We start from the raw sequence: 56,207 nt of genomic DNA, 5'->3' as shown, positions 1-56,207 counted from the left end.
CCCGAGGCTGCCGAGGTCGCGCCCGCCGCCCCCAAGGCCGTGGCCGAGCCCGCCGTGGAGGCCCCCGCTCCCAAGCCGAAGGCCGCCAGGAAGCCCAAGGCCGAGCCCAGGACGGCGAAGACCGCCAAGGCGGCCGAGCCCGCCCCCGCGCCGGAGCCCACCGCCGCCACCGCCGAGCCCGCCGCGGCCCCGGAGCCGGCCGCCGCCCCCGAGCCGGTCGCCGCCGCCGCCGTGAACCTGACCGAGCCGCTGCCCGGCTGGTCCGGGCTGACCGTCGCCTCCCTGCGCGCCAGGATGCGCGGCAAGACGGCCGAGCAGATCGGCGACTTCCTCGCGTACGAGCGGGCGACGACGGAGCGGCCCGAGGTCATCAAGATGTTCGAGAACCGCCTCGCCAAGCTCCAGGCCGGCGAATAGGTCACTAGTCTTCCCCCATGACCTCGAAGACCACGCCTGAGTCCCCCCTGCCGATCCGAACGGTCCTGCAGATGGTGGGCGGCTGGATCGGCAGACTCGGCACGGTCTGGGTCGAAGGAGAGATCACCGACCTGAGCACGCGTGGCGGCACGGTGTTCCTGACCCTGCGCGACCCGGTCGCCAACGTGTCGGCCAGGGTCACCGCCCCGCGCGGCGTCTACGAGGCGACGGTGCCCCGCCCGGCCAACGGCGCGAGGGTGGTGCTGCACGTCAAGCCCGACTTCTGGGTCAACAGGGGCTCGTTCGCGTTCACCGCGCTGGAGATGCGCCCGGTGGGCGTGGGCGAGATGCTGGTCAGGCTGGAGCGGCTCAGGCAGTTGCTGGCCGCCGAAGGGCTGTTCAACGCCGACAGGAAGCGGCGGCTGCCGTTCCTGCCGGGCACGATCGGGCTCATCTGCGGCCGCGACTCGGCGGCCGAGCGCGACGTGCTGGAGAACTCGCGGCGTCGCTGGCCGGCCGTGCGGTTCAAGGTCGAGGAGGTGGCCGTCCAGGGGCCGTACGCGGTGACCGAGGTGACGGAGGCGCTGCGCAAGCTCGACGCCGACTCCTCGATCGACGTGATCGTCGTCGCCCGCGGCGGCGGCTCCCTGGAGGACCTGCTGCCCTTCTCCGACGAGACGCTCGTGCGCGCGGTGGCCGCCTGCCGTACACCCGTGGTGAGCGCCATCGGCCACGAGCAGGACAGCCCGCTGCTCGACATGGTGGCCGACGTACGCGCCTCCACCCCCACCGACGCCGCCAAGAAGGTGGTGCCCGACGTCGGCGAGCAGCTCACGCTGGTGCGCCAACTCCGCGACCGCGGGCGCAGGGTGATGAGCGGCTGGCTCGACCGGGAGATGTCCTGGCTGACGTCCGTACGGTCGCGGCCCTCGCTGGCCGATCCCGTACGCGAGCTGGAGCGCCGGGCCGAGCAGGCGGAGGCGCTGCGCGACCGGGCCAGGCGCTCGCTGTCGGGCTCCCTCGACCGCGCCGCCGACGACCTCACCCACCTGCGCGCCCGGCTCGTCTCCCTGTCCCCGGCGGCGACGCTGGAGCGCGGCTACGCCATCGTGCAGCACCCGTCGGGCGAGGTCGTACGCCTGGCCAAGGACGTCGCGCCCGGCACGCTCCTGACCATCCGCCTGACCGACGACCGCATCACCGTCCGCGCGGAGGAACCGGACGCCTGACCGGTTTCAGGCCGCTTCCGCCGGATCGCCCTCAACCGGCACGCGGCGGGGCTACCGTTCGCACATGAGAGGACTCGTGCAGGTCGCCCAGCACGCCGACGACCTCGACAGGGCCACCGCCTTCTACCGCGACGTGCTCGGCCTGCGGCACATCGCCACCTACCGCCCGCCGGGGCTGGCCTTCTTCGATCTCGACGGCGTACGCCTCCTGATCGAGGAGAGCGCTCCCCCAGCCGTGCTCTACCTCGTCTCCGACGACCTCGAAGCGGACGTGGCGCGGCTGCGTACGCATGAGGTCGCCATCGTCGAGGAGCCGCATCTCATCTTCACCGACGACGGCACGTTCGGCACGCCGGGCAAGGAGATCCGCATGGCCGCCTTCCGCGACTCGGAGGGCAACCTGCTCTGCCTCATGACGTGACGCGCGTGACGGCCCCGGCCAGCGTCTCCAGGCCGGACCTGATCTGCTCGACCGTCATGCCGCGCTCCTCCCGCTGGCAGGCGATCAGGTGCGCGTTGACCGGCGCGAGCAGCGCGTCGGCCAGGTACGCGGCGTCCGCGCCCGGGCACGCCTGCCCGAGCAGCGTGGCGAGGTGGATGTGGTGCACCCGGTACGGCCCGGTGAAGCGCTTGGCCGTGCCGCCCTTCTCCAGCAGCAGGAACAGCGCCTCGTCCGTCAGGATGCGATCGACCAGCGCGTGCAGGAACGCCACGATCCGCTCGCGGGCGGGCGCGCCGGGGCCGAGCGGCGGCGGCCCGGACAGGAACGCCGCCTGGAACCGCCGCTCCCGCTCGTCGATCAGCGCCAGCAGCAGCCCCGTACGGTCGCCGAACCGCCGGTAGACGGTGCCCACGCCGACGCACGCCTCACGGGCGACCTCGTCGAGCGAGAGGTCGTCGGCCCCGCACTCGGTGACCATCCGCGCCGCCACCTCGATGATCTTCTGCCGGTTGCGGGCGGCGTCGGCCCGCTCGGGCTGGGGCTGCCCGACGACGGGCAACGATCGACGTTCGCGCACGGGCGCAGCATACCGGTTGTAAACGGAGAGTTCTCCGATTAACCTCTCAACCGGAGAACTCTCCGATTCTTTGAGGAGCCGAGGATGCCCAACGATTTCAACCAGCAGATCATCGACGAGTTCCGGGCCAACGAGGGCCGGGTCGGCGGCATGTTCGAGGGCTCCCCGCTGGTGCTGCTCACCACCACGGGAGCGAAGAGCGGCAGGTCCGTCACGACTCCGGTCATGTACCTGGCGGACGGCGACCGCTACGTCGTCATCGCCTCCAACGCCGGCGCCGATCACCACCCCGCCTGGTACCACAACCTGCGCGCCACGCCGGAGGCGACGGCGGAGATCGGGACGGAGCAGTTCGGGGTGAAGGCCGAGTTCGTGGAGGGTGCGGAGCGCGACGAGCTCTACGCCCGGATGGTGGCCCAGGCGCCGGGCTTCGCCGAGTACGAGGCCAAGACCACCCGCCGCATCCCGGTGGTCGCCCTCCTCCGCACGGCCGCCTGACCGTAGAGGCCGGTGAGCGAAGGTCGGCGAGCACGGCGCGGCGGTGCGGGGGCCCGGCGCGCCGGGCGCGCGAGCGAGCCCGCGAAGCCGGTGGCCGGGCAGAGCCCCGGGAACGCTAGAACGGCGCGTCGGCGGAGTGGCCCGAGGCAGGGTCGGAGCGGCGGGCCATGGCGGCGGCGAGCTTGACGCGAGCCCCCTGCAGCCACTCCTCGCAGACGGCGGCCAGCTTCTCGCCCCGCTCCCACAGCTCGATCGACTGCTCCAGGGTGAGCCCTCCGGTCTCCAGCCGGCGCACCACCTCGGTCAGCTCCTCGCGAGCCTGCTCGTAGGACGGGGTCTTCTCACCTGATTCCTCTGCCACGGCCACCACCCTAGACGCGCCGGCCGACAACCTCAGCCTTTGGGACGCTGCTGGAGCTGCGCCGCCAGCGCCCCCAGCTCCGCCCAGTCGGCCGTGCCGGTGATGACCAGTGTCACGTCGGGCAGCACGCGCACCAGGGAGCGCTGGTTCTTGTCCTCGCGGAAGCGCTGCTCCCACGCCGCACCGCCGACCTGCTGCGTGCCCTGTGTCTTGTCCGTGTTGGACATGCGGCTGGCGAAGCCGGCCGCCGGCTGCTCGTTGCTCTGCGCGAACATCACGTGCTCGCGCTCGGCGGTGGCGTAGCCGAGGTAGAGGACCTGCGCGCCGTTCTCGCCCTTGGCGATCCTGTTGCTGTTGGGCACCCAGCCGGCCGGGTCCTGGCGCGGGGCCCACACGCCGAAGGGCACCGAGTGCCCGAAGTTGGCGACGGTGATGGAGTACTCGAGCCGCGGGATGTGCTCCTCCCGGCTCTGCGGGGTGACGAGCAGGAACAGCCCGGCCCCGGCGAGGCAGACGAAAAGGGCTACCGCGTAGCCGTACAGACCTTGGGTGAACCGTCGCACAGTTGGCGAGGTTACCCGCTGGAGGGCGTGGTCGCCGAAGCGGCCGGGCGGATCTGGCCGATGATGGCCAGCACCTCCTCGGCCAGCCCGCGATCGCCGGAGCGCACCACCTCCGACACGGCCGCCGCCAGCGCCCCGGTGATCACCACGACGAGGGCGGACTCGTCCTCGAACAGCGCGGCGTTGCGCTGGGCCCACACCCGCAACCGGTCGCGCATCACCACGTCGAACCCGGGCGGCCCGTCGCCGCGCAGGAACAGCGCGGCCAGCTCGCGCTCCTCCAGGCAGCCCTCCAGGTACGCGCGGGCGGCACCGACGAACACGCGCATGGGGTCGCTCTCGCCGTCGGCGCGCGCCGTACGGACCGCCCGCTTGGTGCGCTGCGTCTGCCTGCCCTGGAACTCCTCCCACAGCGTGAGGTACAGATCCGCCTTGCCGGAGAAGTGGTGGTAGAGGCTGCCCACGCTGGCGTCGGCCCTGGCCACCACGTCCGTCACGCCCGCCTCGGCGAAGCCCTTGGAGACGAAGATCTCTCTGGCCGCGGCGAGCAGCGAGCTGCGCGTGGCGGCGCCACGCTCGGACGTACGCGGCTGGGCGACCGCATTCTCCACATCAGGGCTCATACGGGATCTCCTCCACGGCGGGGGCGCCACGCTCCATGTTGGAGGCAAGATCCTTGGCGCGCACAGGGTATGACGCAAAAACCGTTCTCGGTTAGCAGATTAACCCCCTCTGACCGGGAAGAGACCGGCAACTACGATCGAGGCAGTTGTCCCACGAGGAGGGCCAGTCATCATGTCCGACCAGACGTCCGTGCCGCCGGCGCTCGCCACCAGCGAGCACGCCCCCGATCGAAACCTGGCGCTGGAGCTCGTCCGCGTCACGGAGGCCGCCGCGATGGCGGCCGCCCGCTGGGTCGGCAGGGGTGAGAAGAACGGCGCGGACGGCGCGGCCGTGAACGCCATGCGCCAGCTCATCAACACCGTGTCGATGAACGGCGTGGTCGTGATCGGCGAGGGCGAGAAGGATCACGCCCCGATGTTGTTCAACGGCGAGCAGGTCGGCGACGGCAGCGGCCCCGACTGCGACGTTGCGGTGGACCCCATTGACGGCACGCGGCTGACGGCGCTGGGCATGCCCGACGCGGTGTCGGTGATCGCGGTCAGCGAGCGCGGCTCGATGTACGACCCGTCGGCCGTGTTCTACATGGAGAAGCTGGTCACCGGCCCCGAGGCGGCCGACGTGGTGGACATCGAGGCCCCGGTGGCCGTCAACATCAACGCCGTGGCCCGGGCCAAGCACTGCTCGCCGTCCGACGTGACCGTGGTCGTGCTCGACCGGCCCAGGCACGAGCGGCTGGTCAAGGAGATCAGGGAGACGGGCGCGCGGATCAAGTTCATCACCGACGGCGACGTGGCCGGCGCGATCATGGCGGCCCGCGCGGGCACCGGCATCGACCTGATGCTGGGCATCGGCGGCACGCCCGAGGGCATCGTGGCGGCTTGCGCGCTCAAGTGCCTCGGCGGGGTGATCCAGGGCAGGCTGTGGCCGCGTGACGACGCGGAGCGGGCCAAGGCCGTGGAGGCCGGGCACGACCTGGGCCAGGTGCTCACGACGAACGATCTGGTCAGGTCCGACGACGTGTTCTTCGCCGCCACCGGGATCACGCACGGCGAGCTCATGCAGGGCGTACGGTTCCGCGCCGGCTCCGCGGTGACGGAGTCGCTGGTGATGCGCGGCCGGTCGGGCACCATCCGCAAGATCGAGAGCGAGCACCAGCTCTGGAAGCTGCGCGCGTACAGCGCGATCAACTTCGACACCGCGGGCTGAGACACGGCGGGCCGAGACACGGCGCTGGGGAAGCGCGGCGCGCTGGAAGGCGGGCGGGCCGGGCAAGTGTCGTGTCAGCGGCGGCGCTTGCGGCGGGGCGGTTCCTTGACCTTGACCTCGCCCGCGAAGTTCGTCGTGCGCACCTCGACGACCGGCGCTCCCGGCTCGGTGGGCTGCTTGGTCAGGCGCACCGTCTTGTCCTTGGCGACCCTGATCACCTCCAGCCCTTCGGGGACGTGGATCTCCAGCCCCCCGAAGACGAGGGTGGCGTTGATGACGATCCGCCGGTTCTGCAGGATCGCGTCGCGGAAGTCGAGCTTCGTCGTGCCGAACATCGCGGTCACGCCCAGCTCGGCCGGCACCACCCAGCGCCCGCCCCGCTGCTCCTGCTTGAAGATGGCCGAGACCGGCCGCCCGTCGAGGTTGAGCGGCTGCTGGTCGGGGGGCAGCAGGTCGGTCGTGAGCGCGGCCAGCTCGCCGAGCGTACGGGCGGAGTAGAGCACGCCGAGCCGCTCCTCCAGCTCGTCCAGCGTGAGCCGGCCGTCTGCGTGGGCGTCCTGGAGCACCTGCGCGATGCGTTCGCGATCGGCGTCGGACGCGCGCAGCTCGTGCGGCTGCGGCACGTCGTCGGACGCCGGCGGACGGCGAGCGGACACCCATTCCTCGGCCAGCCGCTCGCCGACTTCCTGCAGCTTGGGCAACCACGATCCCGCGCGTTCGTTCACACTTCTGACGATATCCGGCTCTGGCCCAGTTCGCTCGTGCCGATTGACCCGGTGTCGGCGGATTCCGGCCGGGAGACCGGCCATCTCCTCCGCCAGGTTCCCGTTCACGTCGGCGTGGCGGTTGAGCGGCCTTCACCACGCGGTGCCGAGGAGCGGATCGACGGCGAGCTCCTGGCCCACGCCCGGGGGCGGCGCGCGGCTGAGCGTCTTTCTCATGAATTTCTTAGGAATCTACGCCCGCGCATCACCGTTGTCCCGGCAAAAGGGAGGTGTGCGTGCATCAACCGGCGCGATGGGGTCTCGGCGCGGCAGGCGCGGGCAGCATGGTGATCCTGGGCCTCGACCTGACGAACCTGGACGAGACGAACCCGTTCAGAAGGACCATCAGCGAGCACGGCCTGGGCCCTGACGGGTGGATCTTCGGGCTCGGGGTGGGGTTGCTGGCGGCGGGCTCGCTGGCCATCGGCGTGTCGCTGGCGCGCAAGCGGCTGGCCGGGATCTTCGGCATCATCGCGCTGCTGGGCTGGAGCGTCGGGCTGTTCCTCACGGCCTGGTTCGAGAAGCACGACTGGTCGGTCGGGCCGAGCCTGAGTGGCAGCATCCACCGGGTGGGCAGCTTCGTGGCCTTCCTCAGCCTGCCACTGGCCGCCGTGATCATCGCCCGGCCGTGGCGGCACCGGGAGCGGTCGAGGGCCACGCTGGCGGCGTTCGGGCTCGGGATCTGCTCGGTGCTCTGGGTGGCCGGCATCGCCACGGCGATGCTCATCGGGGCGGGCAACGGGCTGCCGTGGTATCGCGTCATGCCGCTGGGGCTGGTGGAGCGGGGGCTGGCCGTCACCGAGGTGGCGGCGCTGCTGGCGCTCGGCGTGTGGGCCGCCGCCGGGCGGCTGGAGGAGCCCGCCGGTCAGGGGCGGAGCGTGGCGATGAGGTCGTCCACGTAGCCCTGGAAGACGGCCGCCATGTCCACCCGGTCCGGGTCGATCAGCCACTGCGTCTGCAGGCCGTCCATCATCGCGATCAGCCGGTCGGCGTGCGCCTCGGCGTCGAGGCCGGCTCTGAACTCGCCCCGCTCGACGCCCCTGCGCAGCGCCGCCGCCACCATCGCGCGCAGCCGCCGGTAGCGCCGCCTGGCCCAGTCGTGCCCGGGGTGGCCGGGCGTCACGGCCTCGCCGCCGATCACGGCGAAGAGCTGCACCAGGCCCGGCACCCGGGAGTTGTGCTCGACCACCGCGGCCAGGGCCCGCAGCGCGTCGATCCCGCCGGACGGCTCCAGGTCGAACCTGCGCACGTCCAGCTCGTCGCGGTAGTCCAGCACCGCGACGAGCAGCAGCTCCTTGCTCCTGAAGTGGTGCAGCAACCCGGCCTGGGACAGCTCGGCGCGCTCGGCGATGCGGGCCAGCGACGCGCCGCGGTAGCCGTGCTCGGCGAACTCCAGCAGCGCGGTGGCCAGGATGCGCTCCCTGCGTGCCGCACCGGTCGCGTAGCCCCGTCTCACTCGCGGCAGCCTATCTCGCCCCTGGCGGAGGGCCTTGGGCAGCCGTTAACCTGACCGCGCCTCACGTTTGATTCCCCCCGATCAGGAGGCCGCTGTGCCGTCCGCACGTGATCGCCAGGCCCGCGTCGCCACGTACGTCGTCTACGCCGTGCAGGGCCTCTCCTTCGCCTCGCTGCTCATCCAGGTCGCGAACCTGCAGGCCAAGCACCGGCTCGACGAGGGCTCGCTGACGATGTTGCTGCTCGTCGTGCCCGTGTTCGCGGGTGTCGGCAGCGTGGCCGCGGGCGCGTTCGCCGCCCGGTACGGCAGCAAGCTGCTGTTGCGGGTCGCTCAGCCGGTGGTGGCCGTCGCGGTGGTGCTGGCCGGGCTCGCGCCGAACGTGCCGCTGCTGCTGCCCGTGCTGCTGCTGTTCGGGGTGGCGGTGGGCGCGGTGGACGCCGGCATGAACATGCAGGGCGTGGCCGTCGAGCGCAGGTACGGAGTGGAGGTGCTGAACGGGTTCCACTGCGTGTGGAGCGTGTTCAGCCTGGCCGCGGCGCTGTGGGCGTCGGCGGCGGCCGGGCTGCCGCTGCCGGTGATCATGGCCCTGCCCATGGTCTTCGCGGTCGCCGGCTCGCTCTACGCCGGGCGGGACCTGTGCACGCGCGAGGAGGAGAAGGTCGAGGCCGCGGGCGCGGCCGCCACCGGCCGCTTCCCGTGGCGGCCGATCATCCCGCTCTGCCTGGCCATGGGCTTCCTGTACGTCGGCGACGCCGCCGTGTCCAACTTCAACACCGTCTTCATGAAGGACGTGCTCGCCGCGAGCCCCGCCGTGATCCCGCTCGCGTACGCCGCGTACCAGGCGACCACGCTGGCCGTCCGGCTCGGCGGCGACTTCGCCGTCAGGCGGTACGGCCCCGCCGTCATCGTCAGGATCGGCGGAGTGATCGCCACGGTCGGCTTCCTCGGCGTGGTGCTGGCCCCGACGCAGCCGCTGGGCATCGTGGCGTTCGGGCTCACGGGTGTGGGGCTGGCGGTGGTGGCGCCGCAGTCGTTCTCGGCGGCGGGCAAGCTGGACCCGGCGGGCACCGGCGTGGCCATCGCCCGCGTGAACCTCTTCAACTACGTCGGCTTCATCGTGGGCGCCGCCCTGGTCGGCGGCATCGCCGACGCCGCCGACATGCGGGTGGCGTTCGCCGCGCCGCTGGTGCTGGCCGCCGCGATCATCGCACTGGCCCCGGGCTTCGAGCCGAAGCGCGCCTCCGCGGCCCGGTGAGGCGAAGCGCGCCTCCGCGGCCGAGTGAGGCGTAGCACTCCTCCATGGCCGAGCGAGCCGTAGCGCATTTCCGCGGCCAGGTGAGGCGCCGTGCTATCGCCGCACCTCGGTGACGTCGACGGGGCGGCCTTCGCGCAGCGACAGGTCGGCGGCCTCGGCGACGTAGAGCGCCTCCAGCGCGTCCTCGATCGAGCACGGGCTCCGGCCGCCGCGCAGGAAGGCGTCGAGCTCGGCGCGGTAGGCGGTCTCGAAGCGGGCCACGAAGTCCGGCCAAGGCGTCTGCGGGACGGGCAGGCCCTCGGTCGTGTGCAGCGGGGCCCGCGGGCCGAGGCCGACAACCTGGGTGCGCAGGGTGCCCGCCAACTCCATGCGCACGTCGTACCCGCCGCCGTTGTACCGCGAGCCCTGCAGGGTGGCCAGCGTGCCGTCGTCCAGCGTCAGCAGCGCGGCGCTGTTGTCCACGTCGCCCGCCTCGGCGAAGAACGCGGCGCCGCGGTTGGCCCCCTTCGCGTAGACCGACACCACCTCCCGGCCGGTCACCCAGCGCAGGATGTCGAAGTCGTGGATGTGGCAGTCGCGGAAGAGCCCGCCGGACAGCGGGATGTACGCGGCGGGCGGCGGCGCGGGATCGGCCGTGACCAGGTGCACGCGGTGCAGCTCGCCCAGCTCGCCGGCCCTGAGCGCGCGGGCCGCCGCCGCGTAACCGGGGTCGAACCTGCGCTGGAACCCGATCTGCACCCGGTTGCCCGCGGCGGCCTCCAGCACCTTGACGGTGTCGGCCACCGTGCCCGCCACCGGCTTCTCGCAGAAGACCGGGATGCCCAGCCGGCACGCCTTCATGATCAGCTCCGCGTGGGTGCTGGTCGGGGTGGCGATGACGACGGCGTCCGCCTCGAACGGGTCGCCCGCCCCGCCGTACGGCGACGTGCGCACGGGGTCGCTCACGATCAGCTCGTCCACCAGGGGATGCGCGGCCAGGGTCGCGGCGTGGAAGGCTCCGATCCGGCCCAGCCCCAGCAGTCCCACACGCATGGCGCCTCCCGTTCGCGCGTCCGGCTCCTCCTTTCTAGGCGAGCACATCTCCCTCAGTCAACAGCTTGTCCAGACATGCGGACCTTCAACCCGCGTACGACCTCGGCCGCCTTGTGCGCGGGCAGCCGCGCGAACCCCGCCACCACGGCCGCCGGGCCGGGCAGCTCCCGCATGGGCCCCACCGCCTCGGCCGACAGGCCGAGCTGCCGGGCGACGAGCACCGTACGCGACTCGTCCCATCCCCTGGGCAGCTCCAGGTACACGTGCAGGCCGGCCTCGATGCCCCTGACCCGGATCGCCGGCAGCTCCTCGGCCAGCGCCTCGACCAGGGCGTCCCGGCGCCGCCGGTACTCCCTGCGCATGCGCCGCAGGTGCTTGTCGTAGCCCCCGGTGCGCAGGAAGTGGGCCAGCGCGTGCTGCTCGATCACCGGGGAGCCCAGGTCGAGCTCGCCGCGCGCCCGCCGGATGGCCTCGGCGAGGTCGGGCGGCGCGGCCACCCAGCCGAGCCGCAGCCCGGGCGCGAGCGCCTTGCTCACGCTGCCGGACAGGATCACCCTGTCGGGCGCCAGGCCCTGGAGGCAGCCGACGGGGTCGCGGTCGAAGCGGAACTCGGCGTCGTAGTCGTCCTCCAGGACGATCCGGTGGCCCGCGTACGCCCACTCCATCAGCGCCGCCCGCCGCGCAGGCGAGAGCACCACCCCGGTCGGGAACTGGTGGGCGGGCGTCACCAGTACGGCGTCCCCGCGCAGCCTGCGCACGTCGAGCCCCTGCTCGTCCACCGGCACCGGCACCAGATGCGCGCCCGCCCGGCGCAGCAGCGGCACCTGCCGATGGCTGGTCGGATCCTCCACGGCGAGCCGCAGCGCGCGCTGCTGGGTCAGCACGTGCAGGGCCAGGCTCAGCCCCTGCGCCACGCCGCCGACGATGATCAGGTGCTCGGGGCGCACGTCGGCCGCCCTGACCCGCCTGAGGTAGGCGGCCAGCTCTTCGCGCAGCTCAGGCACGCCGCCAGGGTCCCCGTAATCGAAGGCGTCCGAGGGTACGGTGGTCAGGACGTGCCTTACGGCCGCGAGCCAGCGTTCACGGGGGAAGTGGCCGAGGTCGGGGGAGGTGGGGCGATGACCGTAGTACGGAGGGAACGCCTGGGCGCTCGGCGCCCGGCGGCCGGGATCGGGCCGGGCAGGGTCGGGCCGGGCGGCGGAGTCGCGCGGCGCGGGTGCCGGGCGGGTGGCGTTCTTGGGGGTGACCTGCGTGCCGACGCCCACCCTGGAGACCAGGAAGCCCTCGGCGACCAGTTGCTCGTACGCCTCCACGACCACTCCCCTGGAGACCTGGAGGTCGGTGGCGAGGTCGCGGGTGGCGGGCAGGCGGGTGCCCGGCGTGAGCCGCCCGCCCCGGATGGATTCCCGCAGCTCAGCCGCGATCTGCCCGGCAATTCCCCCCTTCCCGCGATTTATCTGGATATGGAGGTCGGCCATATTGGTCCTGTCTCCCGGCGGGACATTGGACTGTTTGTGCGAACCATTGTCTCCCTAGCATCCTTCGCATGACAAACGGCATGAAAAACGGCATCGTGGGCGCCGCCACCGCCATGTTCCTGGTCGGAACGCTGGCAGGCGTCTCCGGACTCGTCGGCGCATACCCCATATACGGCGGCCAGGCGGTTCGGTATCTCGTGGCTTCGGTCATCCTGCTTGTCATAACGAGAGTGCTCGGCCTGCGGTTCGTCCGCATGACGTGGCGCGAGACGCTCTGCCTGCTCGGGCTGACGGCGCTGGGGCTGGTGTTCTTCAACGTGGCGGTGGTGGAGTCCACCCGCGCCTCGGGGCCGGCGCTGGTGGGCACCGTGCTCGGCACCGTGCCGCTGGCCCTGGCGCTGGCCGGCGGGCGGCCCGCGCCCCGGCTGCTGGTCGGGGCCGGCGTGGTGGTGGCGGGGGCGACGCTGGCCACGGGGCTCGGCAGTGGCACCCCGGAGAGCCTGCTGTGGGCGCTGGGCGCGCTGGTGGGAGAGATCAGCTTCTCCCTGCTGGCCATCCCCCTGCTGCCCAAGCTGGGCCCGATCCGGGTGTCGGCGTACTCGACGACGCTGGCCGTGCCCATGCTGGCCACGGTCGGACTGCTCGACGCGGGGACGGACATGCTCAGGGTGCCGACGCTCGCCGAGGCGCTCGGGTTCGCCTACCTGGCGGTCGTGGTGACCGTGGTGGCGTTCTTCTTCTGGTACAACTCGCTGCCCAAGCTCGGGCCGGGGCGGGCCGGGCTGTTCGCGGGGCTCATCCCGGTGGCGGCCATCGTCACGGGGGCCGTGCTCGGGGTGGCCATGCCGACCGCGTACGACCTGCTGGGCGCGGGGCTCGTGGTCACCGGCATCCTGATCGGCCTCAGCGCGGAACGCTCGGGCGCGAAGGCGGCGGTGCGGCCGTCCGAGGCCTGACGGCCATCCCCTCCTGCCGGTGCGCGTAATCTCTTGAGCGACCGAAAGGATGGACATGGGCGAGTTCGACTACACCGACCTGCTGCCGCTTGGAGCCGACGAGACGGAATACCGGCTGATCACCTCGGAGGGGGTGCGGAAGGTCGAGGCGGCCGGGCGTACGTTCCTCGAAGTCGACCCCGAGGCGCTGCGCCTGCTCACCGAGACGGCCGTGCACGACATCTCGCACTTCCTGCGCGCCTCGCACCTCGCCCAGCTCAGGAAGATCGTCGATGACCCCGAGTCCAGCGGCAACGACCGCTTCGTCGCCCTCGACCTGCTGAAGAACGCCTCCATCTCGGCCGGCGGCGTGCTGCCGATGTGCCAGGACACCGGCACCGCCATCGTCATGGGCAAGCGCGGCAGGCACGTGCTGACCGACGGCCAGGACGCCGAGCACATCTCGCGCGGCGTGTACGACGCCTACACCAAGCTCAACCTGCGCTACTCCCAGATGGCCCCGCTGACCATGTGGGAGGAGAAGAACACGGGCGACAACCTGCCCGCCCAGGTCGAGCTGTACGCCGAGGACCCCCACGGTCACCCCGACGAGTACAAGCTGCTGTTCATGGCCAAGGGCGGCGGCTCGGCCAACAAGTCGTTCCTGTACCAGGAGACCAAGGCCGTGCTCAACGAGAAGCGCATGATGGCCTTCCTGGAGGAGAAGATCCGCTCGCTCGGCACGGCGGCCTGCCCGCCGTACCATCTGGCCGTCGTCGTGGGCGGCACCTCCGCCGAGTACGCGCTCAAGACCGCCAAGTACGCCAGCGCCCGCTACCTCGACTCGATCCCCACCGAGGGCTCGCCCTCCGGGCACGGGTTCAGGGACCTGGAGATGGAGGCCAAGGTCTTCGAGCTGACGCAGAAGCTGGGCATCGGGGCGCAGTTCGGCGGCAAGTACTTCTGCCACGACGTGCGCGTCATCCGCCTGCCCAGGCACGGGGCCTCCTGCCCGGTCGCCATCGCCGTGTCCTGCTCCGCCGACCGCCAGGCCCTCGCCAAGATCACGCCGGAGGGCGTGTTCCTGGAGAAGCTGGAGACCGACCCGGCCCGCTTCCTGCCCGAGACCACCGACGAGCACCTCTCGGACGACGTCGTCCCGGTCGACCTCAACCGGCCGATGCCCGAGATCCTCGCCGAGCTCACCAAGTATCCGGTCAAGACCCGCCTGTCGCTCACCGGCCCGCTGGTGGTCGCCCGCGACATCGCGCACGCGAAGATCGCCGAGCTGCTGGACGACGGCGGCGAGATGCCCCAGTACCTCAAGGACCACGCCGTCTACTACGCCGGGCCGGCCAAGACCCCCGAGGGTTACGCGTCGGGTTCGTTCGGGCCGACGACGGCCGGGCGCATGGACTCCTACGTGGAGCGCTTCCAGGCGGCGGGCGGCTCGATGGTGATGCTGGCCAAGGGCAACCGGTCCAAGCAGGTCACGGACGCCTGCCAGCAGTACGGCGGCTTCTACCTGGGCTCCATCGGCGGCCCCGCGGCGCGGCTGGCGCAGGACTGCATCAAGAAGGTGGAGGTGCTGGAGTACCCCGAGCTGGGGATGGAAGCGGTGTGGAAGATCGAGGTCGTGGACTTCCCCGCGTTCATCGTCGTCGACGACAAGGGCGACGACTTCTTCACCGACAGGACCGGCCCCGTCCTGTCCATCGGCCGCCGCTGACGCCGGCGCCGGGGGGTCGGGCGCAGGCGGTCAGGCAGCCGCGCGGGTCGGCGAGCAGGCGGCGCGATCGGCCGCGTGGGTGGGCAAGGCGGCGGGCCCGGTGGCCCGAGAGACGCTCACGCGGCCACCGGCGCCCGGTGCGGCGCCACGACGGACCCGTCGGGCAGCAGCAGACCGGTGTCATCGAACAGCACGACGCCGTTGCAGAGAAGGCTCCAGCCCTGGTCAGGGTGGGCCGAGATGACGTGCGACCGCTCTCGGTCGAGGGAGTCGGCACTCGGGCAAGCGGGGTAGTGACTGCACATGGCGCACCTCTCAGATTGCGCTCCGGTTTGTGGCTCTTCAAAAGGGCAGCGTGCGCCCTGACGGCGTGCGGAGGTCCAGTGCGGCTCTGGTCGGCTTCTTCGGCCGGCGGCGAACCTGTGTCTGGCGCATCCTCATCACGTCCTTAGTGGTCTGACTTCATCGGTGGGACCTCGGGCGTTCTGCTCTCAGTCTGACGTTCGGCACCGACAGTTTCCTGGATGACGGTCAGCGAGGGCGCTCGCCTTCTTTCCTGGTCCTAACCATGCCCCCGTCCCCTTACGGCACCCTTACAAGTCGCTGACGGCGGCCCCGTGGTTCCTGTCAGTCAGCCTGCCGTACGCCTGAATGTCCCCTACCAGGCATCATGCACAAATATTCGGCCGGCCGTTGTGCCGATGGACACAAACGCCCAGTGAGCTGCGGAAACGCGCCGAGAGTGGTCGCGGGTAAAACGCTCGTGCGGGCGCCTCCAACCGCCCGCGGCGCGATCCTGGAAGCGCGCCGCACCGGGCGCGCCACGACCTTCGTCAAGGACGCTCGGCCCCCGGCTGAGACGTGCCGGCCCGGGAGCCGCCGAGCCGTGGGCTCGCCGTCATGGCGACGTGGGGACGAACACCACGCCACCGCTCGTGTTCGACGCGTGGAAGCGCGCGTACTACCTTCGGTATCGCACCACCCGTCCGGCCCGCGTCGGGAAACTGTGCGGCCTCATCAACTGGGATGATGTGGCCACGAGGTTTGCTGACGTGACGAGTCAGGCGGCTTGACTTAAGTTCGCAACAAATTATCGGCCCCGCCTCTACTGGTCGGTTTACACAAATAGGTAAGCTGCCTGGCATGCGTGCGCCATCCGGTTACCTACTCGCCGCGCGCTATCGGCTCGTGGAGCCGGTTGGTCGCGGCGGCATGGGCACCGTTTGGCGGGCACATGACGAGCTGCTCGACCGGGACGTGGCGGTCAAGGAGGTCCGGCTGCCCACGGTCCTCGACGAGGAGCTGCGCGCCGAGCTGTGCGCGCGCACCGAGCGCGAGGGCCGCGCGACCGCGATGGTCGCGCACCCGTCGGTGATCACCGTCTTCGACGTGGTCACCGAGGACGACCGGCCGTGGATCGTGATGGAGCTGCTCCGGGCCAAGTCCCTGGAGCAGCTCATCCAGGAGGACGGACCGCTCCACCCCCGCAAGGCCGCCGAGATCGGCCGGCAGATCCTGGGGGCGCTGCGCGCCGTGCACGCCAAGGGCATCCTGCACCGCGACGTGAAGCCCAGCAACGTGCTGGTGACCGAGGACCGCGCGGTGCTCACCGACTTCGGCCTGGCCGCGCTGGAAGGTGACGTTTCCATCACCCAGGCGGGCATCGTTCTCGGGTCCGCGGGATACATCGCTCCAGAGCGGGTGCTCGGCTCGAAGGCCAGCCCCGCCGCCGATCTGTGGTCGCTCGGCGCGACCCTCTACACCGCCGTCGAGGGCCGGGGCCTGCACGGCAGGCGTACGGCCGCCGCCGCGCTCGCGGCCCTGACCAGCGGCGAGCCGATCCCGATGACCAAGGCGGGCCCCCTGGCGCCCGTGCTCGACGCGCTGCTCAGGATCGACCCCGCGACCAGGCTCGACTCCGTGCGCGCCTCGCTCATGCTGACCAGGGTCGCCGCCGGCGGCTCGGCGGAGGAGCCGCTGGCGCCGCGCAGGCCCAGCCGTCCCACCTCGGCGATCCCCATGCCGCAGCCCCCCTTCGTGCGCAGGCCCGCGCACCGGGGGCTGCACCGGGCCGACCCGCCGGCGGGCACCGTGAACGTGCCCTCGCCGCGGCAGGAACGCAAGCCGGGTGAAGGCGTGCACAGGAAGCGCGTCGAACCGCGTCCGGCGCCGTCGGCTTATGCCCGTTTCAAAGCGACGGTGATAAAGTTGTGTCTTCCTCGGCGGTTCTGGCCAAGAGAACTTCGCAAGCGAGGGTAAAGCACTTCCCAAGCGAGAATCGATATCTTCTTCTCATGCCGGAACAGCAGACACGCCTGCTCGCGGAGCGCTACGAGCTCGTCACCCCGCTCGGGCGGGGCACGATGGGCACCGTGTGGCGGGCCCGCGACCGCGCGCTCGGGCGCGAGGTGGCGGTCAAGGAAATCCGCCAGGACCCGGGTCTCACCGAGGAGCAGCGGGCCGAGCTGCGCGAACGCATGGTGCGCGAGGGCCGCATCGCCGCCCGGATCAGCCACCCGTCGGTGGCCTCCATCCACGACGTGCTGATCCAGGACAACAGCCCGTGGATCATCATGGAGCTCATCGAGGCCCGCTCGCTGGAGCAGGTCATCGAGCAGGACGGGCCGCTGCCGCCGCGGCTCGTGGCCGAGATCGGCGTGGACCTGCTCGGGGCGCTGCGCGCGGCGCACGCCCAGGGCATCACCCACCGCGACGTCAAGCCGGGCAACGTGCTCATCACCGAGAGCGGGCGCGTGGTGCTGACCGACTTCGGCATCGCCAAGGCCGAGGGCGACTCCCGGCTGACGAAGACCGGCATGGTGATCGGCTCACCCGGCTACACCGCCCCGGAACGTGCCAGGGGTGAGTACACCGGCCCCGAGTCCGACATCTGGTCGCTCGGCGCCACGCTCTACTTCGCCGTCGAGGGGCGGCCCGCCTACGAGCGCTCCACGATCGCGGAGACGCTGGCGGCGCTGCTCACCGAGAGCGCCGACCCGCCCACGCAGGCCGGGCAGCTCAGGCCCGTGCTGAACGGGCTGCTGAACAAGGACTACCGGCAGCGGCTGAGCGCTGCCAAGGCGGAGACCCTGCTGCGCATGGTCGCCGACACCCCCACGAGCGAGATGCCGGTGCTGACGGCCGAGGCTCTAATGGCGCAGGAGGCCGCTTTGCCCGATCCGTTCGCCACCCCCGAGAATCCCGCCCCTGGCGGCCGAGGACCGTCCGGCCAGCCGCCCTACGGGCCTCCCGGACAGGGGCCCGGCGCCCCTGGTCAGAGGCCCGGCGGGCCGCCGGCCCGCGGCCCGGTGCCGGCCGGCGCCTCCGGGGTCGGCCACGCGATGCAGGGCATGAGCGGGCCTCAGGCGCCCACCGGGCCGAACGCCTTCAGCGGGCCTCCCGGCGCGCACAACACCCCGCCCGGGCAGCGGCCGACGGGAGCCCCTGGAGCCCAAGGTCCCCAGGGGCCCGCGTCAGGGCCCGGCGCCCCCACAGGGCCGCAGCCGGCACCGCAACGTGGCGGTCCCTCGGGGCCGCAGCCCGTCCCGGGACCTGGTGGCCCTGCCGGGCAGCGTCCCGCCGCAGGACCCGGCGGCCCCTCGGGGCCGCAGCCCGTCCCGGGACCTGGTGGCCCTGCCGGGCAGCGTCCCGCCGCAGGACCCGGCGGCCCCTCGGGGCCGCAGCCCGCCTCGGGACCTGGTGGCCCTGCCGGGCAGCGTCCGGCCTCGGGGCCCGGCGGCCCGTCCGGGCAGCGTCCCGCCTCCGGGCCCGGCGGCCCCTCGGGCCCGCACGCGGCCGGCCCGCACGCGGCGGGCTCTCAGGCGCACGGCCCCAACGCGCCGACCGTGCCGCAGGCCGCCGCAGGCCGGCCGCAGACGCAGCCGCCCTTCGCCACGCCCGCGCCGGACGCGGGCGGGCCCGCCGGGCCGGAGGGCGACTACGACCCCGAGCGGACGGTCAGCATCTCGCGCCCCAAGGGCCCGTTCCCCGCGGCGCCGGAGCAGGGCGGCCGGCCGCAGCGCCCCGCCGACGAGAGCTCCTTCGCCACGACCCGCATCCCGAAGGGCTCGCCGGGCCAGCAGGTCTACCCGGTGCCCGCTCCCCCGCCCGGCCAGCCCCAGCCGCAGCCGCAGCCGCAGCCAGGGCCACAGCAGCCGATGCCCCAGCAGGGCCCTCAGGGCCGGCAGTTCGGCGGGCACGGTCTGGGCACGGACCTGTTCGCGATCGCCGGCCCGCCGGAGGAGAAGGGCCCCGCGGGCAACCGCAACGGCATGCTGGTGCTCATGGCGGTGGCCGCCGCGGCCGCCGTGGTGATCGCCGTGCTGATCGTGGCGCTGTTCTCGACCTGAGCCCCCGAGGGGGTGCCTTCGGGCCGTTCGCAGCGCCGTGGGTCAGACTGGAAGTCATGAGTGAGTTCCGGATCGAACATGACTCGATGGGCGAGGTGCGCGTGCCGGCAGGCGCCAGGTGGCGCGCGCAGACCCAGCGGGCAGTGGAGAATTTCCCGATCTCAGGCCGGCCCCTGGAGCCGTCGCACATCGCCGCGCTCGGCCTGATCAAGGCCGTGGCGGCCGAGGTCAACGGCGAGCTCGGCGTGATCGACAAGGACATGGCCGAGGCGATCGCGCAGGCCGCCGCGGACGTGGCGGAGAACGAGCACGACGCCGACTTCCCGATCGACGTCTTCCAGACCGGCTCGGGCACCTCGTCCAACATGAACGCCAACGAGGTGATCGCGACGCTGGCCGAGGAGCGGCTGGGCCGGCCCGTGCACCCCAACGACCACGTGAACGCCTCGCAGTCGTCCAACGACGTGTTCCCCACCTCGATCCACGTGGCGGCGGCCACCGAGGTGACCTTCCACCTGCTGCCCTCGCTCGCGCACCTGGCGCAGGCGCTGAGGGAGAAGGCGATCGAGTTCGACGGCGTGGTGAAGTCGGGGCGCACGCACCTGATGGACGCGACGCCGGTGACCCTGGGGCAGGAGTTCGGCGGCTACGCCACGCAGGTCGAGCACGGCGTGGTACGCGTCTCGGCGGCCCTGGAGCACGTGCTGGAGCTGCCGCTGGGCGGCACGGCCGTGGGCACGGGCATCAACACGCCGCAGGGCTTCGCGCAGGAGGCCATCGCCAAGCTGCGCGAGGCGACCGGCATCCCGTTCCAGGAGGCCGCCGATCACTTCGAGGCCCAGGGCGCGCAGGACTCGATCGTGGAGCTGTCCGGTCAGCTCAAGGTGATCGCGGTGTCGCTCACCAAGATCGCCAACGATCTGCGCTGGATGGGCTCGGGCCCCCGCGCGGGGCTCGGCGAGATCAACCTGCCCGACCTGCAGCCGGGCTCGTCGATCATGCCGGGCAAGGTCAACCCGGTGATCCCCGAGGCCACGGCCATGGTCGCGGCCCAGGTGATCGGGAACGACGCGGCGATCACGTTCGCCGGCGCGTCGGGCAGCTTCGAGCTGAACGTGCAGCTCCCCCTCATCGCGCGCAACATCCTGGAGTCGATCAGGCTGCTGGCGAACGTCTCGCGCCTGCTCGCCGACCGCTGCGTCTCCGGCATCACGGCCAACGTCGAGCGCCTGCGCGAGTACGCCGAGTCGTCCCCGTCGATCGTCACCCCGCTGAACAAGTACGTCGGCTACGAGGAGGCGGCGAAGATCGCCAAGCAAGCCCTGGCCGAGCGCAGGACGATCAGGGAGGTCGTCATCGAGCGCGGCCACGTGGCCGCGGGCAAGCTCACGGAGGAGCAGCTCGACGCCGCGCTCGACGTCCTGTCCATGACTAGGCCCTGACCGTCCCGGCGGCGGCCTGCTGCGTGGCGTGGGCCCAGCGGGTGAGCAAGGAGAGCGCGGCGCCGGAGTCGACGGCGTCGGCGGCCCGCTTGTAACCGGCGGCCAGCGCGGGTGTGAGCTCGGCCGCCGGCGGGGTGCCGTCGGCGGCCACCAGGGCGGCGGCCGCGTTCAGCAGGACGATCTCGCGCACGGGGCCCTGCTCGCCGGAGAGCACGGCACGTGCCACGCCTGCGTTGTGCCGCGCGTCGCCGCCGCGCAGGTCCTCGGCGCGGGCACGCGGGATCGACAGGTCGAGCGGCTCGAAGGCGGTCCGGGTGACCCTGCCCCTGCGTACCACCCAGATCGTCGAGGGGCCGCAGGTCGTCAGCTCGTCGAGCCCGTCGTCGCCCCTGAAGACCAGCGCCGAGCAGCCGCGCTCGGCCAGCACGCCCGCCATGGTGGGCGCCATGGTCGGGTGGTAGACCCCGACGGCCTGCGCGGAGGGCAGGGCCGGGTTGGTGAGCGGGCCCAGGAAGTTGAAGACCGTGGGCACGCCCAGCTCGCGGCGCGGCTGGGAGGTGCGTCTCAGCGCCGGGTTGAAGGCGGGCGCGAAGCAGAACGTGATGCCCACCTCGTCCGCCACGCGCACCACGGCGGCGGGCGGCAGCTCGATCGCCACGCCGAGCGCTTCGAGCACGTCGGCCGCGCCCGCCGTGGAGGAGGCGGCCCGGCCGCCGTGCTTGACCACCTTGGCACCGGCGGCGGCGGTCACGATGGCGGCCATGGTGGAGACGTTCACGGTGTTGGCGCGGTCGCCGCCGGTGCCGACGAGGTCGACGGGGTCGCCGGGCACCCGGATCGCCGAGGCTCTGGCCAGCATGCCGTCGGCCAGCCCCGCCACCTCCGCGACGCTCTCGCCCTTGGCCCGCAGCGCGATCGCGAACGCGGCGATCTGGGCGTCGGTCGCCATGCCGGACATGATCTGGTCCATCGCCCAGGTGGCCTGGCGGGCGGTGAGGGAGGCGCCGTCGAGCAGCGTGGTGAGGATCCGTGGCCAGGTGGTGGTCATGAGTGCCCCTTCGTGTCTGTGCTCGACGGGGGGCACCCACTGCAACGGTGACGGCCGCCTCGTCGAGGCGGCCGTGCGCATATCGCCGGGAGGTCCGCCTAGGAGGCGGGCCACCACTGGGACGAATACGCGATCATGCCCTCACCTTAGCAGACGCCCTTGATCCACATATGCAGCCATCCATCTATGTCGTCCGCGCCCATGCGGCGCGGCGGGGTGAGCGCTTAGGGTGGCGAGGTATGGCGAAGGAGCTGACGGGGCGCACCGCGCTGGTGACGGGGGCCGGGGGCGGCATCGGGGCGGCGTGCGCGCGGCGGCTGGCCGCGGCGGGGGCCAGGGTGCTGGTCGTGGACCTGCGGGCCGAGCCCGCCGAGAAGGTGGCCGCCGAGGTGGGCGGCGCCGCGGTGGTGGCCGATCTGAGCGAGCCCGGCTTCGTGGCGGCGCTGCCCGACGAGCCGGTGGACATCGTGGTGAACAACGCCGGGTTCCAGCACGTGGCGCCGATCGAGGAGTTCCCGCCCGAGGTGTTCGCCACGATGCTCAGGGTGATGGTCGAGGCGCCGTTCCTGATCGCGCGCCGGGTGCTGCCCGGCATGTACGCCAGGGGCTGGGGGCGGTTCGTCAACATCTCGTCGGTGCACGGGCTGCGGGCCTCGCCGTTCAAGTCGGCGTACACGACGGCCAAGCACGCGCTGGAGGGGTTCTCCAAGGTCGTGGCGCTGGAGGGGGCCCCGCACGGGGTGACCTCCACCTGCGTCTGCCCGGCCTACGTGCGCACCGGGCTGGTGGAGGCGCAGATCGCCGACCAGGCCAAGGTGCACGGCATCCCCGAGGACGAGGTCGTGCGGGACGTCATGCTGGCCCCCGCGGCGATCAAGCGCCTGATCGAGCCCGAGGAGGTGGCCGAGCTGGTCGCCTACCTGTGCGGCCCCGCCGGGGCGTTCATCACCGGCGTGTCGCTGCCGGTGGACGGTGGCTGGACGGCCCGCTAGTGAGCATCCGGTTCCTGGAGCTGCTGGCCAGGGAGGCGTCCGCGGTCGAGTTCGAGGGCCCGATCATCCAGGCCAGGGCCGCAGGCGCGGACCCGGCGGCGATCGAGGAGCTGGAGCGGGCCAAGGTCGAGGCGCTCAAGGTGCGCGACCTGCTGAAACGGCGGGCCAGGCGCGAGGCGGAGCTGTCGGCGCTGTACGACACGGCCGGCGACCTGGCGGCGCTGCGCGACCTCGACGCCGTGCTGGAGGCCATCGTGCACCGGGCCAGGCAGCTCCTGGCCACCGACGTCGCGTACATGACGCTGCACGACCCCGAGCGGGGCGACACCTACATGCGGGTGACGGACGGGTCGATCTCGGCCAAGTTCCGGGCGTTGCGGCTGGCCATGGGGGCGGGGCTGGGCGGGCTCGTGGCGCAGACGGCGGTGCCGTACGCGACGGCCGACTACTTCGCCGACGCCAGGTTCCGGCACAAGGAGCACATCGACGAGGCCGTCAAGGAGGAGGGCCTGGTCGCCATCCTGGGCGTGCCGCTGCGGCTGGGGCAGCGGGTGATCGGCGTGCTGATGGCGGCCAACCGCAGCGCCAGGCCGTTCCACCAGGAGGAGGTGTCGCTGCTGGCCAGCCTGGCCGCGCACGCCGCCGTCGCGATCGACAACGCCAGGCTGCTGCAGGAGACCAGGAACGCGCTGGAGGAGCTCTCCCACGCCCACCGGACCGTCAGGGAGCACGGCGAGGCCGTGGAGCGGGCCGCCATGGCGCACGACCGGATGACCTCGCTGGTGCTGCGCGGCGGCGGCATCGAGGACGTGGCGGCCGTGGTGACCGACGTGCTGGGCGGCTCGCTGGCCGTGCTGAACGACCTGGGGCGGCCCATCAGCGGTGACGTGGGCGAGCTGGACGCGGGCGTGTTCGAGGCGGCGCAGGCGTCCAGGGCGCTGGGGCGCACCGTGCGCAGGGGCGATCTGCTGATCGCGTCCGTGGACGTGGGCGGGGAGCCGTTGTGCACGCTGATCCTGCGCAGCGACGACGCCGACGAGCGCATCCTGGAGCGGGCGGCGCTGGTGTGCGCGCTGCTGCTGCTGTTCCGCCGGAGCGTGGCCGAGGCGGAGGGGCGGGTCAGGGGCGAGCTGCTCGACGACCTGATCTCCCGGCCGGGCTCGCCCGGCCTGGCCGACCGGGCGCGACGGCTCGGCATGGACCTGGGCGCGCCGCACGTGGTGGTGGTCGCCAAGCACTCGGGGCAGCGCGAGCGGGCGGCGTTCTGGGCCTCCTCGCATGCCACGCTGCGGCACGGGCTGGCGGCGGGGCGGGGCGACGAGGTCGTGCTGCTGCTGCCCGGCGACGACGCGGGAGGGCTGGCGCAGCGCGTGGCCCGCGAGCTGACGTCGTCGCTGCAGAGCCCGGCGACGGCGGGCGCGGCACGCGCGGGCGAGCCCGAGGACGTGGCCGCCGCCTACCAGGAGGCCCGCAGGTGCGCGGAGTCGCTGATCGCGCTCGGGCGGGCCGGCGACGGGGCGAGCGCGAGCGAGCTGGGCTTCGTGGGGCTGCTCGTCGGCGACGGCCGCGACGTGCGCGGCTTCGTCGGCAGGACGCTCGGCGCGGTCATCGACTACGACGCCCGCAGGGGCACCGCGCTGACCGACACGCTGGCGGCCTACTTCGGCACCGGAGGCTCGCCCTCGCGCACGGCCGAGACCATGCACATCCACGTCAACACCGTCACGCAGCGGCTCGACCGCATCGGCAAGCTGCTCGGCGAGGGCTGGCTGGAGCCGGGGCGGGCACTGGAGATCCAGCTCGCCCTCCGCTTGCACCGGCTCGGCCACACAGACACGCCCGACACTATGGGTCCGAACGCTATATGAGTGACTCCGGTCACAACCTACGGTGACCGGCATGGCCACTTCCATCAAGAAGATCGTCGCCGCGAGCCTGATCGGCACCACCATCGAGTGGTACGACTTCTTCCTGTACGGCTCGGCAGCCGCCCTCGTGTTCAACAAGCTCTTCTTCCCCGAGTCCGACCCGCTGACCGGCACGCTGCTGGCGTTCCTCACCTACGCCGTCGGGTTCGTCGCCCGCCCGCTCGGCGGCCTGGTCTTCGGCCACTTCGGCGACCGGATCGGCCGCAAGACGCTGCTGGTCGTCAGCCTGCTGATGATGGGCACGGCGACGTTCCTGATCGGCTGCCTGCCGACGTACGAGACGCTGGGCCCGGCGGCGGCGCTGGTGCTGACGGCGCTGCGGCTCGTGCAGGGCTTCGCGCTCGGCGGCGAGTGGGGCGGCGCGGTGCTGATCGTCTCCGAACACGGCGACACGGCGCGGCGCGGCTTCTGGGCCTCCTGGCCGCAGGCGGGCGCCCCCGGCGGCAACCTGCTGGCCACCGGCGTGCTGGCGGCGCTGGCCGCCTGGCAGTCGGAGGAGGCGTTCCTGTCGTGGGGGTGGCGGGTGCCGTTCCTGCTGTCGGGCGTGCTGGTGCTCATCGGGCTCTGGATCCGGTTGTCGATCAGCGAGTCGCCGGTCTTCAAGGAGGCTCCGCCGGAGGCCAGGGCCCCGATCGTCGGGGTGCTGCGTCACCACTCCAAGGACGTGCTGGTCGCGATCGGCGCCCGCCTGGCGGAGAACATCTCGTTCTACCTGCTGACCGTCTTCGTCATCACCTACGCCAAGCAGACCGGGATCGACAACTCCACCGTGCTGAACGCGGTGCTGATCTCCTCGGGCATCCACTTCGTGACGATCCCGCTGTGGGGCGCGATGTCCGACCGGTTCGGGCGCCGCCCGATCTACCTGGCGGGCGCCGCCGGCATCGGCGTGTGGATCTTCGCGTTCTTCCCGCTCGTGGACACCGGCAACTTCCTGGCCATCACCCTGGCCGTCACGGTCGGCCTGCTCTTCCACGGCATGATGTACGGCCCGCAGGCGGCCTTCTTCTCCGAGCTGTTCGGCACCAGGACCCGCTACACCGGCGTCTCCATCGGCGCGCAGCTCTCGGCGATCGTGGCGGGCGCGCTGGCCCCGATCATCGCGGTGGCCCTGCTCCAGCAGTTCGGCAGCAGCGTGCCCATCTCGGCCTACCTCGGGGTGGCGGCGCTGCTCACCCTGGTCTCGGTCTACGCCGCCCGCGAGACTCGGGGCAGCGACCTGGCCGAAAGGATCTACGCGAAATGAAGGTCACCACGCCGAGGCTCACCCAGCACGTCCTGACCGTCGAGGGCAGGACCACCGGCGAGCCCGTGCTGTTCGTGCACGGGAACGTCTCCTCCGCCGCGTTCTGGCGCGACGCCATGGCCGCGCTGCCCGAGGGGTACCGCCCGCTGGCGGTGGACCTGCGCGGGTTCGGCGACACCGACCCGGCGCCCGTGGACGCCACGAGGGGCCTGCGCGACTACTCGGACGACCTGATCGAGCTGGTGGACGCGCTGGGCCTGGATCGGGTCCACCTGGTGGGCTGGAGCCTGGGCGGCGGCATCGTGCTGCAGGCGCTGCGCGACCGCCCGGCCGCCGTCAGGAGCGTCACGCTGGTCAACCCGATCTCCCCGTACGGCTTCGGCGGCACGGAGGGCCCTGAGGGGCGGCTCACGCACCCGGACGGCGCGGGATCGGGCGCGGGCGCCGCGAACCCTGATTTCGTGACACGGCTGCAGTCGGGCGACATGTCGGAGGAGTCGCCGACCTCTCCGCGCAACGTCTTCCGCTCCGCCTACGTCAACAACCGCCCCGTTCCCGACGAGGACTTCTACGTCCGCGCGATGCTCACCACCCGCGTCGGCGAGGCCCACTACCCCGGCGACGGCGCCACCGCCGACGCCTGGCCGGGCGTGGCACCGGGCAAGACCGGCGTGCTCAACGCCATCGCGCCCACCCACTTCCGCCTCGACGACCTCCACGAGATCGACCACAGGCCGCCGATCCTGTGGATCAGGGGCGCCGACGACGTGATCGTCTCGGACGCCTCGCTGTTCGACCTGGCCCACCTGGGGGCGCTCGGGGTCGTGCCCGGCTCCCCCGGCACCCCCGCCCAGCCGATGGTGAGCCAGACCAGGGCCGTGCTGGAGCGGTACGGGAGATACCGCGAGGCCGTGCTGGACGACTGCGGCCACAGCCCGCACCTGGAGCACCCGCGAGAGTTCCAGCGCCTGCTGGCCGAGCACCTGAAGGAGGCGTAGATGCTGGTCGCGCTCACGCTCGTGGCGAGCTTACTGACGCCCGCGAGCCAGCTCACGGTCCCGGGCGCCGAGCACGCCGAGATCGCCGCGCTCGACGACCTGACCACGGCCGGCACGGCGCTGACCGGCCACACCGACCCCGCGGACTGGGCCGGGCTGCACTCGGCCGCCACGGTCAACCCCACCGGCGTGCCCGGCCTCCAGATCGACGGCTACTTCCCCGACACCTCCACCGGCAACGCCACGCGCGGCTGGAACCACGACTCCCAGTTCGTGATCAGGCTGCCCGAGAAGTGGAACGGCGGCCTGGTCGTCTCCGGCACCCCCGGCAACAGGGAGCAGTACGCCAACGACTACACGATCTCCGACTGGGTCCTGTCGAAGGGCTACGCGTTCGCCTCCACCGACAAGGGCAACGTGGGCGTGAACTTCCACGAGGACGGCCGCCGCCCCGGCGACGCCATCGCCGAGTGGAACCACCGCGTCACCCAGCTCACCGTGGCCGCCAAGGCCGTGGTCAGGCAGCGGTACGGCAGGAAGCCCGAGCGCACGTTCGCCGCGGGCATCTCCAACGGCGGCTACCTGGTGAGGTGGCAGCTGGAGAACCGCGGATGGCTCTACGACGGCGGCGTGGACTGGGAGGGCACGCTCTGGCGGGTCAAGGGCGACAACCTGCTGAACTACCTGCCGCCGGCGCTCAAGGCGTACCCGGACGAGGCCGGGGTGCGGGCGGCCGGCTTCGCGGCGGGCTCGGAGTTCCTGTGGCCGTTCCACCGGCAGTACTACTGGGAGCTCACCCAGCAGCTCTACCAGAAGGAGCTGGACCCGTCCTACCAGGGCGCCGCGGCGGACTACGACTACGACGAGCGCAGGCCGTACGCCGCGGTGGCCAGGATCGCGCTGACCGGCAGGATCACCAAGCCGCTGATCACCCTGCACGGCACGCTGGACACGCTGCTGCCGATCTCGCGCGACTCCGATGTGTACGCGAAGATGGTCGGCCCGCACCGCCCGTTCCGCTACCACCGGATCGAGGGCGGCAACCACCTCGACAGCCTGGTGGACCTCTACCCCGACCGGCTCAGGCCGATGCTCCCGGCCTTCAGGAGCGCCTTCGAGGAGCTGGAGGGCTGGGTCAGTCCATGAGGTAGCGGTACCTGCCCGCGCGCGCCAGGCGCACGATGCGCCGCGCGCCGGGCAGCCTCCGGCAGAGCCGGTGCAGCGCGGTGTCGCGGACCACGGGCAGGCGGCGCTCGGGGTCCACGGCGGCGGCTGGGCGGGCCTGGATCCTGCCCCTGCGCATCTCCAGCGCGAACCGCAGCCCGACCTCCTCGTCAGGCGAGCGCAGCGTGCACAGCCAGTTGCCCGGCCCGAAGTGCTCGACGCCGGGCAGCAACCGCTTGACCGGCACCTTGGCCACGAGCTGGCCGGCGAGCCTGCCCGGCACCCCGGCCTCGACCAGGGCGGGCGCGCTCACCTCGCGGGCGCGCCTGCCGGTGCTGCGCATGACGAGCTCCAGTGGCGGGCCGCCGCTCGGCGGCACGTACGGCACCGGCAGCACGACGTACAGGTGCTGCCCGAGGTGCTTGACCGTCACGCCCGGCGACACCAGCTTGATCGACTCGGAGAACGAGCGCGGGTCGATGGCCAGCCCCAGCTCGCCCGAGTCGCTCCAGCACGGCACGACCAGCCGCATCCTGGGCCGCTGGGCCAGCACGCCGAGGCAGTTGAGCGGGCCGTCGGGGTGGCTGACGCGGCTCCTGGCCTGGTTGGCCCCGCTGAACATGCGCACGTGCACCTCCCACACCCCCGGCCGCAGCGGCTCGCCCAGGGCCGCGGTGGTGATGTCCACCCGCGTCTCGCCCTTGATGCGGACCCTGTCGCGGCGGCGGCCCGCGGGGACGCGCTCGACGCGCTGGGTGAGCGGCAGGAAGTGCACGACGCCCGTCTCGGCGTGGCGCACGTAGAGCTCGATGCGGGCCCGCTCGACGTCCCTGGTGATGTCGGTGACCTCGGGGGGCAGCTTCTTGGTCTCCAGCGAGCGCGGGGGGATCCAGTGCAGGCTGTCGCCGTCCACCTGGTACTTGTCCGGCCTGCCGTCGCCCGCCAGCACCTCGGCGGTCAGCCCGAGCACCAGGATGTGGGCGTCCCAGCGCACCTCGGTGAGGTCGGCGCGCAGGCCGGCGCGCCTGGTGGAGTTCGCCATGAGCACGATCTGGTCCAGGCGTCCCATGCGGACGTACGCGGCCACGAGGCGGAGCTGCACCGGCAGGTGGCGGTCCAGGTGCTCGGGGAAGCGCCGCTCCATGAGCTCCTGCACGACGCGGAAGTGCATGCCCCGGTCGACGGACGAGTCGGCGAACTTGCTGGTCAGCAGCGGGCGCAGGACGGCGTAGCGCAGCCAGTACGCGTACATGCGGTCGCGCTGGCGCCCCTCGCCCACGTAGGTGTCGATGTCGTCGAGCAGCTTGTGCAGCTCCTTGACGATGGCCCGCGGCTCCTCCTCGACACCGGGGCGCTCCCCGAGGTGGCAGCAGACGTGCTCGGCCAGCACCGCGACGACCTTGGCCTGGAGGAAGGCGCGCAGCACGAACGCCTGCTCCCCCATCCGGCTGCCCGGCACGGAGAAGCCCAGCTCGTGCTCCTCCAGGAACGCCCGCCGGTAGAGCTGCTGCGGGTGCAGCAGGGTGAGCAGGCGGTCGCGCAGGATGTCGGCCCGGCCGGTGCTGCGCGCGAAGGCGGTCATCGGCGGGCCGAAGTCGCGGACCACGCGGCCGACCAGCACGTCGGCGTCGGTCTCCACGGCGCGGTCGTGCATGCGCTCGACGGCGTCCCGCTCCAGGCGGTCGCCCGGCTCCAGGAAGTACACGTACTCGCCGGCGGCCGCCGCCAGGCCGACGTTGCGGGCGCGCGAGGGTGAGCCCGTGTACGGCAGGTGCAGGGCCCGGACGTTCCCGCGAACGGCCGCGATGGTGTCCAGGCGCTCGGCGGTCCCGTCGGTGGAGCCGTCGTCCACGACGATCACTTCGTACTCGTCCGGGGGCATCGTCTGCTCCAGCGCGGAGCGGACGCACGCGTCGGCGGTGTCACCCGGATTGTGGACATTGATGATCACACTGACCTTCACACCCATGCGGCCAGCGTGCGCCCGTATACCGGATCGGGCGCGGCGGCTTGCCGATTGGGGAAGGAAAGTTGACCCGCTCCGGACTTAATACCAACCGACGCGCTGCGAGTGGCCCCAGGCGGCGCAGGGCGTGCCGTAGCGGCCCTTGATGTAGCCCAGGCCCCACTTGATCTGGGTGGTGGCGTTGGTCTGCCAGTCGGCGCCCGCGCTGGCCATCTTGCTGCCGGGCAGCGACTGCGGGATGCCGTACGCGCCGGAGTAGCGGTTCATGGCCCGCTCGTTCCAGCCGCTCTCCTTGTGCCAGAGCCGCTCCAGGCAGCCCCACTGGTCGGCGCCGAACCCGAACGAGGCCAGCATCGCCTTGGCGGTGGCCTTGTTGCTGCCCGGCGAGGGGTCGCTGCCGGGCGGGAAGTTCTGGGCGGGGAAGCCGTCGCCGGCGGGGGCCTGCTCGGGCACCACCCAGTCGAGGCCCTTGCCGGCCGCGCCCGAGCGCTCCTTCTTGAGCTGGTCGGCCCGGTAGGCCTGCTCGGCCTCGGCCTTGAGCAGGTCGGCCTCGGGGTCGGGCGCGTACAGGTCGCCGCCGGCGAGCGCGCCGAGGTCGGTGAGCGACATGGGCGTCTGCGGCGGCTCGTTGGCGTTCTGAACGGCGCGGTAGGCGGTGTAGCCGCCGCCACCGAGAACGATCACCAGCGAGAGCACGGTGATGATGATGCGCTTGGGAGTGAAGCGCGAAGGCCGGCGCGCCGAGGGGAGGTCTTCCTTCGGGGGGCGCTCACTCAACTGCGGACCGGGGCTCACGAAGCATGAGCTTGCCCTGTCCTGGGGGGTGGTCCGCAACCGAAACGCGGGAATCGCTTGACGTAAATTTCACCAAGCAGCAGGTTAGCCCCGCGTTTCCGAAATATTGTGACTTTCGTCACAGTGTGGGCGGCTCCCCTTCGAGCGCCCGTTGACCGAAGGGAAGCCGCTTTCAGGGTCGCGGCCCATCTTCCGGATCACATCTATGCCTTGTCACAGTTTGGTGACATATACCGGGTAATCGAGACATGGAATAATAATGTGCGCGTGGCTGGCATCCTCCTCGTAGAAGACGACCCCTCGGTCCGCACGGCTCTAGAGCTGGCTCTGACCAGGCAGGGGCACTCCGTCACGTCGTACGCGACGGGTGAGGAGGCTCTCGACCACATCAGGGCCCGCCGCCCGGAGATCGCGATCCTCGACGTCATGCTCCCGGGCATCGACGGCGTCGAGGTGTGCCGTCGCGTGCGCAAGCTCGACCAGCTCCCCGTCATCCTCCTCACGGCCCGCGGCGACGACCTGGACGTGGTCGTCGGGCTGGAGGCCGGCGCCGACGACTACGTGGTCAAGCCGGTCGAGCCGCGCGTCCTGGACGCCCGCATCCGCGCCGTGCTGCGCCGCGCCGAGTCCGCCGCCTCCGACCGCATCACGTTCGGCGACCTCGTGATCGACCGGGGCGCGCTCAAGGTCACGCTGGCAGGCAAGGAGATCCACCTGACCCCGACGGAGCTGCGGCTGCTGCTGGAGCTCGTCCGGCACCCCGGTCAGGTGCTCAACCGCCGCTACCTGCTGCGTGCCGTCTGGGACCACACGCACATCGCGGACTCCCGCCTGGTGGACGCCTGCGTGCAGCGCATCCGCGCCAAGATCGAGCCCAAGCCGGCCGAGCCCGTCTTCATCCACACCGTGCGCGGCTTCGGCTACCGGTTCAGCCCTCCGTGATCCGCCGCGTGATCCCCCGCCCCACAGGACTGCGCACCCGCCTGGTCTTCACCTTCACCCTCGTCGCCGTCACCGCCTCCCTGCTGGTCGCCACCATCGGCTACGAGCTGGCCAAGACCGCGCTCCTGACCAGGACCGAGGCCGCCTCGCTGGACCTGGTGACCAAGGAGCTCGCCACCATCGACTTCCCGATCGGCAAGCTGAGGCCCGGCGAGGCCGCCCCCACCACCAGGGAGCTCGACCGCGTGGCCCACGCGCTGGCCGGGCCCGGCCGCAGCGCCCTGGTCGAGTACGGCACCCTCGTCGCCACCGAGGGCCCCATGTCGCTCAGCGACGTGCCCAACGAGCTGCACGGCAGGGCCAAGCAGAGCGTCGTCACCCAGCGCAAGCTCATCGACGGCGAGCTCTACCTCATCGTCGGCGCCGAGGTCTACCGCGACAACGCGGGCCGGCCCGAGTCCACCGGCCTCCAGGCGTTCGTCTTCTTCCCCCTGCGCGACGACGAGCGCCAGCTGGACACGCTCAGGACCACCCTGGCCCAGACGGGCCTCGTCATCGTGCTGAGCGCCCTGGGCGTGGCCCTGCTGTCGGCCAGGCAGGTCCTGCTGCCGGTACGCCGGCTGAGCGCCGCCGCCCAGGCGCTCGGGCAGGGCAAGCTGGACACCAGGCTGCCCGTGCACGGCCGCGACGAGCTGGCCGGGCTCACCGCCCGCTTCAACGACGCGGCGGCCGCGCTGGAGCTCAGCGTGTCGGAGCTGCGCTCGCTGGAGGCCATGTCCCGCAGGTTCGTGGCCGACGTCTCGCACGAGCTGCGCACGCCGCTGACCGCGATGACGGCCGTGGCCGACATGCTCTCCGACGAGGCCGACCACCTGCCGGAGGCGCCCGCCCAGGCCGTGCGGCTGGTGCTCAGGGAGATCGAGCGCCTGCGCGAGCTGGTCGAGCACCTCATCGAGATCAGCCGCTTCGACGCCGGCACGGCCACGCTCAACCTGGAGCCGGTCAACGTGGCCGACTCCATCCAGGACTGCCTGGAGGTGCGCGGCTGGAGCGACCAGGTCACGGTCACCGCCTCCCAGGGCCTGACCGCCAACCTCGACCCCAGCCGGTTCGACGTCATCGTGGCCAACCTGGTCGGCAACGCGCTCAAGCACGGCCTGCCCCCGGTCGTCGTCACGGCCAGGGCCACCGAGAACGGCCTGGAGGTGAAGGTGCGCGACCACGGCAGGGGCATCCCGCACGAGGCGCTGCCGCACGTCTTCGACCGCTTCTTCAAGGCCGGCGCGGGCCGGGCGCGCAGCCACGGCAGCGGCCTGGGCCTGGCCATCGCCCGCGCCAACGTCCAGCTCCACGGGGGCACGATCTCCGTACGCGCCCAGCACCCCGGAACCCTCTTCACCGTCTGGCTGCCGCACATATGAAGGCCATCACGAGCATCGCCGCCGCCCTGCTGCTGGCCGCCACGGCCTGCGGCATCTCGCCGACCGACGTCCAGGACAGGGGCGACGCCCCCACCGTCAAGATCCCGCCGCCGACCAAGACGATCTACCTGGTCAAGAACGGCAGGCTGTCGCGGGAGCCGGCCGACGTCGAGGACGACACCGTGGAGAGCGTGCTCGGCGCGCTCTTCGAGGCCTCGGCCCGCCCGCTGGGCGACCGGGACACCGCGTTGCGCGGGTTCACGTACCTGCGGACCAGGAACTCCATCAACCCGCCGCAGCGCGACGAGATCCAGCTCCCCCGCACCTCGACGCTGACCGTCTACATCGGCGGCGACGGCACGCTGACCAAGCTGGGCATGGCGCAGATCGTCTGCACCGCGCAGCAGGACGCGGCGTACGAGGTGGTGCGGATCGTACGGGAGAGCGAGGGCCGCCCCCCGCGGGACGAGGGGCGGCACACGTGCGGTGAGCTCAAGTGAGCGTCACATGGTGATGTCCTCCAGCATCTCCGTCACCAGCGCGGCGATCGGGGACCGCTCGGACCTGGTGAGCGTGACGTGCGCGAACAGCGGGTGCCCCTTCAGCTTCTCCACCACCGCGACCACGCCGTCGTGCCGGCCGACGCGCAGGTTGTCGCGCTGGGCCACGTCGTGGGTGAGCACGACCCGCGAGTTGGCGCCGATCCGGCTCAGCACGGTCAGCAGCACCCCGCGTTCGAGCGACTGGGCCTCGTCCACGATCACGAAGGCGTCGTGCAGCGACCGGCCGCGGATGTGCGTCAGCGGGAGCACCTCCAGCATGCCCCGGTCGAGCACCTCCTCGATGACCTCGGGTGAGGTGATCGCGCCGAGCGTGTCGTAGACCGCCTGGGCCCACGGGCCCATCTTCTCGCCCTCGCTGCCGGGCAGGTAGCCGAGCTCCTGGCCGCCCACGGCGTAGATGGGACGGAAGACGATCACCTTGCGGTGCTGGCGGCGCTCCAGGACCGCCTCCAGGCCCGCGCACAGCGCCAGCGCCGACTTGCCGGTGCCGGCCCGGCCGCCGAGCGAGACGATGCCGATCTCCGGGTCCATCAGCAGGTCGAGCGCGATGCGCTGCTCGGCGGAGCGGCCGTGCAGGCCGAAGACCTCGCGGTCGCCGCGGACCAGCCGCACCGACTTGTCGGGCTGCACCCGGCCGAGCGCCGAGCCCTTGGCCGACAGCAGGCGCAGGCCCGTGTGCGCGGGCAGGTCCCTGGCCTCTTCCATGTCGGCGGTGCCCGACTCGAAGAGGGTCTCGACGTCGTCCGTGGTGACCTGGATCTCGGCCATCCCTGTCCAGCCCGACTCGTGCACCAGCTCGGCGCGGTACTCCTCGGCCGCCAGGCCGATCGAGGCGGCCTTGACCCGCATCGGCAGGTCCTTGGAGACCAGCACGACGTCGCAGCCCTCACTGGCCAGCGAGCGGGCCACGGTGAGGATGCGCGTGTCGTTGTCGCCGAGGCGGAAGCCCACGGGCAAGATGGACGGATCGCTGTGGTTGAGCTCTACCCTGATCGTGCCGTCCCCCGTCGGCATCGCCTCGTCCAGCCTGCCGTACTGGACCCGTAGGTCGTCCAGGTAGCGCAGAGCCTTACGGGCGAAGTAGCCGAGCTCCGGGTGGTGCCGCTTGCCTTCCAGCTCCGTGATGACCACGATCGGAAGGACCACGTCGTGCTCGGCGAACCGGGTCATCGCCGCCGGGTCGGCTAGCAGGACCGAGGTGTCCAGCACGTACGTGCGCTTGGCCGACTGGTGAGTAGGGTTGCTCGAGGACACTGCCACACGTTCTCCCCCGGGTGCCCCTTGGTGCGGGCACCCTGCAGACGAGGTGGGAATCGGACCGGACCCGCGTCCCCGACCGCGAACTGCCGTCGGTGCCGGAGTCCGGCCCCCCTCGGCAGGTGTTGGTGCAAAGGCGGGACCTCTCCGAAATGTCCGACCTGTGACCGGACACTTCCAACGTTACGTCCTGGATACCCGATTGTCGTGTCAGGAACCGTAACGCCGATGTCTCGCAGCGTAATCGCGCAGCGCCCGAAGGAAGTCCACCCTGCGGAAGTCCGGCCAGTAGGCCTCGTGGAAGTAGAACTCGGAGTGAGCACTCTGCCAGAGCATGAAGCCGGACAGACGCTGCTCGCCCGACGTCCGGATGAGGAGGTCCGGGTCGGGTTGGCCGCGAGTGTAGAGATGCTCCGCGATGTGCTCGACATCGAGTACCTCGACCAGGTCCTCGATGCTCGCTCCCCTGCTCGCGTGTTCTTGGAGCAGTGAGCGCACCGCATCGGCAATCTCACGTCTTCCTCCATACCCAACTGCAACGTTCACAATCAGGCCTGGACGGTGTGATGACGCTTCTTTTGCATTTTTTAGGACATTAGCCGTCCGGTCCGGTAGCAGATCGAGCGCGCCGACCGGGCTGATCCGCCAGCCCTCGGCCACCAGCTCCTGCGTCACGTCCTCGATGATGCGCAGCAGCGGCTCCAGCTCTTCCCTCGGCCGGTTGAGGTTGTCGTTGGACAACATCCATACCGTGACCACCTCGACGCCCAGCTCGCGGCACCAGCCGAGCATCTCGGAGATCTTGTCCGCGCCCTTGCGGTGCCCCGTGGACACGTCACGCATGCCCATGGCACGCGCCCAGCGGCGGTTGCCGTCGATGATGACCCCGACATGCCGGGGGATGCTGTCCTTCGACAGCTTGGCCTCCAGCCGGTGTTCGTACAGCCGGTAGACCAGATCGCGCAGGCCCACGGAGTGCCTCCCCAGCGGTGCTGATGCCCCATTGGTCGTTCTGCTCCAACAGGCAATTATCACCGCGAATCGCCCGTGCCCGCTCCGTCTACGCGATTCCTCCGCAGACTCTCAACCTTTCAGACACCCTTCCGCCTCATCCACGAGCTGACGGACGAACACCGACAGCTCCGCGGAGGTGAGCACCGCCCGCATGCCCACGCCGGTGTCTCCCCAGGCCTCCACGTAGGCCCTCCGGGTCAGCCGCCACTCGCCGGGGCCCGGCTGCCACACCGGGATCGTGCGCAGCTGACAGCGCAGCTCACCGCCGCCCAGCCCGGCCCTGGTGAGGTAGCGGAAGGAGAACAGCTCGCTGTCGGGCCCGTCGCAGGGGAAGCGGTCGTCGGGATCGGCCCACCGCCTGGCGGCCCCCGTGCCCTGACGGGCCTCGTCGACGCCGCGCGCCAGGCGCGCCAGCGTGTGCCCGCAACGCTCACCCACGCTGCCGTACGGGGCGCCGTCGCGGTGCAGCTCCAGAGTGATCTCGTACGGCGCGCCCACGCTGTCCGTGCACGCGACCGGCGTCACGGTCAGATAGGACCCGTCGACGCAGCGTAGACCTCCCACTCCCTCCCCGTTACCCCGCGCCTTCCCGCTGAACCCTCGGCTCCCAGGCGTGCTCCCGCCAGCCCGGGGGCTGGTGCCACTCCGTCCAGCCGTGCCCCGTGCGCCCGTCCTCGGTCTCGTACGCGCACAGCGCCCTCGGGAACTCCGCCACCGCCCCCTCGGGCGAGGTCAGCGTCACCGGGGCGAACGTGATCGGGCGCACGGTCGTGGCGCAGCCGGGAAAGCTCAGCACGGTCCGCACCGGCCGGTCACCGTCGAAGGCGGTGGCGGCCGAGAAGCCCTCGACGTGGGCCAGGCCGCCCTCGCCCGCCAGGAACGCCGGCCAGGGCAGCTCCATGCCCAGGTTGGCGCGCATGCCGTGCAGGTACGTGCCGTCGTCCAGGCGGGCGCTGCTCCACAACCACGAGAGCGACCACCAGTCGCGCACGCCCCAGCTGTGGTCGCGCTCGCCGTGGCCGTGGAAGGGCACGCCGCCGATCGTGCCGGTGACCTCGCAGGGGATCTCGTAGCGCGGGGTGATCGCGTAGCCGTAGACGCCGGCCGCCGTGCGGAACTCCAGGTCCAGGGTGAGCTCGGCGGAGTCCAGGTGGATCTCGGCCCGCTCGAAGGGGTCGGGGGCGCGGTGGCCGGCCGTGTAGCCGGGGCCCGCCACCCCCAGGTCGCGGGCGGGCAGGGCCGCCTCGTGGTCGATCACCGTGACCCTGTCGCCGCCGGCGGTGACCAGGCAGGCCCAGTACCAGGCGCGGTTCCAGCCGGGGTAGAGGCCGAGGCGGACGTAGCCGCCCGTCCGGCCGTCCTCGGAGACGAAGTCGTAGTACCAGGACTCGTTCCACAGCGGCTCGCCGCCGGGGTCGTGCCGCCGCTCGTCCGCCCGGTCCAGGGGCCACTCGCCCATGTTGACGATCCGCATGCCGCCTCCCAAGCGCTTGCTGCGATCAGCGTATGCCAGGGAGGGGCGGTGTGATCAAGGGCCGGTCAGCGCAGGCCCGGGAGGCGGGACCACCAGCGGCGCCCGGGGGCCGGCGCGTCGGGCATCCTGCCGCGCTCGCGCAGCCAGGCGGCGAAGTCGTCGGCGTCGGTGCGGTAGTCGGGCGGCGGCGTGGCGCGGGCCCTGGCGTACGCGGCGAACTCGGCGGCCAGGTCGGGGCCGGCCGCCTGGGCGGTGTCCGGGCGGATCCTGGCCACGATGGCGCGGCGCTTGGAGACGAGGCTGGCGGACTGGGCCCGCATGCGCTCCGGGTCGAAGCCCTCGGGCACCTCCGCCCCGGCCACCAGGGCCGCCACGACGCGTCCCTGGGCCTCGGCCAGCCTCCTGCGCCGCTCCTCGCCGAGCTCCCGCTCCCCGGGCTCGACTGATCCCCGCTCCGCCGGCTCGCCTGATTCCCGCTCCGCCGGCTCGCCGAGCCCCCGTGGCTCGCCGAGCTCCAGCCGGGGGGCAGGCCGCGGCGGCTGCGCCGGCGGCCCCTGTGCGCCGGCGAGCCGCCGCGCTTCCTCCGGGCTCATCCGGCCTCTCCGGCCACCGCCATCGCGGCCCTGATCCTGGACAGCTCGTTCGCCAGCACGGCGTCGCTCGGGTACTCGTCGTCCCACTCCAGCAGCACCCCGGGCGGGGTGACCCGGGAGCACAGCTCGGTGAGCAGGTCGAGCACGGGCTGGGGCGCCGCCATGGTGTGCGTGTCGTGCCAGATGCCGTGGTGCTCGTAGCCGCCGGCGACGTGCACGTACGCCAGGTGCTCCAGCGGCAGCGTGTCCAGCGCCGCCACCGCCGGCAGGCCCAGGTTGAACTGGTTGGTGTAGAGGTTGGCCACGTCGACCAGCAGCCCCACGCCGGTGGCCGCCACCAGCTCGGCCAGGAACTGCGCCTCGGTCAGCTCGTCCTCGGGCCAGCCGAAGATGGCCGCGACGTTCTCCAGGGCCAGCGGGACGGGCAGCGCGTCCTGGGCCCTGCGCACGTTCTCGATGACGACCTTCAGCGACTCGCGCGTGCGCGGCACGGGCAGCAGGTGCCCCGCCTCGACGCCGCCACCGCGCACGAATGCCAGGTGCTCGCTGACCAGCGGCGCCTCCAGCGCCTGCGCGCACGCGGCCAGGTGCGCCAGCCGGGCCGGGGAGGGCGGCTCCGCGCCGCCGACCCCGAGCGACACCCCGTGGGGGATCACCGGCAGGCCCCTGGCCCGCAGCACGCGCAGCGACTCCGGCAGGTGGGCGGGCTTGATGTTCTCGGCGACCACTTCGAGGAAGTCGACGCCCGCCATGCGCTCGATGGTCAGGTCCAGCTCGGACCGCCACCCGATGCCCACTCCCAGCCCCGCCATGGTCAGCTTCCTCCTCCGCAACCACCGCCGCCGCAGCCGCCGCCCCCGCCGCAGCCAGACGATCCGCTGCCGCACCCCGCGGTGCCGTGGGAGCTGCCCTGGGAGACCCCGCCGCCGCAGCCCGCCGAGCCGTCGCCGGCGTACGAGCTTCTGCGCCGCCGCTCGCGGCGAGCCTCCTGCCTGCCGAGCTCGGCCCGCAGATTGGGGTCGCGCAGCGACTCGACGCCGTAGAGCGCGAGCGGGACGGGCCCTTCGGCGACGCCGCGCGTATGCGCCTGCCTCGCCGAGTCGAGCGCCTCGCGGCCGGTCGCGGTCAGCGTGGCGCGGATGGCGCGGCGGTGGGCGCCGAGCACGACCTCCGCGCCGATCGCCGTGCCCAGGAAGACCAGCGTGGCGAGCAGCGCGTGGAAGCTCGGGGTCACGACCAGGGTCAGGCCCTCGATCGCGAAACCCGCGTACGCGGCCACCGACAGCACCCGCAGCCGCACGCTCAGATTGCGGGCCCGGGTGAAGACGCCATCGGGCAGGAGCAGCCCGTGGGCCATGAGCCGCTGCTTGATCTCGTCCATCGCCAGGCTCCTGGCGACCTCGATCCTGAGCGACATCACGGGCAGGCCCGAGCGCGTGGCCACCATGCCGAGCACCGCTTCCTCGACGGGCGCCCCCGCCACGGTGCTCGTGATGACCCGGTGCACCCGGCCGCCGCGCGAGACGCGCAGGTCGTGGCGCTCGGCCAGGGTGGCGATCGCGGTGTCGGCCACCCGGTGCGGGCCGCCCGCCAGGTAGGCCAGGTCGTAGTGGTCGAGATCCCGATAACGGGTGCCCGCGGCCTCGCGCCGGATGGCGGCGTGCGCGCGGGTGATGGCAGAGGTGGTGGCGGCGGCGTAAGCCGCGATGGCCACCGAAACGATGAGCAGGAACAGGTCCATGTGCGGCCTCCCCTCGTGCGGCCGATCAGCCTGCGTGCCGGAAAGACACTTGTTCGCAAGGTAGAGGCTCGGCCCGCGCGGGACCGGCTTTTGCTCGTTTAGCTCCCGCTGGATCCGCCCCCGCAGCTCGATCCGCCGCCACAACCGGAACCGCCGCCACTGCTCGACCCTCCGCCACAGCCCGAGGAGCCGCCGCCGAAGTCGAGCCCGCCGTGGGAGTCGCTGCCGAACGTCGCGCCGTCGCCGCCGTACGAGCCGCAGGAGCCGGCGCAGTCACCGTGCGGGTCCCCTGCCGACAGCCCGTCGCAGAGGCTCCGGTCACCGAGATCGTGCAGCCCGTACAGGGCGACGGGGATGCCGACGGCCATGACCAGGGAGCTGTGGTCGCGTACGTCCCTGCGGTGGTGGGCGCGGGCCGAGATCAGCACGTCGCGGCCCTCGCGGGTGACGACGTTGCGCAGCCGCCGCTTCTGCCGGTACAGCCCGGCGGCCCCGCTGACCACCGCGAACCCGGAGATCAGGAACGCCCCGGCGAGGTAGCTCTCCCGGCCCGCCACGCCGATCACGGTCAGCACGAACAACAGCACCAGGTATCCCACGGCGCCCGCCACGGCGAGCTGGGCCCGGTCCCTGAGCCGCCACGCCGTCGCGAACGCCTGCTCGCGCACGATCAGCCCGCGTGCTTCGAGCCCGCCCGCCAGGGCGTGGAGCGCGGGATGCGGCTCCAGCTCCCGCCGCAGCTCGCTCGCCCGGTAACCGCCCGGCCTGGCCGCCAGCGCGTCGAGCACGGCCTGCTCGATCGGCACCGCCGACGGCCGCGCCCCGTGCACCGGAGTGACCTGGGAGGACCGCGACACGCGGACGGCGCCGGCCGTCGCGAGGACGGCCAGCGCCGTGTTGACGGCCCGCCGCGGGCCGCCGGAGAGATAGGCCAGCTCATAGTGGGTGAGCTGGTGCCCTGTGCCGCTCGGCGTGGTCTCGCTGATGCGCCTGCGCTCCCGCTCGACGCGCTGCTCGGCCGCGCCGACCAGGAAGAAGACCCCGAAGGCGGCGATGAGCAGGACGAGATCCACGGCGGCCCTCCCGAGCGGCGGTGCGGCGTCCGGCCAAGGTAGACGGCCGGGCCGCACCGCACAAGGGAGCTCCGCTCAGCGCGGGCTCAGCCGAGGCGGTCGCGCAGCGCGTTGTACTCGTCCCACAGTTCCTTCGGCAGGTGGTCGCCGAACGTCTCGAAGTGGCCGGGGATCAGCGCGGCCTCCTCCCGCCAGACCTCGCGGTCGACGGTCAGCAGCATGCGCAGGTCGTCCTCGGACAGGTCGAGGCCCTGGGTGTCGAGGTCGGCCGGCAGCAGGCCGATCGGCGTGGGCACGGCCTCGGCCTCGCCGTTCAGCCGCTCCACGATCCACTTGAGCACGCGGCTGTTCTCGCCGAACCCGGGCCAGACGAACTTGCCCTCGTCGTTCTTCCTGAACCAGTTGACGTAGTAGATCCTCGGCAGCCGGGCGCCCTCGCGGCGGCCGATGTCCAGCCAGTGGCCGAAGTAGTCGCCCATGTTGTAGCCGCAGAACGGCAGCATGGCGAACGGGTCGTGGCGCAGCTCGCCGACCTTGCCCTCGGCGGCGGCGGTCTTCTCGGAGGCGACGTTGGCTCCGAGGAAGACGCCGTGCTGCCAGCTCAGCGACTCCGTGACCAGAGGCACGGCGGTGGCGCGGCGACCGCCGAACAGGATCGCTGAGATGGGCACGCCCTTGGGGTCCTGCCATTCGGGCGCGATGGTCGGGCACTGCGCGGCAGGCGTGGTGAAGCGCGCGTTGGGGTGGGCGGCGGGCTCGTCGCTGTCGGGCGTCCAGGAGCGGCCCTTCCAGTCCGTGAGGTGCGCGGGCGGCTCCTCGGTGAGGCCCTCCCACCACACGTCGCCGTCGTCGGTGAGCGCGACGTTGGTGAAGATGCTGTTGCCCCAGAGCGTCTGGATGGCGTTGGCGTTGGTCACCTGGCCGGTGCCGGGGGCCACGCCGAAGAAGCCGGCCTCCGGGTTGATGGCGTACAGGCGGCCGTCCTCGCCGAACCGCATCCAGGCGATGTCGTCGCCGATCGTCTCGACCTTCCAGCCCGGGATCGTGGGCTTGAGCATGGCGAGGTTGGTCTTGCCGCAGGCGCTGGGGAAGGCGGCGGCGATGTAGCGGGTCTCGCCGGAGGGCGGCGTGAGCTTGAGGATGAGCATGTGCTCGGCCAGCCAGCCCTCGTCGCGGGCCATCACGCTGGCGATGCGCAGCGCGTAGCACTTCTTGCCGAGCAGCGCGTTGCCGCCGTAGCCGGAGCCGTACGACCAGATCTCGCGGGTCTCGGGGAAGTGGCTGATGTACTTCGTGGAGCTGCACGGCCAGGGCACGTCCGCCTGGCCCGGCTCCAGGGGCGCCCCGACGGAGTGGACCGCCTTGACGAAGTCGCTGTGCTCATGGTCGCGCTTGCTGCGGCCTCCGTTGGCTCGTTCCTCGCTCTCTTCGGCCTGTCGCGCCGCTCCGCGCTCCTCGATCAGCCGCAGCGCCCGCTCACCCATCCGCGTCATGACGCGCATGGAGACGGCGACGTACGGCGAGTCGGTGATCTCCACCCCGAGCTGGGAGATCTCGCCGCCCAGCGGCCCCATGCAGAACGGCACCACGTACATGGTGCGCCCGCGCATGCAGCCCTTGAACAGCTCGCCGAACGTCCGGCGCATCTCGCCGGGCGCGATCCAGTTGTTCGTGGGCCCGGCGTCCTCGCGGCGCTCGGAGCAGATGTAGGTGCGGTCCTCGACCCGCGCCACGTCGGTGGGGTCGGACTTGGCGTAGAAGCTGTTGGGCCTGGCGGCCAGGCGCGTGAGCGTGCCCTGCTCCACGAGGAGGTTGGTCAGCCGTGTCCACTCCTCCTCGGACCCGTCGCACCACTCGACGCGGTCCGGCTGGGTGAGAGCTGCGATCTCGTTCACCCACGCGACCAATTCGCGATTGCTGGTGGGCGCTTCTACTTCCACGGAAACGGACACGACTCGACTCCTCCACTCTCTCAGGGCCCAGTCATCATTAACGACGAAGCACCCCGAAAGCCAATTGGCATAGACCTATTGTCTGGCGCGTCGCCGCAGGCAGCGGCCCTGACGATTGGGGGAGCCTACCCAGGCGGAGAGGATTTAAAAGAGGAGTTTTTCACACCTCCGGAGCCCAGTGGTCCAGTCCAATTACGCTGGTCTAAACCAATTCCGGAAGTGGTTTAGTCCTTTCCCGGAGCCGTTTCCGCTGGCCGCTCTCAGGAATGGACGTCGGGCCCCGATGAGCGAACGCGGTCGACGTGCCGCAGGGCGTCGCGCAGCTCGGCCAGCCACTCGTCGGTGTTCCTGCCGACCAGGCGCACGCACCAGGCGAGCGCGTCACTGCGGCTCCTGGCCACGCCGGCGGCCACGAGCGTGTCGAGCACCTGGCGCTCGGCCTGCCGCAGGCGGGTCATCACGGGCACGGAGAGTGTGGTGAACATCACAGTCTCGCCACCGCAGACGACCCCCCAGGACACCTTCTGCCGGAACTTGTGCTCGGCCTCCCTGGCGATCTCGATCCGCCGCTCGCGGGTCTCCTCCCTGAACCTCCTGGCGAGCCCTTCGACGAGGGCCTGCCGCTCGGTCTCCGGCGTGTCGGCCGGCGGGTCGGGCAGCGTGCCGAGCACCGCGATCTCCTCGCGGTCCCTGACGATCTCGGGCGCTCCGGTGAACCAGCCCTCGGGCAGCCGGCCGGTGAACCAGCCGCGCACCTGCGCGGTCGCATCGTCTGTAGACATGTAATCAACATTACATTCTTGCGCCCCGAATGCACGCGCGGCTATGGGGACCTGTCCATCGAGGGAAGGGTCAGCGGACCTTGCCCGCCGCGATGGGGCTCACCCGCACGACCCCGGCCAGATTCCTGGTGCTCACCGGGGCGATCTTTACCACGTCTCCGGTGCGCGGCGCGTGCAACATCTTCCCGTCACCCCAGTAGATCGCCACATGCGAGATGTAGTCGGGGTTCGTCGGGTCGTTGCGCCAGAAGAGCAGGTCGCCGGGGACCGCCTGCGAGTACGGCACCTGCGGCCCCGTCACCCACTGCTGGTGCGTCACCCGCGGCATCCGCACCCCCGCCTGCCCGTAGGCCCACTGGACCAGGCCGGAGCAGTCGAAGGTCTCGGGCCCCTCGGCACCCCACACGTACGGGCGGCCCAGCTTGGAGACGGCAGCCTTCAGCGCCACCGTGAGCTGCTCGCCGGTCATGAACGAGCCCGCCGGCCAGTTCCGCTGGGTCACCTTCTGCTGCGGCTGGGGCAGCACCGGGTTGACCATGGCCACCTGCGTGCCCTTGCCCAGCGCCCTCATGATCCGCTTGCGCAGCGTGTCGGAGTTCGCCTTGGGCGCGCTGACGATGAGCGCGTTGTCGCGGGGCAGCCCCAGCGAGCGGCCCACCTGCTTGGACACGACGGCGTCCACGGCGCCGAAGCCCGTCGTGGCGTACGCGCCGATGCGCAACTGCCCGGCGGAGCCGGCCGACACCCGGCTGTGCAGCGACAGCCCGCCGTCGTTGCCGAGCACGAACGAGACCGCCACGTCGCCGGCCGCGACGTTCTGCCACAGCGCGTCGGAGGAGGCGGTCACCTTGGGGGTGTAGGAGCGGAACGTCGAGGGGTTGACGGCCAGCGTCTGCACGCGCTTGCCGTCGAGCGTGACCGAGGCCGCGTCGGCCAGTTCCAGCGCCCGCACGCCGGACAGCCTGGCGACCTTCTGCAACATCTCGTTGGTGAACGGCTTGCTCGTCAGCACGAACAGGTTGGGCTTGTGCAGCTTGCTCAGCGGCTGCACCGGCTGCGTGGTCACGGCGGGCTGCTGCTGCACCGGCCGCTTCTGCGCCAGCGGCGTCTGCCTGGGGGTGGCCCGCACGGCCTCGTCGACGGGCGCCATGGCCGCGTCCGGCTGGGTGAGTAACAACACGTCGGCCGTCAGCACCGCGACCAGGGTCACCACGATGAACGGCACCAGTTTGTAGGTGTTGCGCCGTTTACGGGACTTAACTAAGAAACTGAGGTCTTGCCGGATTCCGGACCCATGCGAAAATTCCGCCGGGCCAGCGGGGGCCCGGCGGTCGTGGTCCAGGGGGGTCAGTTGCCGATGTACGGCACAGCCTCAAGGATCTCGACGGTGTTCTGCCGTCCGTTGGGCATGGAGTACGTGGCCTTCTCTCCGATCTTCTTCCCGTTGATCGCCGCCCCGAGCGGGGACTTGGGCGAGTAGACGTCGATCGGCGCTCCGCTCTCCTCGCGGGAGGCGAGCAGGAAGGTGACCTCGTCGTCGTCACCGACGAACCGGATGGTCACGGTCATGCCGGGGCCCACCACGCCCTCGGCCTTGGGGGCCTCTCCCACCTGGGCGTTGTCGAGAATCTGCCGGAGGTGGAAGATCCGGGCCTCCATCTTGCCCTGCTCGTCCTTGGCGGCGTGGTATCCGCCGTTCTCGCGCAGGTCGCCCTCTTCACGGGCGGCCTCGATCTTCTTGGCGATGTCGACGCGCCCGGGGCCAGAGAGATACTCGTACTCCGCCTTCAGGCGGTCGTACGCCTCCTGCGTCAGCCATGTGACGTTCTCATCGCGAGAGTCGGCCACGGGTTCTCCTTGCTTGCCTAGGGGGCCCTGAGATCAGTTGAGGTCGCGTACGGTTGAATTGCGAAAGGCTAACAAGTCAACCGCTCGAACGCTTCCCCAAATGTCTCACTATACGAGATTGCAGTACTGGATGTGGACGGAAGTCGCCTGGCCGCTCGTGTCCAGGCTTTCCTTGAGCTGCTTACTACCCTCACCAGCCGCGATTCTTACTTCCTTGCTGCCCACTTCCGCATGATTGACGTCCAGAGCCCTGATCCGGCAGACGGCCACCCTATCGTCTGGCTTGTAGACCTCAAAGGTGATCTCGGCGCTGCTGGGTCCGTTGACCTTGAACGTCACGACCTGCGCCGGCGCCTCCGACCCTCCGGCCGTCATCGACCACATCACGTAGCCCCACCCACCTGCGATGATGGCCACCAGCACGCCGATCACCACGTGGACGACGAGCCGGCCACCTCGCTTGGGCCGGTCCGGAAAGTCGTCGGGCGTGCCGAGAACTGGCCCGTTCCCGACATCTTTGGTGACCATGGCGGAATCTCCCTGCACTCCCTCAGCGTTATCCGAGACAATTGTCGCCCGCGGGGGGTGTGCCCTCGCGACCGCCCAGCAGAAACTAACCTCTCTGGGTGACTGACCGGTCCCAACTGAGGAGCTTCGAGCCCGTGAGTGCACCGCTGAGGCTGATGGCCGTTCACGCCCACCCCGACGACGAGTCGAGCAAGGGCGCCGCCACCATGGCGCGTTACGTGCGTGAAGGCGTGGAAGTGCTGGTCTGTACCCTCACGGGCGGCGAGCGCGGATCCGTGCTCAACCCGAAGATGGACCGGCCTGAGATCGTCGCCAACATCGGCGAGGTGCGCAAGGCCGAGATGGCCAGGGCGCGCGAGATCCTCGGCGTCGAGCAGCGTTTCATGGGTTTCGTGGACTCCGGGCTGCCGGAGAACGAGGACGAGGCGCTGCCTGAGGGCTGCTTCGGCCTGCAGAAGCTGGAGGACGCCGCGGCGCCGCTGGTGGCCGCCGTGCGCGAGTTCAGGCCGCACGTGATCATCACCTACGACGACGACGGCGGTTACCCGCACCCCGACCACATCATGACCAACAAGGTCTCCGTGGAGGCGTTCGAGGCGGCCGGCGACCCCGACCGCTACCCCGGCACCGGCGACCCCTGGCAGCCGCTCAAGCTCTACTACCAGATGGGCTTCACCAAGGAGCGCTTCGAGGCGCTGCACGAGGCGATGACCGAGCGCGGCCTCGGCTCCCCGTACGCCGACTGGATCTCCCGCTGGGAGGACCGCCCCGCCAAGTGGCCGGTGACCACGCGGGTGCCGTGCGGCGACTACTTCGAGATCCGCGACGAGGCGCTGAAGGCGCACGCCACCCAGGTCGACCCCGACAGCTGGTGGTTCGTCTGCCCGCGCGAGCTCCAGCAGGAGATCTGGCCGACCGAGGACTACCACCTGGCGCGCTCTCTGGTCGACACCGACCTGCCGGAGGACGACCTGTTCGCGGGCATCCACGCCGACGAGGTCGAGCCCGCCTGCCACTGAACGGACCACGGCACCTCGGTGGCAGACTGGAGGGGTGATGGTTCTAGCAGCAGGTGAAGTGAGCCCGGGTCTGCTCGGGTTCGTCGTCGTGGCCCTTCTCGGGCTCGCCCTGTACATCCTGATCAAGTCGATGAACAAGCAGATGTCGAAGATCCAGGTGCCGCGCGAGAGTGAGATCGAGGCCGAGGCGGCCCGCGAGGACGAGAAGGCCAAGAAGTAGATGCCGATCGAAATAGTCGACAACTCGACGGAGAGCCGGTTCGAGATCCTCGTGGACGGCAAGGTCGCCGGGTTCGCCGACTACCTCCTGCTGCCCACGAAGATCATCTTTACCCACACCGAGGTGCTGCCCGCCTACGAGGGGCAGGGGCTGGCGGGCAAGCTGGTCGGGCACGCCCTGCAGGCGAGCGCCGACACCGGCCTGCGCGTCGAGCCGCGCTGCCCCTACGTCGCCAAGTACATCGAGCGCCACCCCGAGTTCCAGGAGCTCGTGGGCTGAGCGCTCACTCGGCGGCGGGCGACCAGGCGCGTTCGAGCGCCCTGGGCAGCCCCCACCAGCCCAGCGGCGTGAGCACGTCGTCCTTGTCCACGACGCCGAGCAGCCGCCACAGGGTCACCACCGACTCGAACAGCGCCTCCGTCGCGTCGAGGTCGTCGTCGTCCTGCTCGTCGATGTCGATGTCCTCCGACTCGGCGATGAGCCGCGCCATGCGCTCGGGCGAGGCCAGCACCCCGGGGCCCAGGCGCACCAGCGCCGCCACCCCCGCCAGCCAGTCGGCGTGCTGGATCGCGCAGAGGTTGGCCAGCGCGGTGTCCTCCTCGCTCAGGTCCCTGTCGAGATCGGCGAACTCCTCCAGCACGTCCGCGCCGTCCGACAGGTCCGAGATCGGCCCCGCCACGCCCGCCGCCACCGCCAGCCACAGCTCCGCGTCGCCGTCCGGCACCGGCCGGTCGTCGAACCCGGCGCAGGCCCGCAGCACGTTGGCGGGATAGCCGGGCAGGGCGAGCAGCGCGCGCAGCCGCGCCACCGCCGCCTCCAGCTCCGTGACGGGCAGCTCGGGCTGCTTGGGCAGCTCCGCCATGATCCGCCGCAGCTCCGACAGCGCGAACGCCTCCTCCTCGTCCCAGGCCGCGAACAGCTCCTCGTCCTGCTCGTCGCTGACCGCGAACCCGGGCACCCGGCCGTCGGGCAGCGGCGTGCCCAGCCAGCGCTCCTGCAGCTCCTCGTAGGCCGCGCGGGCGCCCTGGTCGCCGGTGGCCAGCGCGTCGGGGTCGATCTCCCCCGACGCCACCCGCTCCTCCAGGTGCGCCACCAGCCGGGCGAACATCTCGCTCGCCACGGGCCCGCGCTCGTCCTCCTCCGGCCAGACGAAGTAGCTGGGCGTCATGAGGATCGGCTCCGTGCCCGTGGACTCCACCCACCGCTGCACGTCGCCCACCGTGGCCACCCCCGCCTCGATCGAGCTGAGCGTCGCCTTGGCGGACTCCCAGAACGCGAGCGTGAGCGGGTTGCCCGCCGACATCATGGCCCGCCGCAGGTCGGGCAGCGCCACGAGCGCCACGCCCGACGGCACGGCGAGCAGCGCGCGCGCCACGTCCCTGCGCGTGAGGGCCGGCGCCGGACGACCGGCCTGGGCGCAGACGAAGTCCATATCCACGTCCCGTAACCTACGCCGCGTCCTGTTCCGGCCGCACCCCCTGCTCCCCGGACGCGCGGCCGCCGCCGTCTAGGCTTGGCCGGGGAGGTCCTGATGAACCGCTTGAAAGACGCGACGAGCCCCTATCTGCTCCAGCACGCCGACAATCCCGTCGACTGGCACCCGTGGGGCGAGGAGGCGTTCGCGGAGGCCCGCCGCCGTGACGTGCCGCTGCTCATCAGCGTGGGCTACTCGGCGTGTCACTGGTGCCACGTCATGGCCCACGAGAGCTTCGAGGACGCCGCGACCGCGCGGCTGATGAACGAGCACTTCGTCAACATCAAGGTCGACCGCGAGGAACGGCCCGACGTGGACGCCGTCTACATGGGCGCCACGCAGGCCATGACGCACCAGGGCGGCTGGCCGATGACGGTGTTCGCCACGCCCGAGGGCCATCCGTTCTACTGCGGCACGTACTTCCCGCGCCCCCACTTCCAGCGCCTGCTCACCGAGGTGCACAACGTGTGGACGGGTGACAGGGAGTCGGTGCTGAAGCAGGGCGCGAAGGTGGTGGAGGCGCTCAACACGAACACCACGCTGCCGAGCGGGCCGCTGCCGGGCGAGGAGACGCTGCGGCAGGCCGTGCACAACCTGCGGGAGTCGTTCGACGCGGCGAGCGGCGGGTTCGGCGGGGCGCCCAAGTTCCCGCCGTCGATGGTGCTGGAGTTCCTGCTGCGCTCCGGCGAGCGCGAGATGAGCGGCGCGACGCTCGCGGCCATGGCGCGCGGCGGCATGTACGACCAGCTCGGTGGCGGCTTCGCGCGTTACAGCGTGGACGCGCGCTGGGTCGTGCCGCACTTCGAGAAGATGCTCTACGACAACGCCCTGCTGCTGCGCGTCTACACGCACTGGTGGAAGGCGGGCGGCGGCGACCTGGCCCGGCGGGTGGCGCTGGAGACGGCCGGCTGGCTGCTGCGCGAGATGCGCACACCGGAGGGCGGCTTCGCCTCGGCGCTCGACGCCGACAGCGAGGGCGTGGAGGGCAAGTTCTACGTCTGGACCCCCGGCGAGCTGTGCGAGGTGCTCGGCGACGATGACGGCCGGTGGGCCGCCGGGCTGTTCGAGGTGACGCCCGCCGGCACGTTCGAGCACGGCGCCTCCGTGCTGCAGCTCCTGCGCGACCCCGAGGACCCCGCGCGGTACGCGAACGTGCGGGAGCGGCTGCTGACCGCCAGGGAGCGCCGGGTGCGCCCCGGGCGCGACGACAAGGTCGTGGCCTCCTGGAACGGCCTGGCCATCGCCGCCCTGGCCGAGACCGGCGTCGTGTTCGAGCGCCCCGACCTGGTGGCGGCGGCCACCCAGGCGGCCGAGCTGCTGGCCGGCACGCACCTGGACGGCGGCAGGCTGCTGCGCACGTCCAGGGACGGCAGGGCGGGCACGAACGCCGGGGTGCTGGAGGACTACGCCGACCTGGCCGAGGGCCTGATCGCCCTGTACGGCGTGACGGGCGAGGCCCGCTGGCTGCGGCAGGCGGGATCGCTGCTCGACACCGTGCTCGACCGCTTCTCCGACGGGTCAGGCGGCTTCTACGACACCGCCGACGACGCCGAGCGGCTCTTCCAACGCCCGCAGGACCCCACCGACAACGCCACCCCCTCCGGCCAGTACGCGGCCGCCGGCGCGCTGCTCTCCTACGGCGCGCTGACCGGCTCCATGCGCCACCGCGACGCCGCCCACGCGGCGCTCGGCACCGTGTCGGTGCTGGCGGCGGGGCACGCCAGGTTCGCGGGCTGGGGGCTGGCCGTGGCGCGGGCGGCGCTGTCGGGGCCGGTGGAGGTCGCCGTCGTCGGGCCCGCCGGCGATCCGCGTACGGCGGCGCTGCACCGGGAGGCGCTGCTCGCTGACGCGCCCGGGCTCGTGGTCGCGCTCGGCCGGGGCGACACCGCCGACCGGGGCACCGGCGACCCGCTCGTGCCGCGCGAGAGCGCCTTCCCCGCCCTGCTGGAGGGGCGCGGCCTGGTCGGCGAGGCGCCCGCCGCCTACGTGTGCAGGGGGTTCACCTGCCGCATGCCCGTGACGACGGTCGAGGAGCTGCGCGCCGAACTCGGCTCGAACCCTCCTGGCGACGGGAGCTAGCGGCCCGGTTGCTCGTCGCGGCCGCCCCTGCCGCCGTCCACGCCGGTCTCCTGCACCGACGGCTGGTCGGGGACCTCGGTCTCCGGCGGCGCCGTCTGCTCCGGCTGCTCGTCCGGCCCGTCGTTCTCCGGGCTCTCCGTCTCCGGCGGGCCGTCGGAGAACGGCGGCGGGGTGAAGTCGGGCTCCGGCCGGTCCCAGCCGTCCTCGCTCGGCGGCGGGGAGTACTGCTCGTCGGGCACGTCGCCGTCGCGGTCGGGCTCCGACCAGCGGGACGACCAGCCGTACTCCGACGGCTCGGGGAACTCCTCGACCGGCTTGCCCGCCATCGCCTCGGTCATGAACGCCCGCCAGATCTGCGCGGGGAGCTGGCCGCCGAACTGCGTGCCGTACCCCGGGATGCTGACGGTGGCGTTGTCGTCGCGGAACATGTCCACCGCCACCGCGAGCTGCGGCGTGAAGCCGTTGAACCAGACCGACCTGGAGTCGTCGGTGGTGCCCGTCTTGCCGGCCACCGGGCGGTCGTAGAGGCGGGCGGCGGTGCCGGTGCCGTACTTGACGACCTGCTGCATCGCGTAGATCGTGTCGGCGGCGGCCTGCTCGCCGACCACCTTGGTCTCGACGGGCTCGACCACCTCCTTGCGGCCCGCCGCGTCGGTGACCGACCTGACGACGTGCGCCTCCACGTGCACGCCCTTGTTGGCGAAGGTGGAGAAGCCGGAGGCGTTCTGGACGGCGCTGACGGAGGAGACGCCGAGCGGGAATGAGGCGGCCTCCTTCTGCTTGTCGAGCTGGGCGGCGGGGATGCCGGCCAGTTCGGCGGTCTCGGCGACCTTGTCCAGGCCGACCTTCTGGCCGAGGTCCACGAAGGCGGTGTTGACGGAGTTCTGGGTGGCGCTGACCAGGTTGATCTGGCCGTAGGAGCGGTCGCCGTCGTTGGGGATCGCCTGGGACGCCGAGGCCACGTGCAGCGGCGAGTTGCCGTCGACCCTGGTGGACAGGTCGAAGCCGTTGTTCAGCGCCGCGGCCAGCGTGTAGGGCTTGAACGTGGAACCGGCCATCACCTTGGCCGAGAACGCGCTGTCGTAGTACTTCGACTGCGACGGCCTGCCGCCGTAGAAGGCGACGACCTCGCCCGTGGCGGGATCGACGGCCGCCAGCCCCGTACGCACCTTCTTTGGCGTGCTGTCCGGCAGTGTCTCCTCCACCGCCCGCTGGGCGGCCTGCATGAGCTTCTTGTCGAACGTCGTGACGATCTTGAGGCCGCCGCTGTTGATGTCCTCGTCGGTGTAGCCGCGCCGGTTCAGCTCGGCGGTGACCTGCTCCAGCATGTACTGGGCCTGGCCCTTGAGCTCGAACGGCTTCTTCGGCGCCTTCAGCTCGGGGAACCGCTGCGCGGCCGCCTGCTCGGCGGTCAGCGTGCCGGTCTGGCTCATGGCTCTGATCACCGACTGCCAGCGGTCCTGGGCCGCGACCAGGTCGGAGCCCTTGGGGTCGGCGAAGCGGCTCGGCTGCTGGATCACCGCCGCCAGGTACGCGCCCTCGGACACGGTCAGGTCCTCGACGTCCTTGGCGAAGTAGGCGCGGGCGGCCGACTGGACGCCGTTGGCGCCACGGCCGAAGTAGATCGTGTTGAGGTACTGCTCCAGCACCCAGTCCTTGGACTTGGACTGGTCGACCTTCATCGCGATGAGGATTTCCTTGAACTTCCGGGTGACGGAACGTTCCTGGCTCAGCCCGCTGTAGTAGTTGCGCACGAGCTGCTGGGTGATGGTGGAGCCGCCCTGGAGCTGCTGCCCGGTGAGGGTGGACCAGACGGCCCTGCCGGTGCCCTTGAGCGAGACGCCGGCGTCCTCGTAGAACGAGCGGTTCTCGGCGGCGATGACCGCGTCGCGCACGTGCTCGGGCACCCGGGCCAGCTCGACGTTCCTGCGGTCGACGCCCTGCCGCGCGAGCACGCTTCTGCCGTCGCGGTAATAGATCACCGAGCCCTGCGCGGTCGCCTGCTTCTGCGTCGTGTCCGGAATGGGAGTCAAAGCCCAGGCAATGGCGAAAAGCCCGGCCAGTACGACGATTCCCGTGCCTATTGATACCAGCAGAACCCGGAGAATCCGCCGCCTCTTCCGCATTCCTTTACCACCGCCACTCCGCACCCTCGACCCCCCTCGTCAAGCCTGGCCCAACCCCCGCAAGCTGGGCGAATGGTAAGGGTAAACGATCGACAATGGTGCCTAGTCCCTCAGCGATAGTACGTCTACCGGGCCTCCCGACGCGGAACATCGGCGACCAAAGGCAGCACTCGGTAGGGAACCGGAGTGTCCAGTGCGATGATCGAATTAGTCCGGAGTACGCCCTGTACGTCGACGATCCGATCGATAACCCGCTGTAAATCGGCGTTCGTTCTGGCGACCACGCGGCACAGCAGATCGCTGTCGCCGGTGATCGTGTGCACTTCCAGAACCTCCGGGATCCGGGCGAGCCGGTCGGCCACCGGGTCGTGCCCGGCCACCTGCCTGATCTCCATGCTGACGAACGCGGTGACGTCGTAGCCGAGCGCGGCGGGCGACACGTCCGGGCCGAAGCCGGTGATCACCCCTCTGTCCATGAGCCGGTCGAGCCGGGCCTGGACCGTGCCGCGGGCCACGCCGAGCCGCCGCGAGCACTCCAGCACGCCCAGCCGGGGCTCGGCGGTCAGCAGGGCGATCAGCCGGGAGTCGAGCTCGTCGATCGTCGTCATGCTGTACAGAAATACCCCACTGGGCGGCTGAGAACTAGGCAGATTGTGCACTCATTACAGTAACTGTTGCGCAACTCGTCCAGGAAAATCGAGAGTTAGGGGTATGAGTGATGTCTTTCCGGTCAACGGCATGGACGCCGTGGTGTTCGCCGTAGGGAACGCCAGGCAGGCGGCCCACTACTACTCGACCGCGTTCGGCATGCGGCTCGTCGCCTACAGGGGCCCGGAGAACGGCAGCCCCGACGTGGCCGCGTACGTGCTGACCTCGGGCAGCGCCACCTTCGAGCTGCGGGCCTCGATCCGGCCCGGCACGGACCTGGCCCGGCACGTGGCGGAGCACGGCGACGGGGTCATCGACCTGGCCATCGAGGTGCCCGACGTGGAGGCCGGCTACGCCTACGCCGTCGCCCACGGGGCGAAGGGCCTGGTGGAGCCGCACACGCTGGAGGACGAGCACGGCAAGGTGGTGCTCGCCGCCATCGCCACGTACGGCGAGACCCGGCACACATTGGTCGACAGGTCCAACTACGGCGGCCCCTACCTGCCCGGCTACGCCCCCGCCGAGCCTCTGGTCGCGCCGCCCGCGACGAAGAACGGGCGGCTGTTCCAGGCCGTCGACCACTGCGTCGGCAACGTCGAGCTGGGCAAGATGGACGAGTGGGTGGAGTTCTACCGCGAGGTGATGGGCTTCACGAACATGGCCGAGTTCATCGGCGACGACATCGCCACCGACTACTCCGCGCTCATGTCGAAGGTCGTGGCCGACGGCACCCGCAAGGTCAAGTTCCCGCTCAACGAGCCGGCCGTCAGCCGCAAGAAGTCGCAGATCGACGAGTACCTGGAGTTCTACGGCGGGCCCGGCGTGCAGCACATCGCGCTGGCCACCAACGACATCCTGACCACGGTCGACCACATGCGGGCCGCCGGGGTGAGCTTCCTGGACACGCCCGACTCCTACTACGACGACCCCGAGCTGCGCGCGCGCATCGGGCAGGTGCGGGCGCCGATCGAGGAGCTGAAGAAGCGGGGCATCCTCGTGGACCGCGACGAGGACGGCTACCTGCTGCAGATCTTCACCCAGCCCGTGCAGGACCGGCCCACGGTCTTCTTCGAGCTCATCGAGCGGCACGGCTCGCTCGGGTTCGGCAAGGGCAACTTCAAGGCGCTGTTCGAGGCGATCGAGCGGGAGCAGGAACGCAGGGGCAACCTTTAGTTTGTCCCGACTTAGTGGTGGTCATCCAGACTTCATGGGATTGCCACCACCGGGGTTGGCGGGGCGCTGGCGGCGGCTGTTCGCCGGCGTCCTCGACTGGCTCGTCATCAACATCGCCTCCGCGCCGTTCAACTGGACGAGCTGGGACTACGTCTGGAACGAGCACCGGGGCGACTGGGACCGCTATCCCATCGAGCACACCTTCGTGGCCGGTCTGGTGGCGTTCCTGTACTTCTGGCTGCTGCACGCCTTCTGGAACGGTCAGACGCTGGGCAAGAAGGTGTTCGGCCTCCGCGTCGTGTCCGAGTACGGCGGCAGGATAGGGGTGGGGCAGGCGGCGGTCAGGCAGGCCGTGTTCACCGTGCTCGGCTGGTGGTGCTGCGTCGGCATCCTGGTGGACCTCGGCTGGATCCTCTTCGACCCCCGCAAGCAGGCCGTGCACGACAAGGCGGCGAGGACGGTCGTCGTGAACGCCTGACTCAGCGTAATATTAAGGTCACGAAGCGAAGGGGGCCCGTACGTTCATGCGGTTCAACAGGCGCGGGGTGGCCATGCTGGCGACGCTCGTCAGCGTGCTGGCCTGCTCGCCCGCCGACGAGCCGACGCCGACCGCCGCGGGGCAGAGCGCCGTCGACCGGCGCGCCGGGGCGCCCGGCATCGGCGACCCCGACTTCCCCCGCGACGGCAACGGCGGCTACGACGTCTCCCACTACGACCTGGCCGTCGACTACACGCCCGCCACCAAGCGGCTCGACGGCGTCACCACGATCCGCGCCTCCGCCACCCAGGAGCTGTCCAGCTTCAACCTCGACCTGACCGGGCTCGACGTGCGCGAGGTCGCCGTCGACAATGCGCCCGCGACGTTCACCAGGCAGAGCGACGAGCTGACCGTGCGGCCCGCCCGGGCGATCGCCGACGGCGCGCCCTTCACCGTCAGGGTCGCCTACAGCGGGCTGCCCCGACCGGCCAGCGACAACGCCAACCTCGGCACCTACGGCTTCATCCCCACGCCCGACGGCGCGTTCGTGGCCTCCGAGCCCAACGGCTCCAAGACCTGGTTCCCCAACAACGACCATCCCGCCGACAAGGCCACCTTCGACTTCGCCATCACCGTGCCCGCCGGGGTGACCGCCCTGGCCAACGGCGAGCCGGCCGGGCAGCCCACCACCTCGGGCGGCAGGACCACCTACCGCTGGCGCGAGCGCCACCCGATGGCGACCTACCTGGCCACGGCCACGGTCGGCAAGTTCGACCTGCGCCGGGGCAGCACCGCCGCCGGCATCCCCAACCTGGCCGCCGCCGACCCCAAATTCAAGAGCTCGCTCGACTCGCTCTACACGCTCTCCGGGCAGATCACCGACCACTGGGCCACGGTGTTCGGCCCCTACCCGTTCTCCTCGACCGGCGGCGTCGTCGACGACTACTCCGCCGGCTACGCGCTGGAGAACCAGACCAAGCCGCTGTACGGCGGCTTCCAGCCCGACGAGACGATCATCGCGCACGAGCTGGCGCACCAGTGGTTCGGCAACAGCCTGACCATCAGGCGCTGGAAGGACCTCTGGCTCAACGAGGGCTTCGCCACGTACGCGGAGTGGCTGTGGGCCGAGCACAAGGGCAGGAAGACGGCGGAGGCCACGTTCAAGGAGCTCCTCAACCGGCCCGCCACCGACCCGATGTGGGCCTATCCTCCCGGCCGCGCCAAGCCCGACGACCTGTTCAACCAGTCGGTCTACACCCGCGGCGGCATGACCCTGCACGCGCTGCGCAGGGCCGTCGGCGACCCCAC

At 71.5% G+C, this 56,207-nt stretch carries 56 protein-coding genes (2 of these 56 running past the window's edge); 28 read left to right on the top strand and 28 right to left on the bottom strand.

The genetic code is table 11. The features are described from left to right. The 3 genes from HD597_RS57510 to HD597_RS57500 form a co-directional block, all read left to right on the top strand. Positions 1–417: the final stretch of a DUF8129 domain-containing protein gene (locus tag HD597_RS57510; RefSeq protein ID WP_253757138.1), read on the top strand. Its footprint begins 528 nt before the window's first position; only the last 417 of its 945 coding nucleotides appear in the window; its start codon lies beyond the left edge, outside the window; the stop codon is at positions 415–417. A 17-nt stretch (positions 418–434) separates the two neighbouring features. Continuing rightward, positions 435–1,646, top strand: a complete 1,212-nt coding sequence (gene xseA / locus HD597_RS57505; RefSeq protein ID WP_253757136.1) for an exodeoxyribonuclease VII large subunit — start codon at positions 435–437, stop codon at positions 1,644–1,646. A 64-nt stretch (positions 1,647–1,710) separates the two neighbouring features. Next, the gene (locus HD597_RS57500; RefSeq protein WP_253757134.1) at positions 1,711–2,067 is read left to right on the top strand and encodes a VOC family protein; all 357 of its coding nucleotides are present in this window, start codon (positions 1,711–1,713) and stop codon (positions 2,065–2,067) included. On the opposite strand, the gene HD597_RS57495 is transcribed toward HD597_RS57500, so the two are convergent. Continuing rightward, positions 2,057–2,665 (bottom strand): TetR/AcrR family transcriptional regulator, encoded by a 609-nt coding sequence (locus HD597_RS57495; protein WP_253757132.1) that lies wholly within the window; start codon positions 2,663–2,665, stop codon positions 2,057–2,059. The genes HD597_RS57500 and HD597_RS57495 overlap by 11 nt on opposite strands. 84 nt (positions 2,666–2,749) lie before the next feature. Between HD597_RS57495 and HD597_RS57490 the strand changes: the two genes are divergently transcribed. Beyond that, entirely contained in the window at positions 2,750–3,163 is a 414-nt protein-coding gene (locus HD597_RS57490; RefSeq protein WP_253757130.1) for a nitroreductase family deazaflavin-dependent oxidoreductase, read from the top strand. Positions 3,164–3,278: 115 nt separating this feature from the next. Here HD597_RS57490 and HD597_RS57485 read toward each other — a convergent pair whose 3' ends face one another. The 3 genes from HD597_RS57485 to HD597_RS57475 are packed head-to-tail and all read right to left on the bottom strand — an operon-like array spanning position 3,279 to position 4,710. Continuing rightward, complete coding sequence (locus HD597_RS57485) at positions 3,279–3,524, bottom strand: exodeoxyribonuclease VII small subunit (protein WP_253757128.1); 246 nt, start codon at positions 3,522–3,524, stop codon at positions 3,279–3,281. Positions 3,525–3,556: 32 nt separating this feature from the next. Beyond that, positions 3,557–4,087: a DUF4245 domain-containing protein gene (locus HD597_RS57480; RefSeq protein WP_253757126.1), complete on the bottom strand. Its 531-nt coding sequence runs from the start codon at positions 4,085–4,087 to the stop codon at positions 3,557–3,559. Positions 4,088–4,098: 11 nt separating this feature from the next. After that, on the bottom strand, positions 4,099–4,710 hold the full coding sequence (locus tag HD597_RS57475) for a TetR/AcrR family transcriptional regulator (RefSeq protein WP_253757124.1): 612 nt from the start codon (positions 4,708–4,710) through the stop codon (positions 4,099–4,101). 172 nt (positions 4,711–4,882) lie between these two features. On the opposite strand from HD597_RS57475, the gene glpX reads away from it, so the two are divergent. Beyond that, positions 4,883–5,917, top strand: coding sequence for a class II fructose-bisphosphatase (gene glpX / locus HD597_RS57470; protein WP_253757122.1), 1,035 nt, complete (start codon positions 4,883–4,885; stop codon positions 5,915–5,917). A 74-nt stretch (positions 5,918–5,991) separates the two neighbouring features. Here the strand turns inward: glpX and HD597_RS57465 are convergent, their stop codons facing one another. Then, complete coding sequence (locus HD597_RS57465) at positions 5,992–6,642, bottom strand: DUF1707 SHOCT-like domain-containing protein (RefSeq protein WP_253757120.1); 651 nt, start codon at positions 6,640–6,642, stop codon at positions 5,992–5,994. Positions 6,643–6,917: 275 nt separating this feature from the next. On the opposite strand from HD597_RS57465, the gene HD597_RS57460 reads away from it, so the two are divergent. Further along, positions 6,918–7,583 carry a DUF998 domain-containing protein gene (locus HD597_RS57460; protein WP_253757118.1) on the top strand — a complete coding sequence of 222 codons (666 nt, stop codon included), beginning with the start codon at positions 6,918–6,920 and terminating at the stop codon, positions 7,581–7,583. Here the strand turns inward: HD597_RS57460 and HD597_RS57455 are convergent. Then, positions 7,547–8,137, bottom strand: coding sequence for a TetR/AcrR family transcriptional regulator (locus HD597_RS57455; protein WP_253757116.1), 591 nt, complete (start codon positions 8,135–8,137; stop codon positions 7,547–7,549). The genes HD597_RS57460 and HD597_RS57455 overlap by 37 nt on opposite strands. 94 nt (positions 8,138–8,231) lie before the next feature. Between HD597_RS57455 and HD597_RS66355 the strand changes: the two genes are divergently transcribed. Further along, the gene (locus HD597_RS66355) at positions 8,232–9,392 is read left to right on the top strand and encodes an MFS transporter (RefSeq protein WP_253757114.1); all 1,161 of its coding nucleotides are present in this window, start codon (positions 8,232–8,234) and stop codon (positions 9,390–9,392) included. 93 nt (positions 9,393–9,485) lie between these two features. Here the strand turns inward: HD597_RS66355 and HD597_RS57445 are convergent, their stop codons facing one another. Further along, entirely contained in the window at positions 9,486–10,424 is a 939-nt protein-coding gene (locus HD597_RS57445; protein WP_253757112.1) for a Gfo/Idh/MocA family protein, read from the bottom strand. Between the two features lie 53 nt (positions 10,425–10,477). Then, positions 10,478–11,902 carry a MocR-like pyridoxine biosynthesis transcription factor PdxR gene (gene pdxR / locus HD597_RS57440; RefSeq protein WP_253757110.1) on the bottom strand — a complete coding sequence of 475 codons (1,425 nt, stop codon included), beginning with the start codon at positions 11,900–11,902 and terminating at the stop codon, positions 10,478–10,480. 68 nt (positions 11,903–11,970) lie between these two features. Between pdxR and HD597_RS57435 the strand changes: the two genes are divergently transcribed. Beyond that, on the top strand, positions 11,971–12,858 hold the full coding sequence (locus HD597_RS57435; protein ID WP_253757108.1) for an EamA family transporter: 888 nt from the start codon (positions 11,971–11,973) through the stop codon (positions 12,856–12,858). Positions 12,859–12,913: 55 nt separating this feature from the next. Then, entirely contained in the window at positions 12,914–14,566 is a 1,653-nt protein-coding gene (locus tag HD597_RS57430; RefSeq protein ID WP_253757106.1) for a fumarate hydratase, read from the top strand. 116 nt (positions 14,567–14,682) lie between these two features. Here the strand turns inward: HD597_RS57430 and HD597_RS57425 are convergent, their stop codons facing one another. Beyond that, positions 14,683–14,871, bottom strand: a complete 189-nt coding sequence (locus tag HD597_RS57425) for a DUF5999 family protein (RefSeq protein WP_253757104.1) — start codon at positions 14,869–14,871, stop codon at positions 14,683–14,685. 603 nt (positions 14,872–15,474) lie between these two features. Here HD597_RS57425 and HD597_RS65495 point away from each other — a divergent pair. The 4 genes from HD597_RS65495 to HD597_RS57405 all read left to right on the top strand — a co-directional run bounded on the left by HD597_RS65495 (position 15,475) and on the right by HD597_RS57405 (position 20,357). Continuing rightward, positions 15,475–15,639, top strand: coding sequence for a Fe-Mn family superoxide dismutase (locus tag HD597_RS65495; protein WP_308210912.1), 165 nt, complete (start codon positions 15,475–15,477; stop codon positions 15,637–15,639). A 70-nt stretch (positions 15,640–15,709) separates the two neighbouring features. Then, the gene (locus tag HD597_RS57415; RefSeq protein ID WP_253757102.1) at positions 15,710–16,825 is read left to right on the top strand and encodes a serine/threonine-protein kinase; all 1,116 of its coding nucleotides are present in this window, start codon (positions 15,710–15,712) and stop codon (positions 16,823–16,825) included. Positions 16,826–16,860: 35 nt separating this feature from the next. Further along, positions 16,861–18,915 carry a serine/threonine-protein kinase gene (locus HD597_RS57410; RefSeq protein ID WP_253757101.1) on the top strand — a complete coding sequence of 685 codons (2,055 nt, stop codon included), beginning with the start codon at positions 16,861–16,863 and terminating at the stop codon, positions 18,913–18,915. A gap of 56 nt (positions 18,916–18,971) precedes the next feature. Next, positions 18,972–20,357 carry a class II fumarate hydratase gene (locus HD597_RS57405; RefSeq protein ID WP_253757099.1) on the top strand — a complete coding sequence of 462 codons (1,386 nt, stop codon included), beginning with the start codon at positions 18,972–18,974 and terminating at the stop codon, positions 20,355–20,357. Here the strand turns inward: HD597_RS57405 and trpD are convergent. Then, complete coding sequence (trpD, locus tag HD597_RS57400; protein WP_253757097.1) at positions 20,347–21,405, bottom strand: anthranilate phosphoribosyltransferase; 1,059 nt, start codon at positions 21,403–21,405, stop codon at positions 20,347–20,349. The genes HD597_RS57405 and trpD overlap by 11 nt on opposite strands. A 239-nt stretch (positions 21,406–21,644) precedes the next feature. Between trpD and HD597_RS57395 the strand changes: the two genes are divergently transcribed. The 5 genes from HD597_RS57395 to HD597_RS57375 are packed head-to-tail and all read left to right on the top strand — an operon-like array spanning position 21,645 to position 27,715. Continuing rightward, positions 21,645–22,397 (top strand): 3-hydroxybutyrate dehydrogenase, encoded by a 753-nt coding sequence (locus HD597_RS57395; RefSeq protein WP_253757095.1) that lies wholly within the window; start codon positions 21,645–21,647, stop codon positions 22,395–22,397. Then, positions 22,397–24,265 (top strand): helix-turn-helix domain-containing protein, encoded by a 1,869-nt coding sequence (locus HD597_RS57390; protein WP_253757093.1) that lies wholly within the window; start codon positions 22,397–22,399, stop codon positions 24,263–24,265. The genes HD597_RS57395 and HD597_RS57390 overlap by 1 nt, the downstream gene beginning before the upstream one ends. Positions 24,266–24,296: 31 nt before the next feature. After that, the gene (locus HD597_RS57385) at positions 24,297–25,571 is read left to right on the top strand and encodes an MFS transporter (protein ID WP_253757091.1); all 1,275 of its coding nucleotides are present in this window, start codon (positions 24,297–24,299) and stop codon (positions 25,569–25,571) included. After that, positions 25,568–26,569, top strand: a complete 1,002-nt coding sequence (locus tag HD597_RS57380; protein WP_253757089.1) for an alpha/beta fold hydrolase — start codon at positions 25,568–25,570, stop codon at positions 26,567–26,569. The genes HD597_RS57385 and HD597_RS57380 overlap by 4 nt, the downstream gene beginning before the upstream one ends. Then, the gene (locus tag HD597_RS57375; protein WP_253757087.1) at positions 26,570–27,715 is read left to right on the top strand and encodes an alpha/beta hydrolase family protein; all 1,146 of its coding nucleotides are present in this window, start codon (positions 26,570–26,572) and stop codon (positions 27,713–27,715) included. On the opposite strand, the gene HD597_RS57370 is transcribed toward HD597_RS57375, so the two are convergent. Beyond that, a complete protein-coding gene (locus tag HD597_RS57370) occupies positions 27,705–29,702 on the bottom strand; it encodes a glycosyltransferase family 2 protein (RefSeq protein WP_253757085.1) in 1,998 nt (665 codons plus the stop codon). The genes HD597_RS57375 and HD597_RS57370 overlap by 11 nt on opposite strands. Positions 29,703–29,780: 78 nt before the next feature. Continuing rightward, a complete protein-coding gene (locus HD597_RS57365; RefSeq protein ID WP_465263869.1) occupies positions 29,781–30,395 on the bottom strand; it encodes an aggregation-promoting factor C-terminal-like domain-containing protein in 615 nt (204 codons plus the stop codon). Positions 30,396–30,761: 366 nt separating this feature from the next. Between HD597_RS57365 and HD597_RS57360 the strand changes: the two genes are divergently transcribed. From HD597_RS57360 to HD597_RS57350, 3 genes are read left to right on the top strand one after another with little or no spacing between them, the layout of a single operon-like run. Then, positions 30,762–31,436: a response regulator gene (locus HD597_RS57360; protein WP_185100819.1), complete on the top strand. Its 675-nt coding sequence runs from the start codon at positions 30,762–30,764 to the stop codon at positions 31,434–31,436. An 8-nt stretch (positions 31,437–31,444) separates the two neighbouring features. Next, complete coding sequence (locus tag HD597_RS57355) at positions 31,445–32,857, top strand: ATP-binding protein (protein ID WP_253757083.1); 1,413 nt, start codon at positions 31,445–31,447, stop codon at positions 32,855–32,857. Next, positions 32,854–33,357, top strand: a complete 504-nt coding sequence (locus HD597_RS57350) for a hypothetical protein (protein ID WP_253757081.1) — start codon at positions 32,854–32,856, stop codon at positions 33,355–33,357. Before HD597_RS57355 ends, HD597_RS57350 begins: the two co-directional genes overlap by 4 nt. Positions 33,358–33,360: 3 nt before the next feature. Here HD597_RS57350 and phoH2 read toward each other — a convergent pair whose 3' ends face one another. The 13 genes from phoH2 to HD597_RS57285 all read right to left on the bottom strand — a co-directional run bounded on the left by phoH2 (position 33,361) and on the right by HD597_RS57285 (position 45,682). Beyond that, complete coding sequence (gene phoH2, locus HD597_RS57345; RefSeq protein WP_308210990.1) at positions 33,361–34,629, bottom strand: RNA 5'-3' helicase PhoH2; 1,269 nt, start codon at positions 34,627–34,629, stop codon at positions 33,361–33,363. A gap of 258 nt (positions 34,630–34,887) precedes the next feature. Then, complete coding sequence (locus HD597_RS57340; RefSeq protein WP_253757079.1) at positions 34,888–35,649, bottom strand: isoprenyl transferase; 762 nt, start codon at positions 35,647–35,649, stop codon at positions 34,888–34,890. Positions 35,650–35,760: 111 nt separating this feature from the next. Next, positions 35,761–36,216: a hypothetical protein gene (locus HD597_RS57335; RefSeq protein WP_253757076.1), complete on the bottom strand. Its 456-nt coding sequence runs from the start codon at positions 36,214–36,216 to the stop codon at positions 35,761–35,763. Between the two features lie 49 nt (positions 36,217–36,265). Beyond that, entirely contained in the window at positions 36,266–37,165 is a 900-nt protein-coding gene (locus HD597_RS57330; protein WP_253757074.1) for a DUF7064 domain-containing protein, read from the bottom strand. Positions 37,166–37,230: 65 nt separating this feature from the next. Continuing rightward, the gene (locus HD597_RS57325; RefSeq protein WP_253757071.1) at positions 37,231–37,758 is read right to left on the bottom strand and encodes an SCO6045 C-terminal-like domain-containing protein; all 528 of its coding nucleotides are present in this window, start codon (positions 37,756–37,758) and stop codon (positions 37,231–37,233) included. Further along, positions 37,755–38,570, bottom strand: a complete 816-nt coding sequence (locus HD597_RS57320) for an MbnB/TglH/ChrH family RiPP precursor modification enzyme (protein ID WP_253757069.1) — start codon at positions 38,568–38,570, stop codon at positions 37,755–37,757. Before HD597_RS57320 ends, HD597_RS57325 begins: the two co-directional genes overlap by 4 nt. 2 nt (positions 38,571–38,572) lie before the next feature. After that, entirely contained in the window at positions 38,573–39,499 is a 927-nt protein-coding gene (locus HD597_RS57315; RefSeq protein WP_253757067.1) for a TIGR04222 domain-containing membrane protein, read from the bottom strand. A 98-nt stretch (positions 39,500–39,597) separates the two neighbouring features. Continuing rightward, positions 39,598–40,572, bottom strand: a complete 975-nt coding sequence (locus HD597_RS57310; RefSeq protein ID WP_253757065.1) for a TIGR04222 domain-containing membrane protein — start codon at positions 40,570–40,572, stop codon at positions 39,598–39,600. An 86-nt stretch (positions 40,573–40,658) separates the two neighbouring features. Then, on the bottom strand, positions 40,659–42,524 hold the full coding sequence (locus HD597_RS57305; protein ID WP_253757063.1) for a phosphoenolpyruvate carboxykinase (GTP): 1,866 nt from the start codon (positions 42,522–42,524) through the stop codon (positions 40,659–40,661). A 260-nt stretch (positions 42,525–42,784) separates the two neighbouring features. Further along, entirely contained in the window at positions 42,785–43,306 is a 522-nt protein-coding gene (gene abmR / locus HD597_RS57300) for an ATP-binding transcription factor AbmR (protein ID WP_253757061.1), read from the bottom strand. Between the two features lie 70 nt (positions 43,307–43,376). Then, on the bottom strand, positions 43,377–44,531 hold the full coding sequence (locus tag HD597_RS66350) for a C40 family peptidase (protein WP_253757059.1): 1,155 nt from the start codon (positions 44,529–44,531) through the stop codon (positions 43,377–43,379). 122 nt (positions 44,532–44,653) lie between these two features. Next, positions 44,654–45,154: a transcription elongation factor GreA gene (gene greA, locus HD597_RS57290; RefSeq protein ID WP_148437100.1), complete on the bottom strand. Its 501-nt coding sequence runs from the start codon at positions 45,152–45,154 to the stop codon at positions 44,654–44,656. Positions 45,155–45,262: 108 nt separating this feature from the next. Continuing rightward, the gene (locus tag HD597_RS57285; protein ID WP_253757056.1) at positions 45,263–45,682 is read right to left on the bottom strand and encodes a DUF4307 domain-containing protein; all 420 of its coding nucleotides are present in this window, start codon (positions 45,680–45,682) and stop codon (positions 45,263–45,265) included. A gap of 134 nt (positions 45,683–45,816) precedes the next feature. Between HD597_RS57285 and mca the strand changes: the two genes are divergently transcribed. The 3 genes from mca to HD597_RS57270 are packed head-to-tail and all read left to right on the top strand — an operon-like array spanning position 45,817 to position 47,200. Beyond that, positions 45,817–46,701 carry a mycothiol conjugate amidase Mca gene (gene mca, locus HD597_RS57280; protein ID WP_253757054.1) on the top strand — a complete coding sequence of 295 codons (885 nt, stop codon included), beginning with the start codon at positions 45,817–45,819 and terminating at the stop codon, positions 46,699–46,701. A gap of 37 nt (positions 46,702–46,738) precedes the next feature. Continuing rightward, complete coding sequence (locus tag HD597_RS57275) at positions 46,739–46,921, top strand: hypothetical protein (protein ID WP_253757052.1); 183 nt, start codon at positions 46,739–46,741, stop codon at positions 46,919–46,921. Next, complete coding sequence (locus HD597_RS57270; protein WP_253757049.1) at positions 46,922–47,200, top strand: GNAT family N-acetyltransferase; 279 nt, start codon at positions 46,922–46,924, stop codon at positions 47,198–47,200. It begins immediately after the preceding gene. Positions 47,201–47,204: 4 nt separating this feature from the next. On the opposite strand, the gene HD597_RS57265 is transcribed toward HD597_RS57270, so the two are convergent. Next, entirely contained in the window at positions 47,205–48,353 is a 1,149-nt protein-coding gene (locus HD597_RS57265; protein ID WP_253759914.1) for a hypothetical protein, read from the bottom strand. 99 nt (positions 48,354–48,452) lie between these two features. Between HD597_RS57265 and HD597_RS57260 the strand changes: the two genes are divergently transcribed. Next, entirely contained in the window at positions 48,453–50,474 is a 2,022-nt protein-coding gene (locus HD597_RS57260; protein ID WP_253757047.1) for a thioredoxin domain-containing protein, read from the top strand. Here HD597_RS57260 and HD597_RS57255 read toward each other — a convergent pair. Together HD597_RS57255 and HD597_RS57250 are read right to left on the bottom strand one after the other, a co-directional pair. Then, positions 50,471–52,507, bottom strand: a complete 2,037-nt coding sequence (locus tag HD597_RS57255) for a transglycosylase domain-containing protein (protein WP_253757045.1) — start codon at positions 52,505–52,507, stop codon at positions 50,471–50,473. The two genes, HD597_RS57260 and HD597_RS57255, sit on opposite strands and share 4 nt — an antisense overlap. Before the next feature lie 218 nt (positions 52,508–52,725). Beyond that, positions 52,726–53,208, bottom strand: coding sequence for an Lrp/AsnC family transcriptional regulator (locus HD597_RS57250; protein ID WP_253757042.1), 483 nt, complete (start codon positions 53,206–53,208; stop codon positions 52,726–52,728). 103 nt (positions 53,209–53,311) lie between these two features. Here HD597_RS57250 and hppD point away from each other — a divergent pair, with 103 nt between their 5' ends. The 3 genes in view from hppD to HD597_RS57235 are tightly spaced (at most 46 nt apart) and all read left to right on the top strand, a layout consistent with a single transcriptional unit that may run on beyond the window. Continuing rightward, entirely contained in the window at positions 53,312–54,421 is a 1,110-nt protein-coding gene (gene hppD / locus HD597_RS57245; protein ID WP_253757038.1) for a 4-hydroxyphenylpyruvate dioxygenase, read from the top strand. A 34-nt stretch (positions 54,422–54,455) separates the two neighbouring features. After that, on the top strand, positions 54,456–54,899 hold the full coding sequence (locus tag HD597_RS57240) for an RDD family protein (RefSeq protein ID WP_253757036.1): 444 nt from the start codon (positions 54,456–54,458) through the stop codon (positions 54,897–54,899). Positions 54,900–54,945: 46 nt separating this feature from the next. Then, positions 54,946–56,207, top strand: partial view of a M1 family metallopeptidase gene (locus tag HD597_RS57235; RefSeq protein WP_253757033.1) — the 5' portion only. Its footprint extends 151 nt past the window's final position; only the first 1,262 of its 1,413 coding nucleotides appear in the window; its start codon is at positions 54,946–54,948; its stop codon lies off the right edge, out of view.

It is taken from the genome of Nonomuraea thailandensis (genome assembly GCF_024172165.1).
Taxonomy (GTDB): domain Bacteria; phylum Actinomycetota; class Actinomycetes; order Streptosporangiales; family Streptosporangiaceae; genus Nonomuraea; species Nonomuraea thailandensis.
This window is presented reverse-complemented; position numbering and strand designations above follow the sequence as displayed.

Coding starts and splice junctions, on each gene's coding strand:
- HD597_RS57425 (WP_253757104.1), bottom strand. CDS start 14,871: ATGTGCAGTCACTACCCCGCTTGCCCGAGTGCCGACTCCCTCGACCGA.
- HD597_RS57285 (WP_253757056.1), bottom strand. CDS start 45,682: ATGGTCACCAAAGATGTCGGGAACGGGCCAGTTCTCGGCACGCCCGAC.
- HD597_RS57405 (WP_253757099.1), top strand. CDS start 18,972: ATGAGTGAGTTCCGGATCGAACATGACTCGATGGGCGAGGTGCGCGTG.
- HD597_RS57435 (WP_253757108.1), top strand. CDS start 11,971: ATGACAAACGGCATGAAAAACGGCATCGTGGGCGCCGCCACCGCCATG.
- glpX (WP_253757122.1), top strand. CDS start 4,883: ATGTCCGACCAGACGTCCGTGCCGCCGGCGCTCGCCACCAGCGAGCAC.
- HD597_RS57370 (WP_253757085.1), bottom strand. CDS start 29,702: ATGGGTGTGAAGGTCAGTGTGATCATCAATGTCCACAATCCGGGTGAC.
- HD597_RS57325 (WP_253757071.1), bottom strand. CDS start 37,758: ATGAGCCCGGAGGAAGCGCGGCGGCTCGCCGGCGCACAGGGGCCGCCG.
- HD597_RS57475 (WP_253757124.1), bottom strand. CDS start 4,710: ATGAGCCCTGATGTGGAGAATGCGGTCGCCCAGCCGCGTACGTCCGAG.
- hppD (WP_253757038.1), top strand. CDS start 53,312: ATGAGTGATGTCTTTCCGGTCAACGGCATGGACGCCGTGGTGTTCGCC.
- pdxR (WP_253757110.1), bottom strand. CDS start 11,902: ATGGCCGACCTCCATATCCAGATAAATCGCGGGAAGGGGGGAATTGCC.
- HD597_RS57350 (WP_253757081.1), top strand. CDS start 32,854: ATGAAGGCCATCACGAGCATCGCCGCCGCCCTGCTGCTGGCCGCCACG.
- HD597_RS57500 (WP_253757134.1), top strand. CDS start 1,711: ATGAGAGGACTCGTGCAGGTCGCCCAGCACGCCGACGACCTCGACAGG.
- HD597_RS57395 (WP_253757095.1), top strand. CDS start 21,645: ATGGCGAAGGAGCTGACGGGGCGCACCGCGCTGGTGACGGGGGCCGGG.
- abmR (WP_253757061.1), bottom strand. CDS start 43,306: ATGTCTACAGACGATGCGACCGCGCAGGTGCGCGGCTGGTTCACCGGC.
- HD597_RS57430 (WP_253757106.1), top strand. CDS start 12,914: ATGGGCGAGTTCGACTACACCGACCTGCTGCCGCTTGGAGCCGACGAG.
- HD597_RS57275 (WP_253757052.1), top strand. CDS start 46,739: ATGGTTCTAGCAGCAGGTGAAGTGAGCCCGGGTCTGCTCGGGTTCGTC.
- HD597_RS57315 (WP_253757067.1), bottom strand. CDS start 39,499: ATGGACCTGTTCCTGCTCATCGTTTCGGTGGCCATCGCGGCTTACGCC.
- HD597_RS57320 (WP_253757069.1), bottom strand. CDS start 38,570: ATGGCGGGGCTGGGAGTGGGCATCGGGTGGCGGTCCGAGCTGGACCTG.
- HD597_RS57250 (WP_253757042.1), bottom strand. CDS start 53,208: ATGACGACGATCGACGAGCTCGACTCCCGGCTGATCGCCCTGCTGACC.
- HD597_RS57260 (WP_253757047.1), top strand. CDS start 48,453: ATGAACCGCTTGAAAGACGCGACGAGCCCCTATCTGCTCCAGCACGCC.
- HD597_RS57410 (WP_253757101.1), top strand. CDS start 16,861: ATGCCGGAACAGCAGACACGCCTGCTCGCGGAGCGCTACGAGCTCGTC.
- HD597_RS57490 (WP_253757130.1), top strand. CDS start 2,750: ATGCCCAACGATTTCAACCAGCAGATCATCGACGAGTTCCGGGCCAAC.
- HD597_RS57330 (WP_253757074.1), bottom strand. CDS start 37,165: ATGCGGATCGTCAACATGGGCGAGTGGCCCCTGGACCGGGCGGACGAG.
- HD597_RS57415 (WP_253757102.1), top strand. CDS start 15,710: ATGCGTGCGCCATCCGGTTACCTACTCGCCGCGCGCTATCGGCTCGTG.
- HD597_RS57445 (WP_253757112.1), bottom strand. CDS start 10,424: ATGCGTGTGGGACTGCTGGGGCTGGGCCGGATCGGAGCCTTCCACGCC.
- HD597_RS57240 (WP_253757036.1), top strand. CDS start 54,456: ATGGGATTGCCACCACCGGGGTTGGCGGGGCGCTGGCGGCGGCTGTTC.
- HD597_RS57385 (WP_253757091.1), top strand. CDS start 24,297: ATGGCCACTTCCATCAAGAAGATCGTCGCCGCGAGCCTGATCGGCACC.
- HD597_RS57270 (WP_253757049.1), top strand. CDS start 46,922: ATGCCGATCGAAATAGTCGACAACTCGACGGAGAGCCGGTTCGAGATC.
- HD597_RS57380 (WP_253757089.1), top strand. CDS start 25,568: ATGAAGGTCACCACGCCGAGGCTCACCCAGCACGTCCTGACCGTCGAG.
- xseA (WP_253757136.1), top strand. CDS start 435: ATGACCTCGAAGACCACGCCTGAGTCCCCCCTGCCGATCCGAACGGTC.
- HD597_RS57265 (WP_253759914.1), bottom strand. CDS start 48,353: ATGGACTTCGTCTGCGCCCAGGCCGGTCGTCCGGCGCCGGCCCTCACG.
- HD597_RS57375 (WP_253757087.1), top strand. CDS start 26,570: ATGCTGGTCGCGCTCACGCTCGTGGCGAGCTTACTGACGCCCGCGAGC.
- trpD (WP_253757097.1), bottom strand. CDS start 21,405: ATGACCACCACCTGGCCACGGATCCTCACCACGCTGCTCGACGGCGCC.